Genomic DNA, 56,807 nt, shown 5'->3' with positions numbered 1-56,807 from the left:
GTCAGCGCAAGGTCCGGCTCGCCAGTGGACGCGAAGCCTCCGCCCTGGAGGTCCAGCGCGAGTACTACGAGAAGGCGGTGGACTTCGTCGATCGGCGCGGCATCCGCACCGGAACCGTCGAGCAGGTGCTGGAGCTCTGGGGCCGCACGCTCGACGCGATCGACGCACAGGACCTCGACCGGATCGGCACCGAGATCGACTGGGTCATGAAGTACCAGCTCATCGAGCGGTACCGGGCCAAGCACAACATGACCATGTCGCATCCGAGGGTCGCCCAGATAGACCTCGCCTACCACGACATCCACCGCAGGCGCGGGCTGTACTACCTCCTGGAGCGCAAGGGCCAGGCCGCCCGCATCTGCAACGACGTCAAGATCTTCGAGGGCAAGTCGGTGCCCCCGCAGACCACCAGGGCCCGGCTGCGCGGCGACTTCATCCGCCGTGCGCAGGAGCAGCGCAGGGACTTCACCGTCGACTGGGTCCACCTCAAGCTCAATGACCAGGCCCAGCGGACGGTGCTCTGCAAGGACCCATTCCGCTCGGTCGACGACAGGGTGGAGAAGCTCATCGCGGGCATGTGATGTCGCGAGCGGTGCCGGACGCGTACACACGTCTGGAACGCCACCCGGGCCCCGTGCGTTCTTCGTGCGGGGCCCTTGGCACGCCCTAGAGTGTCCGGGACCGTAGTGACGTCTGAGATCTGAGGAACACGTGCGCCGACTAGCCGGCCTTGTTGTCGTCCCCTTGCTGCTGTTGTCGACAGTGGCCTGCGGCAGCGAAGACAAGGGCTCTGACTCCGTCTCGTCCAAGGGCGGCCTGCCCGCCATCACCGCCGGTGCGAAGTTCGGCGAGAAGCCGACGCTGGCCAAGGGCGAGGGCGACCCGCCCAAGCAGCTCAAGATCGAGGTCATCAGCGCGGGCAAGGGCGAGGTGCTCAAGAAGGGCGACCTGACCCAGGTGAACTACCTCGGTCAGGAGTGGGACGAGGACAAGCCGTTCGACAACAGCTTCGACCGCGGCCAGCCGTTCGACGTGACGATCGGTGCGCCCGGCGTCATCGAGGGCTGGCAGAAGGCGCTGGCCAACCAGAAGGTCGGCAGCCGTCTTGAGGTGTCGATCCCGCCGGACCTCGGCTACGGCGCGCAGGGCCAGGGTGACATCAAGGGCAATGCCACGCTGGTGTTCGTGATGGACATCGTGGGCGCGAAGACCGTGCCGGTGTCCGCGAAGGGCTCCGAGGTCGCGCAGGACAACAAGGACCTGCCCAAGGTCGCCACCAACACCGACGGCAAGGCGCCCAAGGTCACCATCCCCGCCTCGGCCCCGCCGAAGGACCTCGTCTCCTCGTACGTCCTGGAGGGCACCGGCCCCGAGCTGACCGCCAAGGACAGCGTCGTCGTGAAGTACGACGCGTACGTCTGGCAGGGTGCGAAGCCGCTCGGAGGCACCTACCAGTCGGACGCGACCATCACCTGGCAGTTGGGTCAGCTCCCGGTGAAGGGCATCAAGGACGGCGTGATCGGCAAGAAGCTCGGCAGCCGTGTCCTCCTGGTCATCCCGCCCGGCCAGGGCTTCCCCGACCAGGAGCAGCAGGGCATCCCCAAGGACGCGACGCTGGTGTTCACGGTCGATCTGCTGACCAAGCCGTAGGTGCCCGCGGGCCGGTGCCGGCCCCGGGCGGCGTCACCCCGTTTGAAGTGCAAGACTGTCCGGGTTGCCGCGTTCACGATTCAGAGGAGCAGTAGTAGTGAGCATCGAGAAGCCCGAGATCGACTTCCCGGGCGGCGAGCCGCCGGCCAAGCTGGAGATCAAGGACATCTGGGAGGGCGACGGCCCCGAAGCCAAGGCGGGCGACGTGGTCTCCGTCCACTACGTGGGCGTGGCGTTCTCCACCGGTGAGGAGTTCGACGCCTCCTGGAACCGCGGCAATCCGCTTCAGTTCAAGCTCGGCGTCGGCCAGGTCATCGCCGGTTGGGACCAGGGCGTGCAGGGCATGAAGGTCGGCGGCCGTCGCCAGCTGATCATCCCCGCCAACCTCGCCTACGGCGACCGCGGCGCCGGCAACGCGATCAAGCCCGGCGAGACGCTGATCTTCGTCTGTGACCTGATCGCCGTCTGACCGGTATTCGCCGTTCGGCCACCAAACGGCCGGTAAGGGCCCATGCTCTGGAGAGCATGGGCCTTCGGCTTTTGTCCGGACACCCCGGGGCGGTACGGTCAGCAGGGCGGAAGCGACTCGATCAGATAGAGGTGCAGGGCGTCGATGGCGATTGCCAAGGCCGAACGGCTGATGAACCTGGCGCTGTGCCTTCTCGGGACGAGGCGTCCGCTGTCCAAGCGCGAACTGCGCGGTTCCATCGAGGCGTACGTGGAGGCGTTCGGGCCGGGGGAGGGCGCCGGCAGCTCCGACGAGTCCTTCAACCGGATGTTCGAGCGCGACAAGGACGATCTGAGGGAACTCGGACTGGTCATCGAGACCGTCGAGAACCTCGACGGCGAGATGGGCTACCTCGCCCGCAGGGACAGCAACCGTCTGCCGCCGATCACCCTGGACGCCGAGGAGGCCGCCGCTCTGGGTGTCGCCGCGGGGGTCTGGCAACAGGCACGGCTCGCCGGTGCGGCCAGCGGCGCGCTCCAGAAACTGCGCGCGGCAGGGATGCCCGAGGCCGAGGACGCCTTCGACAGTCAGCTCACTGCTCTGGAGCCGCGCATTCCGGTGCGTGAGGCCGCCTTCGAGCCGTTGATGCTGGCCTGCCGTGACCGTCGCCCCGTGATCTTCGATTACCGCAAGGCCACAGCGGCCCGCCCCGAGCAGCGCCAGGTCGAACCCTGGACGTTGGAGTGCTGGCGCGGACACTGGTACCTGGCCGGTTGGGACCGCGAGCGGGGCGCCGAGCGGGTGTTCCGCCTCTCGCGCATCACCGGCAGGGTCCGCTCCCGCGCCGGTGCGTTCACCGCACCGGTGCCCGATGTGGTCACTGTGCGGGAGACCGTTGAGAGCTGGGCGGGGGAGACGGCCACCCGTACCGCCAGGATCAGATTGCGCACCGACTGCGGCTATCCGCTGCGGGCACGGGCGACGTCCGTGCGGGAGGTCGACGCCGACTGGGACGAGTTGGAGATCCCCTACGGACACGGGCTGGACGCCTGGCTGGTGGAGTTCGGCCCGGACGTCGTGGTCGTGGAGCCCGCTGATCTGCGGGCCGAAGTGGTGGACCGGCTGCTCGCCGTGGCACAGGGCTGAGGGGGACTCGTACGACTATGGCCGCCAACGCCATTGACCAGACCCGGCGGATGCTGTCGCTGGTGACGTATCTGCGGGAGCGCCCGGGCGCGCGCGTCGGGGACGTCGCCCGCGCCTTCGGCATCACCGAGGACGAACTGATCGCCGATCTCGATGTGTTGCCCATGTGCGGGACGAGCTTCCGCGGCGGCGACCTCCTCGACATCGACACCGACGGTGACCACATCTGGTGGCACAACCCCGACGACGTCGCCGAACCCCTGCGGATCGCCGCGGACGAGGCGACGGCCCTGCTGGTCGCGGCCCGTGCAGTGGCGACGCTGCCGGGGCTCCGCGAAGGGGATCGGGAGGCGCTGCTCCGGGCCACTGCCAAGCTGGAGGCGGCTGCGGGCGAGGCCGCGGGCGCCAGTTCCCGGCTCTCGGTGACCTTCGAATCGGAGGGCGGGGTCTTCGCCGACGTGGATCGGGCGATCTCCGAACGACGGCGGCTGTGGCTGCGCTACTACTCGCCCGCACGTGACGAACTGACCGAGCGCGAGGTCGATCCCATCCGACTGTTCGCGGTGGGGCACACCTATCTGGAGGGGTGGTGCAGGCTCTCGGAGGCCCGGCGCACCTTCCGCCTCGACCGGGTGGCCGAGATCAAACTGCTCGACGCCCCGTCCGCACCGCCCGAGCTTGAGCTGCGGGATCTGTCCGAGGCCCTGGTACAGCCCTCCGCCGATGACCCGGAGGTCGTGGTCGAGGTGGGTCCCGCCGGCCGATGGGTGGCGGAGTACTACCCGCACGAAGGGGCGGAGGAACTGCCGGACGGCGGACTGCGGATCACGGTGCGTACCCCGGTTCCGGCGTCGTTGCGCAGACTGGCGCTCCGCTTGGGGCGCGACGGGCGGATCGTGGCCCCGGTCGAGTTGGCGCAGAGCGCCAAGCTGGCCGCGCGGGAGGCACTCGCCGCCTACGGGGTCGAACCGGGTACCGGGGGCGGTACGGAAGTCCCGGCGCCGGAACAGTTGTCCGGCCAGGTCTAGGGTCTTCCTTCGGATCGGGCCGCGTACCCCGCGATCCGAACGGACGGCCCCGCCGCCCCGCCGTCGTGGTTCCGGGCAGCCCGGGTCGACCTCGGCGATCAGATGTGGAACTCAGCCCGCCGGTCAGGACAAGGAGAGTCGCACCGCATGTCTCTGATGTCGTCAGTCACCTCCGCACAGGGGCCGGTGGTGTTCACCGCCGGCTGCCCCGACTGCCGCGCCCGCTTCGAGTTGTCGGCCGAGGCGCTACGGCTGGCCATCGGAGCCAGTCACCGTACGACCTTCTACTCGTTCACCTGTCCCGAGTGCGGTACGTCGGTGCGCAAGCCGGCGGGGGAGCGCATCGTCGAGATGCTCACGGTCGGAGGGGTCCGCACCTTGCGGCTCACCCGCCCGGCGGGAACCGTCTAGGCTCGGCCGCATGTTCTGGCCCATGATCGCCATCGCCCTCGGCTTCCTCGGGATCGCCGTCCTCGGTGTCCTCGGTGCCCGGGTGTTCATCGAGACCCAGCGGTTGGGGCACGAGGTCGCCCGCACCACCGAGCGCATCAGCCGGGCCGCGGAGGATCTGGAGCGGGCGGCGTCCGACCTCGCCCGGACCGGCGAGACCCTGCGCTAGCGGCCTCGGCCCCGGGACGGGCGCAGATGCAGGTCCGTATCACGGAGTGGGACACCCTGCGCGGAACGAAAGCTTCCGAAGCGGATCGGGCGCTGTCCAATCACCCCAGGAAGTCACACTTCGGGCGATCGCCGCCGATCTCGCCCCTGCTGTATGTCTCAGCAGGACGGTACGCTGAGGGACGGCGGTCACAGGTAATGAGGCACCGGCCGCAAACGGGAGTACGCAAGGGGATTGCCTTGTGTTCACCCGTGAGAGTTACGATCGCAGCCGGTTGCGGCTCGACCACCGCTACCGCAGCTCAGCCCCATGCCGCCTCGGTGAGAAGGTACACGCTTATGTTCGGACGGATCGGCGCTCCGGAGATCATCCTGATCCTCGTCGTCATCATCCTGCTGTTCGGTGCCAAGAAGCTCCCGGACATGGCCCGTTCGCTCGGCAAGTCCGCCCGCATCCTCAAGAGCGAGGCGAAGGCGATGAAGTCGGACGGCCAGCAGACCGCCCCGGCCGCCCCGCCGCAGCCCGGCGCCCCGGAGGACAACGCACCCGCCCCGCGCACGATCAAGGCCGCCCCCGGAGACGTGAGCAGCTCGCGACCCGTGGCCGAGCCGACGGACTCCACCCAGCGCTGAGACAGGGCCGACCACGGGCCCGGTCACCGTTGCGGGCCTGTCGCACGAGATGAGGACGTGGGTTGCTCAAGTCTGCCCGCAAGCAGGAGAAGGACCCCGAGGGCCGGATGCCCCTCGTGGAGCACCTGCGTGAGCTCCGGAACCGCCTCGCCAAGGGGCTGCTGGCCATCGTCGTCGTCACGGTCGTCGCGGCCTTCTTCTACAACGACATCATCAACTTCTTCACCAAGCCGGTCCTGGAGTCGGTCGGATGCCCCGACTCCTTCTCCGAGCTGAGGAAGCAGCCCGAGGGCACCACCTGCGCCGAGATCACGATCAACGGTCTCCTGACGCCCTTCACCCTGGCCCTCAAGGTCTCCTTGATGGCGGGCGTGGTGCTCGCCTCGCCGATCTGGTTGTACCAGCTCTGGGCGTTCCTCGCGCCCGGTCTGCACAAGAGCGAGAAGAAGTACGCCCTCGCGTTCGTCGGTGCGGGGTTCCCGCTCTTCCTCGGCGGCGGCTGGTTCGCCTACCAGGTGCTGCCCACCACCGCGAAGGTGCTGATCGAGTTCACCCCCTTCGGCGTGGACAACCTGCTGCCGTTGGACAACCTGCTCGATCTGGTCACCCGCATGGTCGTCGTCTTCGGGCTCGCCTTCGAACTGCCGCTGCTGCTGATCCTGCTCAACCTCGGTTCGGTCATGTCCGGGCGCAAGATGCTCGGCTGGTGGCGCGGAATGATCATGGGGATCACGGTCTTCTCCGCCCTCGCGACCCCGAGCACCGACCCGCTGACGATGGTGCTCCTGGCCGTGCCGATCGTCGTCCTGTACTTCTTCGCCACCGGATTCTCCCTGGTTAACGATCGCCGGCGGGCGATTCGCGAAGCCAAGGGCCCCGGCGCGGACGAAGCCTCCGACCTCGATCTCACCCCCGAGGACGTCGATGACGTCGAGCCGGTGGGAGCCACCCGTACGCTCCCGGAGCAGTCGAAGGGCAGCGGCGGACGCGCGCACCAGCTCAACGGCTACGACGACATCACCTGAGACCAGCCCACCGGGGCGGCAACGGCCGACCGGGCTCGACCCGGCTAGTCGTCCCGACCCTCGGCCACCGCCCCGACATGGGTTAGGTTCTCGCAGGTGACCAGCGAGATCACCCTTGTCGTCAATCCCACCGCGGGCCGTGGCCGAGGAGCGCACGCGGCCCAGCCCGCCGCCCGCGCCCTCCGCGAGGCCGGGTTCTTTGTGCGTACGCTCGTGGGCGAGGACGCGCCCGATGCGCTGCGCCGGGCCCGCTCGGCCGTCGCGGACGGAACCGGGGCGCTGATAGCCGTCGGCGGTGACGGGCTCGTGTCCCTCGCCCTCCAGGCCGTCGCCGGAACCACCACGCCACTCGGGGTGATCGCCGTGGGCACCGGCAATGACTTCGCCCGCGCACTGGAGCTACCGATAGGGGATCCGGCCCGCGCCGGACGGCGAGCGGCACGGGCCCTGCACGCCGGAACGGCCCGCGCGATCGACCTGGGGCGCGTGGGACGGACCTGGTTCGGTACGGTCCTGGCCACCGGCTTCGACTCCCGGGTGAACGACCGCGGCAACCGGATGCGATGGCCGCGCGGCCGATTCAGCTATGACGTCGCCATGCTCGCCGAACTCGCGGCGCTGCGCCCCATCTCCTACCGCATGAGTCTGGACGGCGGACCGCCGCAGGACCTCGAAGCCACGCTCATTGCCATCGGCAACGGACCGTCCTACGGCGGTGGGATGCGGATCTGCGCAGGGGCCGAACTGGATGACGGCCTCTTCGACGTGACCGTGGTCGCGGACTGTACGCGCACCACCCTGCTGCGGGTCTTTCCCCGGGTCTACCGCGGAACCCACCTCGACCATCCGAAGGTCACCGTCCACCGGGCCCGCTCGATCACGGTGGAGGCGGAGGGGATCACCGGCTACGCGGACGGGGAGTCGCTGGGCCCGCTACCGCTGACCGCGAGCTGTGTGACCGGGGCGGTACGGGTGCTCACCCACGGTTAGCGCAGGAGCGTCCGACAGGGCCGAGCGCCTGCCGACCGCCGTTTGCGTCCAAGGGCGCTCGGGGCTGTGCGTCCACCACCGGACCAGGGCGTCCATGTGCACCCGGGGCGACGATCCGTCCGTTAAGGCCGCGCTGACTGTCGTACCCGGCGGGTAGGCTCGTGAGCAAGATGACCGAGGATCTCTCACCCGCTGAGCGCTACGCCGCCGCCCGCATCCGCGCCGTCGAGGAGGCCACCGCGCTGGCCCCCTTCCGCGAGATGTACGAGTTCGATCTGGACCCCTTCCAGATCGAAGCCTGTCAGGCCCTGGAAGCGGGTAGGGGTGTGCTCGTTGCCGCGCCCACCGGCTCAGGGAAGACCATCGTCGGCGAATTCGCCGTCCATCTCGCCCTCCAGCAGGGCCGCAAGTGCTTCTACACCACGCCCATCAAGGCCCTGTCCAACCAGAAGTACACCGACCTCGCCAAGCGGTACGGCGCGGACCGGGTGGGCCTGCTGACCGGCGACAACAGTGTGAACGCCGATGCTCCGGTGGTCGTGATGACCACCGAGGTCCTGCGGAACATGCTGTACGCCGGATCGCAGGCGCTGCGCGGACTCGGCTATGTCGTCATGGACGAGGTGCACTATCTGTCCGACCGCTTCCGGGGCGCGGTCTGGGAAGAGGTGATCATCCATCTGCCCGAGTCGGTGACACTGGTGTCGCTCTCGGCGACCGTGTCCAATGCCGAGGAGTTCGGCGACTGGCTCGACACGGTCCGTGGTGACACCGAAGTGATCGTCTCGGAACACCGGCCGGTGCCCCTGTGGCAGCACGTCATGGCCGGCCGCCGGATGTACGACCTCTTCGAGGAGGAGACCGACCACGGAGGCCGCGGTGTCGGCCGGCGGGAGGTCAATCCCGACCTCGTCCGGCTCGCCCGGATGGAGAACCAGCGTTCGTACAACCCCCGTGACCGCCGGCGCGGCAAGATGGTCCGCGAGGCCGATCGCGAGCGCGAGCGGCGCCAGCGCAGCCGGATCTGGACGCCCGGGCGACCCGAGGTCATCGATCGCCTCGATGCCGAGGGGCTGTTGCCCGCGATCACCTTCATCTTCAGCAGGGCCGGCTGCGAGGCCGCCGTCCAGCAGTGTCTGTACGCGGGGCTGCGGCTCAACGACGACGGTGCACGGCTGAGGGTCCGCGAGATCGTGGAGGAGCGGACGGCGAGCATTCCCACCGAGGACCTCCATGTCCTCGGCTACTACGAATGGTTGGAGGGACTGGAGCGGGGCATCGCCGCGCACCACGCCGGAATGCTCCCCACCTTCAAGGAGGTCGTGGAGGAGTTGTTCGTGCGCGGTCTGGTGAAGGCTGTGTTCGCCACCGAGACCCTCGCGCTCGGCATCAACATGCCCGCGCGTTCGGTCGTCCTGGAGAAGCTCGTCAAGTGGAACGGCGAACAGCACGCCGACATCACTCCCGGCGAGTACACGCAGCTCACCGGGCGGGCCGGGCGGCGGGGCATCGATGTCGAGGGCCATGCCGTGGTGTTGTGGCAGAGGGCGATGGACCCGGCCGCACTCGCGGGCCTCGCCGGCACCCGGACCTATCCCCTGCGGTCCAGCTTCAAGCCGTCGTACAACATGGCGGTCAATCTGGTGCAGCAGTTCGGGCGGCACCGGTCGCGGGAGTTGCTGGAGACCTCGTTCGCCCAGTTCCAGGCGGACCGCTCGGTCGTCGGCATCTCACGGCAGGTCCAGAAGAACGAGGCAGGGCTCGACGGCTACCGCGAGGGCATGACCTGTCACCTCGGTGACTTCGAGGAGTACGCACGGCTGCGCCGCGACCTCAAGGACCGGGAAACGGAGTTGGCGAAGCAGGGCAGCGCACAGCGTCGGGCGGCTGCGGCCGTCTCGTTGGAGCGGCTCAAGCCGGGTGACGTCATCCACGTGCCCACCGGCAAGTTCGCCGGGCTGGCGCTCGTCCTCGATCCGGGCCTTCCCGCCGGAAGGACCAACGGGCACCGCGGGTTCGAGCATCACGACGGTCCCCGTCCCGTCGTCCTGACCGCCGAACGGCAGGTCAAGCGGCTGGCCTCGATCGACTTCCCGGTGCCCGTGGAGGCCCTGGACCGGATGCGCATCCCCAAGTCCTTCAATGCGCGTTCGCCCCAGTCCCGGCGTGACCTGGCGTCGGCGCTGCGGACGAAGGCCGGACACATCGTGCCCGAGCGGCACCGCAAGGAGCGCTCGGCCGCGGCCGATGACCGTGAGATCGCCCGGCTGCGTACCGAACTGCGGGCCCATCCGTGCCACGGCTGTGCCGAGCGGGAGGACCACGCCCGTTGGGCGGAGCGCTACTACCGGCTCCAGCGTGACACCCGGCAGTTGGAGCGCCGCATCGAGGGGCGCACCAACACGATCGCCCGCACCTTCGACCGGATCGTGGCCCTGCTGACCGAGATGGACTATCTGCGGGACGACGAGGTCACGGCGCACGGCAAGCGGCTCGCCCGGTTGTACGGCGAGTTGGACCTGCTGGCGAGCGAGTGCCTGCGGGACCGGGTGTGGGAGGGGCTCAGTCCGGCCGAACTCGCCGCGTGCGTCTCGGCCCTCGTCTACGAGGCACGTCAGTCGGACGACGCGGTCGCACCCAAGGTCCCCGCCGGTGCGGCGCAGGCCGCGCTGGGCGAGATGGTCCGCATCTGGGGTCGGCTGGACGCCCTGGAGGAGGACTTCAAGATCAACCAGGCGGAAGGGGTGGGCCAGCGGGAGCCCGACCTCGGCTTCGCCTGGGCCGTCTACCAGTGGGCGTCCGACAAGAGCCTGGACGAGGTGCTGCGGGAAGCGGAGATGCCCGCGGGCGACTTCGTCCGCTGGTGCAAGCAGGTGATCGACGTCCTGGGGCAGATCGCCGCAGCGGCGCCGTCCGAAGGCGGCAGCACGGTGTCGAAGAACGCGCGCAAGGCCGTCGACGCACTGCTGCGGGGAGTGGTGGCCTACAGCTCGGTGGGATGAGCCCGCAGGGCCAAGGTGAGGGGGTCGGGCGCCACCGGGCGTGCCGGCCCCCTTCTCGTATGCGCCCTTGGTCGGGCCACCGCGCGCGATCGGCCGGCGCCTTCACCCGGGTCCATCGATCGGGCCGGGGTGAGCGGGCCCGTCAGCGGGCGGTCCGGTCAGAGGCCAGCGCCAGGGCCAGCGACACCAGGTCCGGCGTGCGCAACACCGTGGAACCGAAACCGGGCAGCGGGACGTGCAGGGGCTCCGACCAGCGCTCGGGGATCGCCGAAGCCCCGTACACCGCCCCCGTCAGCATCCCCGTCACCGCGGCCACCGTGTCCGTGTCGCCGCCCAGGTCGATCGCGGCGGCCAGGGACTCCTCGTACGAACCGGTCGTCCGGAGCGCCCACACCGCTGACCCGAGGCACGGCCATACCGCGCCGTTGAACTCGGTGGCGTCACTGGGCTGCCAGCCCGGCGCCAGCACCTTGGCCCAGCGGTCGCGATGCGCCGCGTCCACCTGGTGAAGCACCGACCCGACCGCCGCACAGGGGTCCTCGCCCACCAGAGCCACGCGGATCAACTCGTGGAGGATCGCGGTGCCTTCCCAGGCCGCCCGGTCCCCGTGGGTGAGAGCGGCGATCCGGCGGCCCGCCGACATCGTCACCTCCCGGCCGGCAGGTGCGAAGTAGACCGCCGCGGTGGAGGCACGCATCAAGGAGCCGTTGCCGGCGGAGTGGCCCGTGATCCGGAAGTGATGGGCTGCCGCCTGGTCCCAAGGGCGTCCGCTGGTGAGGACGTCCTCCGTCTGAAGGCCCACGTCCTTGGGGTCGCCGGCCACCCACTGTTGGAAGCGTCCGAAGACGTCCACCGGGTCGAGTCCGCCGTGCGACAGGAGCGAGTGCCCCACCAGGACGGCCATCTGGGTGTCGTCGGTGGCCTCGCCCGGATCCCAGCCGCCGCCACCGCACATGACACCCACCCCGCTCGGGAACTCCCGTGCGAACACCCCCCGCTCTCGGAACTCGAAGGGTGCTCCCAGCGCGTCCCCGACCGCCGATCCCACAACGGCTCCCACCACCCGGTCCAGCCGGTCCCTGTGTTGCATCGGCCCAGCCTAGATCGTGTTCGACACATCGAACCCAACTCGGTCCGCTGCCGGCGCACTTCGTACGACGACCGCCCCGGAAGTGTCAGTGCAGGCCCCGCGCATGTTCGAACCGGGCCCTGCCCTCAGCCGGATCGACCAGAGGTTCCGGATAGTCGAGTCGAGCCCGTTCGCGGTCCCCGAGTTCCTGCGGTCGATGGATCTTCGCCCCCGGCAGATCCGCCAACTCGGGCACCCAGCGCCGTACGTAGTCACCCTTGGGATCGAACCGCCGGGCCTGCGCCAGCGGGTTGAGCACGCGGTTGGGCCGGGTGTCCGTCCCCGTCCCCGCCACCCACTGCCAGTTCAGCTGGTTGTTGGCGACGTCTCCGTCGACCAGCAGCCGCAGGAAGTGTCGTGCCCCCGCCCGCCAGTCGAGGTAGAGCGTCTTGGCGAGATAGCTCGCGGTCAGCAGCCGGGCCCTGTTGTGCATCCAGCCCTCGTGCAGCAACTGCCGCATCCCCGCGTCCACGATCGGGCAGCCGGTGCGCCCCTCCCGCCAAGCGGTGAGCTCCTTGTCGTCGCGGCGCCAGTGGTCATGGCGGGGACGGTAGTCGGCGTGGGCCGCATCGGGCCGGGCCGCGAGCACCTGGTGGTGGAAGTCCCGCCAGGCCAACTGCCGTACGAATGCCTCGGCGCCCGGGCCGCCGCGCTTCCGGGCGCGCTGGACGAGTTCGGTCGCCGACAGGGTGCCGAAGTGGAGATGGGGCGAGAGCCGCGAAGTGGCGTCACCGTGGAGGTCGTCGTGCCGCTCCTCGTAGGCGTCGACGCCGGCCGATGCATCCGCCAGCCAGGCGGTGAACCGGAGTCTGCCCTCCCGCTCGCCACCAGGGGCGAGCCCCGGAGAGACCCCCGCGACCGAGGAGCGTCGGGGCAGCGGATGGCCGGGCAGTTCGGGCACGTCGATCCGGCGCGGCGCCCCCAACGCCCGGCGCAACCCGACCGCCTCCCAACGACGGAAGTAGGGGGTGAAGACGGCGAAGTGGTCCTTGCCGGTGGGAGTGACCTCACCCGGGGGCAGGGCGGTGACCACCCCGTCGTGGACATCGAGGGTGCACCGCAGGTCCTGGAGTGCTCGTCTGAGCCGGTCCTCGCGTTGGCGGGCGTAGCCGCTGACGCCCGCCGCGATGTGCACCGAGCCGGCACCGGTCTCGGTCACCACCCGACAGACCTGCTCGACGACATCGCCGGTACGGACCACCAGCCGGCCCCCGCGCTCCTGTAGGTGCGCATCGAGGGACGCGAGGGAGTCGGCGAGGAAGGCCAGTCGGTTGGGGGCGTCGAAGCCGGCCAGGCTCACTCCTCGGTCCACCACGAACAGGGGGACCACGGAGTCGGCGTTGCGGACAGCAGCACTCAGCGCGGGCTGGTCATGCACCCGCAGGTCGGAGGTGAACAGCATCACGGACACGCTCATGCGCCGACCCTCCCGGGGTGCGGCGGCAGCGGGGGACGCGGTGGTGCGGCGGGCACGGGAACGGTCAGGGCGAGCTCCTCGGTGAGACGGGACGGGGGACGGTGCCGGGTGGGGTTGCGCCCCACCCGGCACCTCTCGTACGAAGTGTCGACGGCCCGGCCGGTGCATCGCTCACCGTCCGGTGCCCTCAGGCCGGGAAGTCCATCACCGCGAGGGGTGCGGACGTCGGCTCAGCGGAGCCGCCCGAGGGCTCCACCGTCAGGCCCATGCCCGAAGCGGCGTTCACCGGGCCCTTCATCAGTACGGCGTTGTCGGACGCGGTCGAGTCCATCAGCCCGGCCGAACGCATGGTTCCGTCGTCGTTGAACCACAGTTGGTACACCTTGCCGGCCGGTGGTCTGGGCATGTCGGTGGTGAAGAAGGCCGCCCGGTTGAGGGACCTGGCGACCACGACCGTGCCGCTGCCGCCGCCCGGCAGTGCACCGGTGGTGACCTTGGCGTCCGGGGCAGCGAGCACTGCGGCGAGATCGGCCGACCGCTGCTCGGCGCGCTGTGCGGCCCGTCGGGCGTCACCGGCCTCCTGGTGCTGCCAGACCGACACGCCGCCGAGGCCCACCGCCGCCGCCACACATGCCGCGAGGGCGAAGCGGGACAGGGCCCGGCCACGACCGCCGCGTACCGGACGGGAACGATCGGGCCCCGGCGGCACCTGGCGCTCGTTCGATATCCGGCGCATCACCTGCTGCTTGAGCTCGGGCGGAGGCATCATCGCCACCGCCAGGCTCAGCCTTCCCGCCGTGGCCGCCAACTCGCGCACCTCCTGGTCGCAGGAGGCGCAGTCGGTGAGATGGCGCTCGAACGCAGTGCGTTCCTGCGACCCCAGTGCATGCAGCACATAGGCGCCGGTCAACGTGTGGAGGTCGGCGGCGTTCATGCATTCACCCCCAGGCAGTCGCGCAGTCGGATCAGACCGTCGCGCAGTCGTGTCTTGACCGTGCCCAGGGGCACCGCGAGCAGTTCGGCGACCTCGCGGTAGGCGAGGCCCCGGTAGTAGGCGAGGGTCACCGACTGCCGTTGCAGCTCGGTGAGTCCGCGCAGACAGCGGCGGACCTGTTCGCGTTCGAGGCTGGCCTCCACCTGTTCGGTGACCTCGTCGTACGCGGGTGTCCGCTCCAGGAGCGCCGCGCGTTGTTCGCGGTCGGACGATGCCTGGGCGGAGCGGACCCGGTCCACCGCGCGCCGGTGGGCGAGCGTGAGCATCCAGGTCATGGCGGAGCCGCGCGAGGGCTGGTAGCGGGCGGCGGTACGCCACACCTCGATCAGCACCTCCTGGGTGACTTCCTCCGACTGGGCGGGGTCCCGCAACACGGCCCGCACCAGCCCGAGAACGGGCCCGGACACCGCGTCGTAGACCCGTGAGAAGGCGTCCTGATCACCGAGGGCGACCAGGCCGAGCAACTCTTGCAGGTCCGGTTGGGCCGGGGCAGGACCGCCGACGAATACGGGTTCTTTCACGCGGTCTTTCCTCCAGTGAACGGACTGTCGTCCGACAGTCTTCACCAGCTATTCGAGGCTGCGGGGCCGCTGGATTGGTCCGGGTGCTCGGTTTGTTGCAGGGGTATCGCATCGGGCCCGGCCGGGATGGGGGCGGACCCCGTGGTCGGACTTCACTCGATCGGGTGCGGTCGTCGGGGATGGCACACGGATGGGGGACGCCGCGACTGCGGCGTCCCCCAGACCCTGCCGGTTCGTCTTCTCAGCTCTCCTGGAGCGCGCCCTCCCGGGCACGGCGCTTGTCGTGCCGTACGCCCATGACCGCTCGCAGCACCAGGAAGACGGGCAGGGCGAACGGGGAGAGCAGGATCGTGAAGACGAGCAGCGGCCCCATCACCACGGGGTGGATGCCCAGCCGTCGGGACTCCAGGAACATCCACTGTCCGACCAGCAGGTCCCACGCGAGGATCTGGGCCCACACCGCTCCCGCGCCGTCCGCGATCTCCACCAGGTCCTGGAGCTTGGCCAGGGTCGGCTCGGTCACCAGCGTCCACAGTTCGGGCATGACGGGCAGGACGAGTGCCAGATAGACGACCAGGATCGGCACCACCGTCAGCGGTGAGCGGGCGATCCGGGAGGTGACCCGCCAGGTCGGGGCGAAGATCATCAGCACCCAGAAGGGGACCACCAGCAGGAACGAGAGGTCGAAGAGGGATTCGGTCATGCGGACAGCCTCGTTCCGGTGGATTCCTGTTCGGTGCCGCTCCCCGCAGGGGGACGCGGGGTTGACGTTCCGCCGCGCAGGGAGAGGAGGACTCCCAGTGCGCCGCCCACGGCGATGACGGCGGCCGTGGTCAGGGTCGCGGCGTCGGGATCGACCAGTGACTGGCCCCGCAGGGCCTGCCAGGTGACCAGGGCGAACACGGCGGCGTAGATCGCCGAGACGGTGAGCACCAGGCGCAGTCGAACCTGTTCGTCGCCCAGTCGGGGATAGCGGGCGGCGAGGACCAGCAGGGCGAGCAGCAGCAGGGGCAGGACCTGGAGGGCGTGCATCCCCACGAAGTGCGGGATGCGCAGGTCCCCGCCGGTGGTCGACCAGCCGGTCAGCGGCATGGAGGCGCCTCCGTCGCGCACTCCGACGCTGTGTGCGCCGATCACGGTGGCCGTGCCTTCGCCCATCGCGTCCCGCTGCTCGGAGGTGGGCTGGGTCATCAGGAAGCCGAGGCCGGCGCCGATCAGGGCGATCACGGAGCCGAGCCGCAGGGCCCAGGTGGAGGCGCGGTCCTCAATGCGGGAGCGGAACAGCAGGATCGCGATGATCAGGGCCGCCGTCCACAGGGTGACGATCGTGAAGGCCATGATGGTGTAGAGGAGGGTGTCGAAGTCGGTCTCGTTGTTGAAGTGGCTGCGCTTCCCCCGGACGACCTGCGCGGTGATGATCACCATTTCGATGGCCCCGGTCGCCGCGACCGTGGTTCCCGCCCACCAGCCCGCCCGTCGGCGGCGGGTGAGGAGCGAGAGCATCCAGGCCAGGGACACCGCGTACACCAGCAGGGACACGGAGAACTTGAAGGGTTTGAACCAGATGGGCGAGCCCACGAGTATTCGGTCGTCCACCAACATGCCGATGGCCGATGCCGCGGCCAATCCGGCCATGGACGCGGCGAAGAGCATGAGTGGGCGATGCCAGGAACGCCAGGTGGACATGGATGACCCCTGTCAAAGTATAGATAGCGGCACTGTCCGCTATCCGTCAGCGCCACTATCTATGATGGGGAAGGTCAAGGGCAAGGGCGGAGAGGTGGACGGGCCGTGCGCATCGGTGAGTTGAGTCGCAGGACCGGGGTTCCCGTCCCGACGATCAAGTACTACGTACGTGAAGGACTGCTGCCGGCAGGGGAGTTGAGCAGCCCCAACCAGGCGTCCTACGGCGACGCGCACGAACGCAGACTGCGTTTGATCCGCGCACTCCTCGATGTGGGGGGCCTCAAGGTCGCCGCCATCGCAGACGTCCTCGCCGCCGTGGACGACCCCAGCAAATCGGTGCACAAGGTGCTGGGTGTCGCCTCGGACCTCCTGGTCCAGCGCTATCCCGATGTCGAGCCGGACGAGGCGCTGGAGACCGCCAGGGAACAGGTAGCGGATCTGGTCGCCCGGCGGGAGTGGCAGGACGTGGACGACTGTCCGGCGATGGAGGCGCTGGCGGGGGCCCTGGCCACCCTGCATCGCATCGGACACGGCGACTTCGGGCAGGTGTTGGACGCCTATGCCGACGCCGCGGAGGGCGTGGCCCGGGCCGATCTGGACTTCGTGGCGACCAAGGCGACCCTGGACGGTGTGGTCGAGCGGGTGATAGTGGGCACCGTGCTCGGGGAGGCGATGCTCTCGGCGCTTCGACACCTCGCCCATGTGGACCGCTCATCACGGATGTACGGGGCGATGGGGGGACACCCGCCGACCTCCCCGGCGTCCCCGAACTCCTCTGCGTCCTCGGCGTCCCCTGGGGCCTCGGCGAACTAGGCGTCGCCCACGAAAGGGGGAGCGGGCATGACGAACCCCCGGCCGTCAGGTCGACCGGGGGTGCCGATGGCTCCGCAGTGGCGTCAGGCGACCTGCTCCTGCTCCCGCTCGACCTGCTCGTTCCACTCGCGCTTCACCGCACGCCACGCTTCGTCGTTCTTGCCGTAGCGCCAGTACCCCGAGATCGACAACTGCTCGCGCGGCACCTGCCGCTCCAGCCGCAGATGGCGCCGCAACTCCTTCACGAAAGCCGCCTCGCCGTGCACGAAGGCGCAGAGCTTGCCCTCGGGGAAGTCGAGTTCGACGACCGCCTTCACCAGGGCTTCGCCGACCGGGCCGCCCCCGCGGTGGAACCACTGGATCTCAACGCCGTCCGGAGCGAGGAGCTTCTGCTCCTCCTCGACGCCGTCGACCTCGATGAACGCATGGACGACCGCGCCGGAAGGCATCTGCTCCAACGCGGCGGCGATCGCGGGGAGTGCGCTCTCGTCGCCCACGAGGAGGTGCCAGTCCGCCGTTGCATCGGGTGCGTAGTCGCCGTGCGGGCCGAGCACGTGCAGCACATCGCCCGGCGCCGCCTTGGCGGCCCAGGGGCCGGCCAGACCCTCATCGCCGTGCACCACGAAGTCGATGGTCAACTCGCCCTGGGCGTCGTCCCAGCTGCGCACGGTGTAGGTGCGGTTGAGGGGCCACTGGTCACGGGGGAATTCCTGCCGGATGCGGACCAGGTCGAACGGCTCCGGATAGCTGATGCCCTCCGTCAGGAAGATCAGCTTCACATAGCTGTCGGTGTGACCATCCATGGCGAAACCGGACAGGCCCTCCCCGCCGAAGACGACGCGCACCATGTGCGGCGTGAGCCGTTCGGTATGGACCACACGGGCTTCGTAGATGTCCCTCGGTGCAGTGCGGGAAGCTCGTTCCGCCACGGTGGTCTCCCTGAATTCCCTGAATTCGGACATTGCTTAGGCTTGCCTAAGTTAACATCTTGCTCAGGAAATTACAGGTTTCGCGGGACGCATCATGAACCCGGGCCCGGTATGCATCACGTCCCCAGAGTGGTGAGCAGCCGCCCCAGCGCATTGCCGAGCCCCCAACGCTGCGCGAGTGCTTCCAGCGCCACCGGATCCCGCGGTGCTGAGGGGAGCGCGGGATCGAAGACGGGCAGGGGCACGTCGGACGCGACGGTGACGACGGTGGGGGCGACGGCGAGATAGGGCCGCGCCTCGTCGAGCCGCTTGCGCTGCGAGGGCGTGAGCTTCGAGGTCGGATCCTCCACGGCTGCCAGCACTCCGGCCAGGTCCCCGAACGAGTCCAGCAGTTTCACCGCCGTCTTCTCGCCGATCCCGGGCACCCCCGGCAGTCCGTCGCTGGGATCTCCCCGTAGCACCGCCATCTGTGCGTAGCCGGGTCCGTCGACCCCGTACTTCTCGTGCAACCAGCGCTCGTCCGTCAGCTGGAGCGTGCCGACGCCCTTCAGGGGGTACAGCACCCGGCGGGCCCGGGCGTCGTCCACCAACTGGTACAGGTCCCGGTCGCCGGTGACGATGTCGACCGGGCCGGTGGCGCGGGCGGTGAGGGTGCCGATCACATCGTCCGCCTCGTAGCCGTCGGCGCCGATACGGGCGATGCCCAGGGCGTCCAGCACATCGGCGATCACCGGCACCTGGGGTGCCAGCGTGTCCGGGGTCTCCTCCTCGTCCGGACCCGTCTCGGTTTCGACGGCCACCCGGTGCGCCTTGTACGAGGGGATCAGATCGACCCGCCACTGCGGTCGCCAGTCGTTGTCCCAGCAGGCGACCAGATCGTCCGGCTGGTGGTCCTGGACCAGTCGGGTAATGAATTCGAGCAGACCCCGCACGGCGTTCACCGGAGTGCCGTCCGGGGCGCGGACGGAGTCCGGAACGCCGAAGTAGGCGCGGAAGTAGAGGGAGGCGGTGTCGAGGAGCATCAGGCGTCGCGTCACCCCCCTGATGATGCCGCAGCCCACTGACACCGGTCGGCAATGACGAGGAGCGCCCGGCCCCACGCCGAGGTGCGAGGCGTGCGGGGTGTACAGGGCGGGGCGTACGGGGGTGGTCCGGGCCGGACGTGCGATCTGCTCAACAGTTACAAACAGGTCATTGGTGATCTAGGTCACCTTTTTGTTTGTCATTGCAGGCCAGGGGCAGGCTCCGCCCCCGGAGCAGCTCCTTGGTCCGTCCGTCCGTCTTGTTGGGCTTGTCTGGGTATTTCGTTCTGACCTCGCTGACCTTGCTGACGTTCGCCGAGGGTCGACGACGTTCGGTGACCCTCGGCGGTGGTGAGCATGCGTCGACGTCCATCGACCGCACGACGACCGAGACGACCGAGGGGTGCGTGGGCGGAACCCACCGGCTCCGATGCGATGCGCCGCGAGGGGGGCCGGTGGATCGTTCCGTTCAACGCGTGAGGTGTATGTGTCCAGGCTTCAAGCAGAGCATCTGTACAAGGTGTTCGGCAGACGACCCGACGATGCGGTCCGCAGACTCGAAGAGGGCGTCGACCGCGCCGAACTTCGATCCGACGGCACGACCGCCGCCGTGATCGACGCCTCGTTCACGGTCGAGCCCGGCCGGACGTTCGTGGTCATGGGCCTCTCCGGGTCGGGCAAGTCCACCCTGCTGCGGATGCTCAACGGACTGCTCACCCCCACCGCGGGCCGAGTCCTCTTCGACGGCCAGGACCTGACCGCCCTGAGCCCCCGAGAGCTGCGCGCCGTGCGTTCCACCAGGATCAGCATGGTCTTCCAGCACTTCGCACTCTTCCCCCACCGCAGCGTCCTCGACAACGCCGCCTACGGACTTCAGGTCCAGGGCGTCGCCGCGGCCGACCGCGCCCGGCGCGCGAAGGAGGCCCTGGCGCTCGTCGGCCTCGCCGGTTGGGAGGACTCCTGGCCCGATGAACTCTCCGGGGGAATGCAACAGCGCGTCGGACTCGCCCGGGCGCTGGCCACCGATGCGGATCTGCTGCTGATGGACGAGTCCTTCAGCGCGCTCGATCCGCTGATCCGCCGTGACATGCAGGACCAGTTGCTACGACTCCAGAAGACGTTGAAGAAGACGATCGTCTTCATCACCCACGACCTCAACGAGGCGATGCGGCTCGGCGACCGGATCGCGGTCATGCGGGACGGTGCGATCGTGCAGCTCGGTACCGCGGAGGACATCCTCGTCACCCCCGCGGACGACTACGTCGCCAGCTTCACCCAGGACGTCGACCGCTCCCGAGTGCTCACCGCGGGCGCGATCATGGCGGACGCGGACAGTGTGTACGGCACGGTGACCGACCGCGGCCGAAAGCTGACGTGTGCCCGGGACGTCCTGGCCGCCGCGCCCGCAGCGGTGCCGGTCGACGCACCCATCGCGGAGTTGTTCACGCCCTGCTCCACGACCGATGCGCCCGTCGCCGTGGTCGACGAGGAAGGGGAACTCGTCGGGGTCGTCCCGCGCTCCCGGCTGTTGGCGGTCCTCGGTGAGCCTGCGGTGAAGGAAGCGCCTCCGGGGCCCTCATCGGACCCGACGGAAACCGCCCGGACCACCGAGGACGCAGACGGCACAGATAGATCAGATAAGCCAGATAGACGAGACAGCACCGAAAGCACCATGAACGCAGTCAAGGCCGATAGTGCTGCGCATCGCGATGCCCGGGCGGTGTCCCGTGCCTAGACTCCACCTCGGCGACTGGGTCGACCGTGGCGTCGACTGGCTCCAGTTGCACCTCTCCTGGCTGTTCGACGCGATCAGTTCCCTGGTCACGGGGATGTACGAGGGCATCGACGCAGCCCTGACCGCACCGGAACCGCTGCTCTTCGCGGGGATCCTCGCCGTGCTCGCCTGGTGGCTGCGCGGGCTGGTCGCCGGATCGCTGGCCTTCGCGGGCTTCGCCCTGATCGACTCCATCGAGCTGTGGGACGAGGCGATGTCGACCTTGTCGCTGGTGCTCGTCGCCACCGTCGTCACCCTGGCGATCGCCGTACCGCTGGGCATCTGGGCCGCGCGCTCCTCGACCGTCAGCACGGTGATCCGGCCGGTGCTGGACTTTATGCAGACCATGCCGGCCATGGTCTATCTGATCCCCGGCATCATCTTCTTCGGCGTCGGCGTGGTCCCCGGGATCATCGCCACCATCGTCTTCTCACTGCCCCCCGGTGTGCGGATGACCGAACACGGCATCCGTCAGGTGGACAAGGAGCTGGTGGAAGCCGCCGATGCCTTTGGCACCACGCCGCGCAACACCCTGGTGCGCGTACAGCTCCCCCTGGCGCTGCCCACCATCATGGCCGGCGTGAACCAGGTGATCATGTTGGGTCTGTCCATGGTGGTCATCGCGGGCATGGTCGGCGGCGGCGGCCTCGGCGGAGCGGTCTACCGCGCCATCGGCAACGTCGACATCGGCCTCGGGTTCGAGGCGGGAGTCTCCATCGTCGTCCTCGCCATGTACCTGGACCGGATCACCGGTGAACTCGGCCGCCAGGTGTCGCCGCTCGGCCGGCGGGCGATCGCCCGTGCGAAGGAGGCGGCAGGCGGCCCCTCGTTGTGGAACCACCGCCCCCAACCCGTCGTCGCCCTCGCGGGCGTCGTCATCCTGGGGCTGATCGCCGCCGGCATGGGCGTCGTCACCGGCGACGGCACGCAGGACGGCAAGGGCGCGGGGATCGGCAAGGGCCGTGAGGTGACCATCGGTTACATCCCCTGGGACGAGGGCATCGCCTCCACCTTCCTGTGGAAGGAGGTGCTGGAGCGCCGTGGCTTCACGGTCGAGACCCAGCAACTGGAGGCCGGCGCGCTCTACACGGGGCTCGCGGGCGGTCAGATCGACTTCCAGACCGACGCCTGGTTGCCGACCACCCACGCCACGTACTGGAAGAAGTACGAGAAGGACCTGGAGGACCTCGGCTCCTGGTTCGGTCCGACCTCGCTGGAGTTGGCGGTCCCCGCCTATGTCGACGGCATCGACTCGCTCGACGACCTCAAGGGGCGGTCCGCCACCTTCAAGGGCCGCATCATCGGCATCGAGCCGAGCGCCGGAATGATGGGACTCCTCAAGGACGAGGTCCTCAAGCAGTACGGCCTGGAGGGCGAGTACACCGTCGTCGACGGGTCCACCCCCGGAATGCTCGCCGAGTTGAAGCGGGCGTACCAGAAGAAGGAACCCGTGGTCACCACGCTCTGGTCGCCGCACTGGGCCTACAGCACCCACGACCTGAAGAAGCTGAAGGACCCGAAGGGCGCCTGGGGCGAGGGCGACGGCGTCCACACCGTCGCCCGCAAGGGCTTCTCCGACGACCAGCCGGAGATCGCCCGCTGGCTGCGGGACTTCCAGCTGACCGAGAAGCAGCTCACGGATCTGGAGGCGGAGATCCAACGGGCGGGGAAGGGCGAGGAGCAGGACGCGGTCCGCACCTGGCTCGCCGAGAACCCACGGGTGGAGAAGGCGATGGCACCGCAGTAGCCGCAGCGGCTCCCGCCGCCTTCGACGACACGGTGTCACGGGGTGGTCTCCGCCGGTTGCGGAGGCCGCCCCGGTGTGCTGAACCCCCTGGATACCTGGCCCGTGCACCGTATGCGCGCGACCGAGCCCGGAAGCTGCGTATGGTGATACAGGACCAGGAAGGGGAGCCGGGCGGATGGACACGAAGGACGGCAAGGACCCGAAGGAGACCGAACCTCTTCGGGTGGGCGCGGCAGTGCGCCGGCGCCGTCGCGCCCTGGAGCTCACCCTTGCCGTGGTCGCCGAGCGCAGTGGGCTGTCGGTGCCCTTCCTCAGCCAGATCGAGAACGAGCGGGCCCGCCCCAGCACGCGTTCCCTGGAGCGCGTCGCCGATGCCCTGGAAACCACCGTGGGGCGTTTGATCGCGGCCTCCGATGCGGCGCGGACCGTCGCGGTCGTCCGTGCGAAAACCCCACCTGCCCTGGACGACACGGACCGTACCGTCCCGGGGGGTGCCACCCGACGGCTGGTCCACGGCCGGCACCAACTGGAGGCGCTGGAGTTCACCGGGGAGCACGACACCGACGGCGAGTTCGAGCACCGCAACGACGAGATCATGTACGTCGCCGACGGCGTGGTCGAGGTCGAGGCGGAGGGCCGCGCCTACCGTCTGGGCAGCGGTGACGCACTCTTCCTGTCCGGCGGCGTACGACATCGTTGGCGGGCCGCCCTCCCGGAGACCCGGATCGTCGTGGTCACCGTGGCCGAGCACATCGGCCCCCCGGAGCGCTAGAGCGTGTCCGCGGCACCTGCGGCGCCACGGGTCGTCTCCCTGGTCCCCTCGCTCACCGAGGCCGTGGCCGTCAGCGCGCCCGGGGCGCTGGTCGCGGCCACCGACTGGTGCACCCACCCCGCCGACCTCGATGTACCGCGCATCGGAGGCACCAAGAACCCCGATGTGGCGGCCGTGATCCGGTTGGCGCCCGATCTCGTGATCGCCAACGAGGAGGAGAACCGGCAACCCGACCTGGACGCCCTGCGGGCCGCCGGTCTTCCGGTTCTCCTAACCGAGGTACGCGATCTCCCGCAGGCCCTGCGTGAACTGGAACGGGTCCTCGTGGACGGCCTGGGACTGCACCGGCCGGCCTGGCTGGACCATGCCGCCGACGCCTGGTCGGCACCCCTGTCGGACGCGGTGCCCTCCGTCACCGCCGTCGTGCCCATCTGGCGGCGGCCGTGGATGGTGTTGGGGCGGGACACCTTCGCCGGGGACCTGCTGCGGCGGCTCGGCGTCGACCAGGTGTACGCCGGGCACCCGGAGCGCTACCCCCGGATACCGCTCGACGAACTCAACGGCAGCGGAGCCGACCTGGTCGTCCTCCCCGACGAGCCGTACCGCTTCACCGCCGACGACGGCCCCGAGTCCTTTCCCCACCTCCCCGCAGCCCTGGTCAGCGGGCGCCACCTCACCTGGTACGGGCCGTCCCTGGTGACGGCACCGGCGGTGCTGGGCGCGGCGCTGCGAGCAGCTCTGCGCTGAACAGTCCCCGCACGGTGCGACAACCGGCCACCACCCAGGCCGTACCGAGGAGGAGGTACAACGCGCAGGCCAGTGCGGTCAGTGCGGTCTGGTCCGTCCGCTCGCCGAGCGCCGCGGCCCCCGTCACACAGGTGCCGACCGGGAAGGTGAACGCCCACCACCCCAGGGTGAACGGCATCCCCCGGCGCAGTGCGCGTACCGCCGTGGACCCGGCGTACGCAAGCCACAGCAGCGCAAAGCCCATCGCCACCGCCCCGTAGACCACGGCGAACACCGCGAGCGCGCCCGGGTGGGGCGCAGGGAGCACGCTCCCGGACGCGTCGGCCATGGCGTCGGCGGCTGCTGTCGACTGCCCCAACGGCCCGAGGACCAGGAACAGGGCCGGGGTGAGCGCGAGCGGCAGCGGGCCGTGGCGCAGCAGTCGGGCAAAGACGAACGGCAGGACGGCGAGCGTCCCCAGCAGGCTTGCACCGAACATCGCACCGCTCGCCAGCAGTACGGCCGTACGCCAGGGGCCCGCGGGCAACTCGTACACCAGCGGTGGCCAGGAGGCGGCGGCCACCATCGGTGGGACCACGGGCAGCAACCACACCGGGGACGCCGAGCCCGGCTCGATCCGCCGGTGGACCACCATCAGACGGGGGATCACCACGGCCGTGCCCACGGCGGCGAGGGTCCCCACGACCAGGAGCAGTACGGCGACCGTCAGCGCTGCCGCTTCGCCCAGCACAGGGCCGCCCAGGGACAGCGTGCCGCTGCCCACCGACAGGGTCGCCATCGCAGCGCAGCCGTAGAACGGTGCGACCATCGGGTCCAGCAGGTCTGCCCCGGCCCGGTCGCGGTGATGGCGCCAGTGCAGCAATCGGGTGGTGACCACGGCGATCAGCAGCACCGCCGAGAGCGCCCACACGGCGGTCAGCGCCGGACGGGTGCCGGGGATATCGAGCGCCGCGCCGGCGTTGGCCACGATGGCGGTGCCCATGACGGTTGCGTACCAGTTCGGGGTGAAGTGACGCAGCAGCGGCAGCGGGACGGGAGCGGGTACGCGAACGGGTGGTGCCAGGGCCATGGCGCCACTGTGTGCCGATCTCTCCCGTCTCACCAGGGATCTTCGCGTTATGACCTCATAAGCTGGACTGATGAGCGACGACCGTGTGGAGCGGGGCCCACTGGCCCACCGGGTGCCCGACCTCGGCGCCCTGGAACTGCTGCTCGCCGTCGCCCGGCACGGCAGCCTGGGCCGGGCGGCCCGCGAGATGGGCATCACCCAACCGGCTGCGAGCAGTCGTATCCGATCGATGGAGCGCCAACTGGGGCTGGCCCTGGTGGACCGTTCGCCGCGCGGCTCCCGGCTCACCGAGGCCGGGGCGCTGGTCACCGACTGGGCGCGCCGGGTCCTGGAGGCGGCGGAGGTGTTCGACGCCGGCGCCCAGGCGCTGCGCGGGCGCAGGGACTCACGACTGCGGGTCGCGGCCTCGATGACGATCGCCGAGTACCTGTTGCCGGGCTGGCTCATCGCCCTGCGCACCCAGCGGCCGGACACGGTGGTGTCCCTCCTGGCGGGCAATTCCGCAACGGTTGCGGAACGGCTGCTCGCGGGCGATGCGGAGTTGGGTTTCGTGGAGGGACTGTCCGTGCCTGACGGTCTCGACGGCGCGGTCATCGGCCACGATCGACTGGTGGTGGCGGTGTCCCCGCTGCACCAGTGGGCACGCCGGCGGGCGCCGCTGAACGCGGCTGAACTGGCCGCTGCCCCGCTGATCCTGCGGGAACGCGGATCCGGTACGCGACAGGTGCTGGACTCCGCACTGGCTCACTGCGGAGGGCCGGCCGAACCGCTCCTAGAGCTCGCATCGACCACGGCGGTCAAGGCGGCTGCGGTGAGCGGCGCAGGTCCCGTGGTGCTCAGCGAACTCGCCGTCACGGACGAACTCGCCGCACGGCGGTTGATCAGGGTACGGGTGGAGGGGGTGGAGCTCCGACGGGCGTTGCGGGCCGTCTGGCGGCGCGGCCAGCGTCCGACCGGGCCGGCGCGGGAGCTGTTGGGGTTGACGAAGAGCTGAGCGCGGGTTCCGTCCGGGAGGCTGCGGAGACGAGCGCGCGCACGACCCGTAGGTCCCGCCCCACCTCGGGGTGCCACTGCACTCCCAACAGCCAGCCGTCCCCGGGGAAGGCCGGCTCCACGGCCTCCACCGTGCCGTCCTCGGCGTGGGCGCTGGCCCTGAGACGGGATGCCAGCCGGGCGACGGCCTGGTGGTGGTAGGTGGGCACGTGTGTCGTCTCCGGCACGATCGATGCGTAGAGGGTGCCCGGCACCGGTGTCACCGGGTGGCTGCCGAAGACCCCCTCGGCTTCGATGTGGCCGTCCAGGTGCTGGAGCAGCGTGCCGCCGAGTGCCACGTTGAGCAGTTGCATCCCCCGGCAGATCCCCAGGATCGGGATGGCCGCCGCGCGTGCCGCGTCGATCAGTGCCAACTCCCAGTGGTCCCGTTCGTGGGCGGGGGGACCGGTTCGCGGATCTGGTGCGGCGCCGTAGTGCTCGGGTGCGACATCGGCGCCGCCGGCGAGGATCAGACCGTCGAGCCGGGCCACCGCTGCGGGCGCGGCGCGCGGGTCGGGGTCGGGCGGCAGCATGAGCGCCACTCCGCCCGCCCGCTGGACCAGGGCCGGATAGTCGGCGGGCAGGAGGGCGGCCGGCCGTCGCCACACTCCCCAGGCGGCCGGGTCGAGGTAGGTGGTGATACCGATGAGAGGGTGGGGCATATGCGTCACTTCCGTCACTTCTCTGGGGGCACGGCCGGGGGCCGGGGCGGTGCGCTTCGTCTGCCCCGCTCGATGGGGTGCACCGGTTGCGGTGCCGGGGTCGCGGCGGCGAAGGGGCCGTCATGGGCGACCGGCCCGCGCACTCGCCGAGCTCACTAGCCGACTCACTAGCCGACCTCACCTGGCGAGCTCACTCCGCGTCGAGGAGGCTCGGGCCCCGCGTCAGCCCAGGCGTAACCGGCCGCCATCGCGGGGGCGCAGGGCGGTGACGTGCGGGCGCGTGACGGTCGGGACGGGGGAACAACCGGCGGCTGCGGCCATGGGAGCGGTCCTGCCTTCAATGGTTTGCTTCAGTACCTTTATGGATGGCGTGGGCCCGTGCAAGCCCTCTGCGGTCGATGCAGCAGGTGGATGCCCGGTGCAACCCGGTGCGGGTGCCGCTGAGGCAGGGGTGGGAACAACGCAGCAGCGCCGGGACACCGAGTCCGCGGGAGCGCCGCCGCCGGCTCAGGCGAGAAAGCCGCGCAGGAGCGCCGCACTGCCCTCGCAGTGTTCGCGCATCAGATCCCGCGCCCCGTCCGCGTCCCCGTCGAGCACCGCATCGACGAGCGCCGTGTGCTGGTGCTGCGAGTGCTCCAGATTCCGCACGAGCAGCGGGATGCAGTCGAGGAGGTCGTTCAGGTCCGCCCGTACGACGGCGTACTGCGCGGCCAGCGTGGGGGAGCCGGACAACTCCGCGAGGGTGAGGTGGAGCAGGGTGTCACGGCGGCGGTACTCGCCCAGAGGTGCGTCGTGCGTGGCCAGCAGGGCGCCGCGCAGCCGTATCGCCTCCGCTTCGGAGAGCCCGTTCGCCGCGCACAGCCCGGCCGCCCCCACGTCCAGCACCTCGCGGAAGCGCAGGGTGTCCTGCACGTCCACGGCGCCCAGTCGGCGGCGCAACTCCGCCTCTCCGCGCGCTTCGGGCCGGCCCAGGACGAACGTCCCTCCGTACCGTCCCCGCCTGCTCTCGACCAGGCCCTGTTCGGTGAGCACCTTCAGCACGTCGCGCAGGGTGACCCGGCTGATGCCCAACCTCTCGGCCAGCGCCCGTTCCGCCGGCAGTCGCTCCCCGGCCGGCACCAGGCCGAGCCGCAGCAGTCGCAGGATCTGTTCCAGGGCCTCTTCGAACCCGTTGCCCGCGCGCACCGGGCGCAGGACGGCCGTGAGCCGGTCGGTCGCCGCATCATTCTTCGCCACGTCGTCGTTTCTTCTTCCCAATCAATGGTCCACAGCAATACCTTAGAGCCGTTGGCTCATCCAAGGAGGCGTCATCCCTGTGGCAGATCGCACACCTCCGCTCGGGGTCGACGACCTTCGCACACGCGTGGCGAGCGGCGAGATCGACACCGTCGTGCTCGCCTTCCCCGACATGCAGGGCCGGCTTCAGGGCAAGCGGTTCGCCGCGCCGTTCTTCCTCGACGAGGTCCTGACGCACGGCACCGAAGGCTGCAACTACCTCCTCGCCGTCGACATCGAGATGAACACCGTCGACGGCTACGAGATGTCGTCGTGGGACCAGGGGTACGGCGACTTCGTGATGCGCCCCGACCCCACCACCCTGCGGAGCGTTCCCTGGCACGACGGCACGGCCCTGCTCTTCGCCGACCTCGCATGGCACGACGGCTCGCCCGTCGTCGCGGCCCCCCGACAGATCCTGCGCCGCCAGTTGGCGCGCCTCGCCGAGCACGGCTTCACCGCCAAGGTCGGCACGGAGTTGGAGTTCATCGTCTTCGGGGACACCTACGAAGAGGCATGGGACCGCGACTACCGCGGGCTCACCCCCGTCAACCAGTACAACGTCGACTACTCGATCCTGGGCACCGGCCGCATCGAGCCGCTGCTCCGCCGCATCCGTACGGAGATGGCAGCCGCCGGACTGACCGTCGAGTCGGCCAAGGGCGAGTGCAACCCGGGCCAGCACGAGATCGCCTTCCGCTACGACGACGCCCTCGTCACCTGCGACCAGCACACCCTCTACAAGACGGGGGCCAAGGAGATCGCCGCGCAGGAGGGGTACGCGCTCACGTTCATGGCCAAGTACGACCAACGCGAAGGCAACTCCTGCCATATCCACCTCTCCCTCGCCGACGAGGACGGGCGCAATGTGATGGCCGGCGACGGCCCCGGCGGAATGTCCCCCGTGATGCGGCACTTCCTCGCCGGCCAACTCGCCGCCCTGCGGGACTTCTCCCTGCTCTACGCACCCACGGTGAACTCCTACAAGAGATTCCAGCCAGGCAGCTTCGCCCCGACGGCCGTCGCCTGGGGATTCGACAACCGCACCTGCGCCCTGCGCGTGGTGGGCCACGGTCCCTCGATGCGCTTCGAAAACCGGCTGCCCGGTGGAGACGCCCATCCCCATCTCGCCGTCGCCGGGTTGATCGCGGCAGGCATCCACGGCATCGAACAGGGCCTTGAACTGCCCCCGCCCTGCACGGGAAACGCGTACGCCGCCGACCACGCCCAGGTCCCGACCACCCTGCGGGAAGCGGCCGAACTCTGGGAGAACAGTCCGATCGCCAAGGAGGCGTTCGGCGATGAGGTCCTCGCCCACTACCGCACCATGGCCCGGGTGGAACTGGCCGCCTTCGACGCCGCCGTCACCGACTGGGAGCTCCGCCGCTCCTTCGAACGCCACTGACCGGGAGAGCCCGAAGGCGCAGGCGGTACGCACGCGCCGGCCGCATCGCCGCCCGCCCGTCCCCTGACGGACCTGAGCCGCCCAGGCACCGCCGACACCGTTCTTTGACCCCAGGTGAGGAATGTCTTGCCGTACGCGTCGCACCACGAAGTGCTCAACCCCACCACCGGCCGACTCCTCCGCAGCGTCCCGGCTACCACCCTCGACGAGGTCGACGCCGCCGTCGCCCTCGCAGCGAAGGCCCAGGAGCACTGGGCCCGACTCGCCCCCGCCGACCGGGCCCGACTGCTCCGCCGCTTCGCCGTCACCGTCGACGCGCACATCGAAGAACTCGCACGCCTGGAGGTGCTGGAGGCCGGCCACACCATCGGCAACGCCCGCTGGGAGGCCGGCAACGTACGCGACCTGCTCGACTTCGCCGCCGGCGGGGTCGAACGACTCAACGGTCGGCAGATCCCGGTCGCCGGTGGGCTCGACATCACCATCCTCGAACCGCTGGGTGTCATCGGGGTCATCGCCCCCTGGAACTTCCCGATGCCCATCGCCGCCTGGGGCACCGCACCCGCCCTCGCCGCAGGCAACGCCGTCCTCCTCAAACCAGCCGAAGCCACCCCGTTGACCGCGCTGCGCCTGGCAGAACTCGCCCTGGAGGCCGGACTCCCACCGCATCTGTTCCAGGTCCTCCCCGGCGCCGGTGACGTCGTCGGCAACGCCCTCGTCGAACACCCCGGAGTCGCGAAGATCGTCTTCACGGGCTCCACCCGCGTCGGCAAGGCGATCATGGCCCGCTGTGCCCAGCAGGTGAAGCGGGTCACCCTCGAACTCGGCGGCAAGAGCCCCAACATCGTCTTCGCCGACTGCGACCTCGAAGCCGCCGTCGCCGCGACCCCCCTGTCCTTCCTCGACAACACCGGCCAGGACTGCTGCGCCCGCACCCGCATCCTGGTCCAGCGCTCCGTCCACGACCGGTTCCTGGAACGGCTCGCCCCTGCCATCGCCGCCGTCACCGTGGGCGATCCGGCCGACGAGAAGACCCAGATGGGCCCGCTGATCTCCCAGGCCCAACTCGATCGGGTCCGCTCCTACGTCCCCGACGCACTGCCGGGCATCCGGGGCTCAGCACCCGAAGGCGCCGGCTTCTGGTTCCCCCCGACCGTCCTCACCGAGGTCATGCCCGGAGCCCCCGTCGCCTGTGACGAGGTGTTCGGACCGGTCGCCGTCGTCCTGCCCTTCGACGACGAGGCCGACGCGATCCGCCTCGCCAACGCCACCCCCTACGGACTCTCCGGTTCCCTGTGGACCAGGGACATCGGCCGGGCCATCCGCGTCAGCCGGGCCGTGACCGCAGGCAACCTGTCCGTCAACTCCCACAGCAGCGTCCGCTACTGGACCCCGTTCGGCGGCTACAAACAGTCCGGCCTCGGCCGCGAACTGGGACCCGACGCGCTCACCGCCTTCACCGAGACCAAGAACGTCTTCTTCAGCAGTACGGAGGTCTGACCAGCCATGACCGAAACCCCCGTGTGCCGCCGTCTCGTCGGCCGTACCGCCGTCATCACCGGAGCGGGCAGCGGCATCGGTCTCGCCACCGCGCGCCGGCTCGCCTCCGAAGGCGCGCACGTCGTGTGCGGCGACATCGACGAGACGGCGGGCAAGGCCGCCGCCGAAGAGGTCGACGGCACCTTCGTACGCGTCGACGTCACCGACGCCGAGCAGGTGGAGGCGTTGTTCGCCACGGCGCACACCACCTACGGATCCGTCGACATCGCCTTCAACAACGCGGGCATCTCGCCCCCCGAGGACGACTCGATCCTCACCACCGGGATCGAGGCGTGGCGGCGCGTCCAGGACGTCAACCTGACGTCGGTCTACCTCTGCTGCAAGGCCGCCATCCCCTATATGCGGCGCCAGGGCCGGGGATCCATCATCAACACCGCATCCTTCGTGGCGTTGATGGGAGCGGCGACCTCCCAGATCTCCTACACCGCGTCCAAGGGCGGCGTCCTCGCCATGTCCCGCGAACTCGGCGTCCAGTTCGCCAGGGAAGGCATCCGGGTCAACGCGCTGTGCCCGGGTCCCGTCAACACCCCGCTCCTGCGGGAACTGTTCGCCAAGGACCCCGAACGGGCCGCGCGACGACTCGTCCACATCCCCGTCGGACGGTTCGCCGAGGCCCAGGAGATCGCCGCCGCCGTCGCCTTCCTGGCCAGCGACGACTCGTCCTTCGTCAACGCCACGGACTTCGTCGTCGACGGCGGCATCGCGGGCGCCTACGTCACCCCGCTCTGAACCGTCCCGGGCAGGGGCCGGCCCTCACAGGAAGGTCCGCCCCTCCCCGCGGTAGGTCGGCACCGTGCCGACGACCCGATCGCCCTCGATCAGATGCAACTCCGCGAAGCGCTCGCACAGCTCACCCGCCTTCGCGTGGCGGAACCACACCTTGTCGCCGATCAGCAGATCGTCGGCCGCCGCACCGAGCAGGGGAGTCTGCACCTCGCCCGCGCCCTCGCGGCCGTCGAAGCGCAACCCCGCCGGAAGATGGGGCACGGGCAGCCGATCAGGGCCGGCCGCACCGGACGCCGGATAGCCCCCGCCCAACACCGTCACCACGCCCACCCCCGGCCGCCGCACCACCGGAAGGGCGAACAGGGCGGCGGGCCGCCCCGAGAAGGACGAGTAGTCGTCGAACAGCCGCGGTAGATACAGCCCCGAACCGGCCGCGACCTCCGTCACCGCCGCCTCCGCCGCCGTGTGCTGGACGCTCCCCGTCCCACCGCCGTTGACGAACTCCAGATCCGGAGCCACTGCCCGCACCGCGCGCACCGCCTCCGCCCGGCGCACCGCCAGTTCGGCGCGGGAGACCCGCTGCATCATCGAAATCGCGTACGACAGCACAGGCCGGCCCTCGTACGCATCACCGACCCCGGCCACATGACCCTCGTACGCCATCAACCCCACCAGCCGAAACCCCGGGCGGCGCACCACCGAACGCGCCAAATCCGCCAATGCGGCGGGCCGGTTCAGCGGTGACCGGCGGGCCCCGATCCGTATCCGCCCGCCCAACAGCCGCAGCGCCGTGTCCAACTCCAGACAGACCCGGACCTCCTGTCGACCGCCGGCGCGCGCCGCGTCGATCAGATCCAACTGGGCCGGGTCGTCGACCATCACGGTCACCGCGGCGGCCAGCTTGGGGTCCGACGCCAACTCGGTGAACGCGGACCGGTCGACGGACGGATAGGCGAGGAGCACATCGTCGAACCCGGCCCGCGCCAACCACAGCGACTCGGCCAGAGTGAACGACATCACCCCGGCGAAACCGTCCCTGGCGAGCACCCGCTCCAGGAGCGCACGACAGCGCACGGACTTGCTCGCGACCCGGACCGGCTTGCCCTGCGCCCGCCGCACCAGATCGTCGGCGTTGGCGTCGAACGCATCGAGATCCACCACGGCGAGCGGTGCGTCGAAAGCGGTGGTGGCCCCGTCGAGACGGGCCCGGTCAGTAGCGCGGGATCTCATGGACAGAGCGTGCCAGAGCCTGTCAGAGGCGGCTACCTCTCGGTAGAGGGGATGTTCTGGGCAGATCCCCCCGGAGCCGCTGTGACGGTGCCGTGAGGAGGGTTCCAACCCGTAGAGTGACGCACAAGCCATGACCGACGCGCCGGCCTCCTGCAGCCTGCCCATCGGTGTTACGTGGAGGAGAAACGGGGGGCTCGATGAGTACGGAGGCGCAGCCCCCGTCCGTACCCGAAGACTCCTCGGCTGCTCCGGTCACCTCCCGCATCACCGACGCGTTGGTCCCGAAGGAGCAGGCACCCCGGGCGCTGCGCGCCTCCGGGATCACCGATCTTCTGCCGTCCGACGGACAGAGCCCCACGGACACCTCCGAACGACCGGAAAACGATCCTCCCCGATCCCGCCGAGCCCCCGACACTGGCTCCCCGCGGCCGTTTCGCATCCCCCTGCTCCCCGGACAGTCCGACGTCGACACCAGACGACTGCGCCAGGACCAGCCCCAGGGCCAGCCCCAGGACGGCGCACGAGTAGGCGCCGGCGCGTGCTCGTGCCCCGGCTGTGCCCCGGACGGAGCGGGACGCACCGCACCGGACGCACCGACCGCGCCCTGTACCTGCCCCGACTGTGACGCGGCAGCCGACCCGTACGCCGAACCACCACCCTGCGGCGTACGAGGCTGCACCTGCTCGCTGAACGGGCCCGCAGCCGCGCCGACTCCGTACTGCCCCGCAGGTGAACCGGGCTGTTTCTGCGCCTCCACCAGCCCGAACCCGACACCGACGCCGCCCCGGCCGCAGACGGCCCCGACCACCCCGCCCAGCGCTGCTGTCCCCACCCCGCCCAGCGCCAGTGGTCCCCGTCCTCCCCACACTGTGGTGCCCCTTCCCGCGGGCGAGGCCCCCGACGACCGTCCCGCGACCCGACCCGCGACGACCCCGCGCACCCCGGACGCCGCAGCGGCCCCCGACGTCGACACCCGACAGTTGCGTCGCGAGACCCCACCGGCCCCGACCCGGCCACCGCGGCAGGACCCCTCCACCGGAGAGTCGGGTACGACCACCGCCGCCCCCGAAAGCACCCCCGGCGGACCGTCCTCCGCGCACCCGGCCATACCGATGCCACCCGGCGCGCCACCCCGCCCCGCAGCGGCCCCCGTCGTCAAGGACCCCCGTACCCAACTGGTTTCCGACCAGCGGACGCCCCCCGCGGTTCGACCCCACACCGCAACACCCGACACCCCGCCCACCGCTCCCGACCGAACCGGTAGGAGCGGCAGCGGCACCAGCGACGACGACCGCCCTCTGGTGGCAGCCCACAGCGCCCCGCCGGTGGACGAACCCACCGCCAGACTCCGCCCCGTCCGCGATTCGCCCTCGCCCCACCCGTGGGACACGCCCGCACCCCGACACTCCGCACTCCCCGGCACGCCGTGGCCGCCGGCCGAGTCCCCCAGCGAGCGCACGGGCCAACTGCGCCCCCTCCGCGTCCGCCGACCGCTGCGCACGATCGGGGCACTCGCCTGCGTGGTGCTGGGACTCGGCCTGATCGGCGGAGCCGTCACCGGGAGTTGGCTCACCGAGGACTCCAGCGCCAACGCCGCCACCGACACCGGCTTCTCCGAAGCCCGGACCGTGTGGCACAGCGTCCCCGTGGACACGCTCTTCCCTCCCAAGGTGGACGGCAAGGGCGCCGGCCCGGGCAAGGCCGACCGGATCTGGTCCCGCGTGGCCGTCGCCCCCGACGGCAACTGCACCGCCGCACTCGATCCCCTCCTCGTCACCACCCTCCAACCCGTCGGCTGCGCCCGTGCCCTCCGCGCGACCTACACCGACGCCACGTCCAGTTACGTCACCACCGTCGGACTGGTCTTCACCGAGGGCGACAAGACCACCATGAAGGCGCTGAAGGCCCGATTCGGCAACGAGGGCCTCACCAAGAGGGCCGATCTGATGCCCCGCGCCTTCCCGGCCCCGGGCACGGCCGCCGCAGGCTTCGGCGACCGGCAGCGCGCCAGTTGGACCGTCACCGTCCTCACCCAGGTGCCCGTGATCGTCTATGCGGTCTCCGGATTCGCCGACGGGCGCACGGTCAACGATCCCGAGCCTGCGGCCGTCGCCCGGGTCGACCGCGGCAAGACGACCGCGGCCCAGGCCGGGCTCGGGCACGAGGCGGGCGGACTGGCGGACGGCATCGAGCGTGCCCTCATTCGCGCCCTCAGCACCGCAGCGGAGCCGCCGGAATGACCACCGCCCGTTCCCTCCGACGCCGCCGACAGCGGATCGCTGCCGTCCTGGCGACCACCGCCCTGGTGTTCCTGTCCTCAGCGCCCGCCCACGCGGACGGCATAAGGCCCCAACAGTGGGGCCTGGAGGCGCTGAACACGGACCACGCCTGGCGCACCACGAAGGGCGAGGGCGTCACGGTCGCCGTGCTGGACACGGGCGTGGACGACCGACACCCCGACCTGGAGGGCAACGTCCTGCCGGGCAAGGACTTCATCGGCTTCGGCGCCGGCCCAGGCGACCGTTCCTGGGCCCGCCACGGCACGGCGATGGCCGGCATCATCGCCGCCCACGGCCGCGGGCCCGAGGACCGGGACGGAGTCATGGGAATCGCCCCGAAGGCCAAGATCCTTCCCGTGCGCGTGATACTCGAAGGCACCGACCCCGCCCGCGGGAAGGCCCGCAGTTCGCGGGGTACCGCCCTCGCCCAGGGCATCCGCTGGGCGGCCGACCAGGGCGCCGACGTCATCAACCTCTCGCTCGGTGACGACAGCGAGTCGGCCCACGCCGAAGCCAGCGAGGACGCGGCCGTCCAGTACGCACTGGCCAAGGGCTCGGTCGTGGTGGCCTCCGCGGGCAACGGCGGGGAGAAGGGCGACCGCATCTCCTATCCGGCCGCCTATCCCGGAGTGATCGCCGTGACGGCCGTCGACCGCTTCGGCAGCCATGCCGCGTTCTCCACCCAACGCTGGTACGCCACGGTGAGCGCGCCCGGCGTGGACATCGTGATCCCCGATCCCGACCGCAAGTACTACGAGGGCTGGGGCACGAGCGCGGCTGCGGCCTTCGTCTCGGGAGCCGTCGCCCTCGTGCGCGCCGCCCACCCCGATCTGACGCCCGCACAGATCAAGAGGCTCATCGCGGACACCGCCCGGGACCGCCCCCAGGGCGGCCGGGACGATGCGCGGGGCAACGGCATGGTGGACCCAGCGGCGGCGATCGACCGCGCCAAGGGGATGCGGCCCAGGGACCCCAGACAGTCCACCGCCGGGTACGCCAAGAAGTACTTCGGCCCCGGCCCCCAACTCGACCAACCCGACCACGCACCGGTCGGATGGCTCGCGCCCCTCGCAGGCGGCGTCGGCGCACTCGTCCTGGTGGGCGCGGTGGTCCTGTGGCGTGCCGACCGCGACGAACTGGGCTGACGAGGTCGACCGGTCAGGGCCGCGCACCGCTTGTCTGACCTTCACCAGACTGGTCGAGGGGTAGTGGTGCTCATCGCCGTAGGCGCGGCCGGGCCACCGAGATGCGTACGGTCACCCCTGGAGCCTGGGTCGGGTTTGGGACGGGACCCTGGGGCACGGTGTCCCCCGGGGACGAACTAGGCTCGGCCCGTGGCGCTCAAGAACATCCCGGACCCCGGTTTCTCCGACGACGACGGCACCGCCGATCCGCGACTGGCTGCGGCGCTCGCCGCCTGGTCTGAGGACCGCACGGCGCAACAGCCGGTTTTGGAGGCGCTCGTGGGTGCGCGGCTGTTGGTTCCCGTCGTCGCGGTCCTCGGCGAGGTCGAGGTGGACGAGTCCGGACTCCGCCGGGAGAAGACCAGCGACATGGCGGTGCCCACACTCACTGCCGGTGATCGTCGGGCCCTGCCTGCCTTCACCTCCCTGGACTCCCTCGCGCGCTGGGACGCGCAGGCCCGCCCGGTCGCCGTCCCCCTGCACCAGGCGCTCCAGGCCGCAGCCCACGAGAAGGCCGACACACTGGTCCTCGATCTGGCCGGGCCGGTGCCTTTCCAACTGAGCGGTGCCGCGCTGCGGGCGCTCGCCGAAGGGCGCACTAGCGCCGATCCGCTCGATGACCCCGCGGTGCTCGATGCGCTGCGCAGGACGGTCGGCGCCGAGCCCGCCGTGCTCCGCGCCCAACTGGTGCGCGGTGGCGAGGGCGCCGACGGAACCCTGGCCCTGGTCCTGGCCGAGGGTACGGCGCAGGCCGCTGCCATACAGTCGATCGCCGAGGCGCTCGCGGGCCATGACGTGCTGAGGGCCCGCCTGGTGCACGGCCTCGACCTGGTGTTGCTGCCGGTCGGCGCCGCACCCGTGGGCGAGCCCCTGTTCGTGAGACCGGTCTGAAGACGGGACCGGTTTCCGCGGGTCAGCTGTAGACCGGACCGGTGTACTTCTCGCCGGGCCCCTTGCCGGGCTCGTCCGGTACGAGGGACTCCTCACGGAAGGCCAGCTGGAGGGACTTCAGTCCGTCCCGCAGGGGAGCGGCGTGGAACGAGCTGATCTCCGTGGTGCTGGCGTCCAGCAGGCCCGCGAGGGCGTGCACCAGCTTGCGGGCCTCGTCCAGGTCCTTGTGCTCGGTGCCGCCTTCGTCGGCGGCGAGGCCGAGCTTGACGGCGGCTGCGCTCATCAGGTTCACCGCGACCGTGACGATCACCTCGACGGCCGGGACCTCGGCGATGTCTCGGGTCAGGTCGTCGAAGTCGGGGGTCTGGCCAGCAGCCGCCGTGTGCTCGGGCTGCTCGGGGTGCGGTGTCGCGTCGCTCATGCCCCACACGATATGCCCCGCCAAGCCGGTGCCGACCCGGGCCGTCGGTTAGCTCCTCCCTCAAGGACCTGCTAACCTTGTGTGACGACCGGTTGGACACCTCTGTGTCCAGCCCACAAGTGGAGGCTCCGATCTCCCACCTGGCCGCTCTTCGGGCGGCGGGTCACCGGTCAGGCGGCGCCCATCGTTCCGTACGGACGATGGAAGTCGCCCGATGTGCGCCCCGCGGTAGATCGCGGCGGTGCTCCGGTATTCACGGAGCTACTGCCTGTGTCCCGTCCGGGGCATTTTTCGTGTTCTGGCTCGGTTGGTCTCACAACAGACGTTACGCGGCTGGCTGCCAGTCGGTCGCGTGGTGCTACCGAGGAGGATCCATCAGCGCCGAGCCCCGCATCAACGACCGGATTCGCGTTCCCGAAGTCAGGCTTGTCGGTCCGAGCGGCGAGCAGGTGGGCATCGTCCCGCTCGCCAAGGCCCTTGAGCTGGCTCAGGAGTACGACCTCGACCTGGTCGAGGTCGCGGCGAACGCCCGGCCGCCCGTGTGCAAGCTCATGGACTACGGGAAGTTCAAGTACGAGTCGGCCATGAAGGCCCGTGAGGCGCGCAAGAACCAGGCGCACACGGTCATCAAGGAGATGAAGCTCCGGCCGAAGATCGACCCGCACGACTACGACACCAAAAAGGGTCACGTCGTTCGGTTCCTCAAGCAGGGCGACAAGGTCAAGATCACGATCATGTTCCGTGGTCGTGAGCAGTCCCGCCCCGAGCTTGGCTTCCGCCTGCTTCAGCGTCTCGCTTCCGATGTCGAGGACCTCGGATTCATCGAGTCGAACCCGAAGCAGGACGGCCGGAACATGATCATGGTTCTTGGCCCGCACAAGAAGAAGACCGAGGCCATGGCCGAGGCGCGTGAGGCCCAGGCCGCACGCAAGGCCGACCGCACCGGTGCGAAGGTCCAGGCTGAGGACGAGCCTGCCGACGCACCTGTCGAGACGCCCTCCGAGTCGTGACCGAAGGGGCAGCCGCTCGCCGGCGCCCCGGGTCCCGCCCGGAACCAGTAACCAAGATCTGACGCTCCCGCGTGCCGGTGTCCCCGTGCACCGGGGGAGCGCCACTGACGAGGAGATACGGCGCTATGCCGAAGAACAAGACGCACAGCGGTTCCAAGAAGCGCTTCAAGATCACCGGCACCGGCAAGGTGCTCCGTGAGCGCGCCGGCAAGCGCCACCTGCTTGAGCACAAGCCGTCCACGCTGACGCGTCGCCTCTCGGGCAACGCGGAGATGGCTCCGGGCGACGCCAAGAAGATCAAGAAGCTTCTCGGCAAGTGACGTTCCGCCTCCGGTGACGGAGGCCGAGGGACGTCAGGACCGGGACCCAATCGAATTCGGGTCGTGTGAAGAACCACCACGACCCCGCTACAAGGAGTTAACAAGTGGCACGCGTCAAGCGGGCAGTCAACGCCCACAAGAAGCGCCGGGCAATCCTCGAGGCAGCCAGCGGTTACCGCGGTCAGCGTTCGCGCCTCTACCGCAAGGCCAAGGAGCAGGTCACCCACTCCCTGGTCTACAACTACAACGACCGCAAGAAGCGCAAGGGCGACTTCCGTCAGCTGTGGATCCAGCGGATCAACGCCGCTGCCCGCCAGAACGGCATGACGTACAACCGCCTCATCCAGGGTCTGAAGGCCGCCAACATCGAGGTGGACCGCAAGATCCTGGCCGAGCTCGCCGTGAACGACGCCAACGCGTTCGCCGCGCTCGTCGAGGTGGCGCAGAAGGCCCTCCCGGCCGACGTCAACGCGCCGAAGGCCGCTGCCTAAGCGCTGCGCCCCGGTTGATGCATCGGACCCGTAGGCCCTCGTGGTCTACGGGTCCGAGTGCGTCAGGGCGCCCTGCACCGCCGTGCGTGCCCACCCGCCGTGGGCCCGGCCCGCCCGCACCCCGTAGACGAACCCTCACCCGTAGACGAAAGCGAGTCCATGCCCGCCCCCGAGTTGATCTCACCCCGCTCCACCCGGGTCGCAGCCGCGCGACGGCTCGCGAAGCGGAACTTCCGCGGCAAGGACAGACTCTTCCTCGCCGAGGGGCCCCAGGCCGTGCGGGAAGCAGCCGGGCACCGCAGGGACGGCGTCGCCACGCTCAGCGAACTGTTCACCACGCCGGAGGCGGCGGAGCGGTACGCGGACATCATCGACGCGGCCACGGTCGCGGGCGCCCGCATCCACCTGGCGAGCGAGGACGTCATCGCCGACATCTCGACGACCGTCACCCCGCAGGGGCTGGTGGGCGTCTGCCGATTCGTGGACTCGCCCTTCGACGAGATCGTGCGCAGCCGTCCGAGACTCGTCGCGGTGCTCGCCCACGTCCGCGACCCCGGGAACGCCGGTACCGTCCTGCGCTGCGCGGACGCCGCCGGAGCCGATGCCGTCGTCTTCACCGACGCCTCCGTGGACCTGTACAACCCGAAGGCCGTCCGTGCCTCCGTCGGCTCGCACTTCCACCTGCCCGTCGCGGTCGGCGTCCCCGTTGAGACCGCCATCGAGCGGCTCAAGGAGGCGGGCGTACGGGTGGTGGCCGCAGACGGCGCGGGCGAGGACGACCTCGACGACGCGCTCGACGCGGGGACCATGGGAGGCCCCACGGCCTGGGTCTTCGGCAACGAGGCATGGGGGCTCCCCGAGGAGACCCGCGCCCTCGCGGACGCCGTGGTCAGGGTCCCGATCCACGGAAAGGCAGAAAGTCTGAACCTGGCGACCGCCGCAGCCGTATGCCTCTATGCCTCTGCGCGCGCCCAGCGCACCGGGGGCGCACGATGACATGCGGTACTCACCTCCGGGGGAGTACCGCTCAGGGGCTCCGCACGGTCTCGTCCAGCTAGTAGGGTGACGGGCTCGGGGGCCCACTGTGTTGGCGGAGAGGTGGGGTACGGGGATGGTTGTCGGGACGAGCGGGCCCGCGAAGACACACGGACTATCGGTGCGCCCTCCGGCCGATTGCGAGGTCTTCGGCATCGACCCCGACGATCTGCCCGACGGCCTCGTCGTGGCCGACGAAACCGGCCGGGTGATCTGCTTCAACAAGGCCGCCGTCCGCATCACCGCCGTCGCCCAGGACGAAGCCATCGGCCGGTCCCTGGAAACCGCCCTGCCGCTGGAGGACCTCAAGGGACGCCGCTGGTGGACCCTGACCGACCCCTACGGCGGCCTCGCCACCCGCGTGGGACAGCCGGAGCGCAATCTGCTGCTGCCCGGCGGGCGCGAGGTCCTGGTCTCCGCCCGCTACGTACGAGAGTTCCCCACCGGTCCGCTGCGCCGACTGGTGGTCAGCCTGCGCGGTACCGAGGCGCGCCGTCGCACCGAGCGCAGCCATGCGGAACTGATCGCCACCGTCGCCCATGAACTGCGCTCCCCCCTGACCTCCGTCAAGGGCTTCACGGCCACGCTGCTGGCCAAGTGGGAACGGTTCACCGACGACCAGAAGCGGCTGATGCTGGAGACCGTCGACGCCGACGCCAACCGGGTCACCCGACTGATCGCCGAACTCCTCGACATCTCCCGCATCGACTCCGGCCGGCTCGAAGTGCGCCGTCAGCCCGTCGACGTGGCCACCGCCGTCGGCCGTCACGTCCAGGCCCACATAGCCAGCGGTCAGAGCCCGGACCGGTTCTTCGTCCGGATCGCCAGGGAACTGCCCGATCTGTGGGCCGATCCCGACAAGATCGACCAGGTGCTCGGCAACCTGCTGGAAAACGCGGTGCGCCACGGCGCCGGAACCGTCACCATCGAGGTGGCGCCGGCATCGGCGACGGACGACGAGAAGGGCACGGCAGTCACCGTGAGCGACGAAGGCCCCGGCATCCCCGAGGAGTCGATGGGCCGTGTCTTCACCCGCTTCTGGCGGGGGAGCAAACGCGGTGGCACCGGCCTCGGCCTCTACATCGTCAAGGGCATCGTCGAGGCTCACGGCGGGACCATCACGGTCGGCCGGGGGCCCGGCGGCGGCGCCGAGTTCCGATTTATCCTGCCCGTCGGCGCCCCGGCCTATCTGGCCTGAGGCCCCCGCGGGCCATCGCAGAGCGAGTCGGACCCGCCGGTCATCCGGCCCGCGGGCCGTCCCCCGGAACAGCAACCGTCCGCGACCTTTAGACTCGACCCTTGGCACGTTTACGTCCCAGTCGTCGAGTGGGGGCCGCGGCCACCAGCCAATCGGAAACACGGGAAGAGATGTCGGCACCCAACAAGTCGTACGACCCAGTCGAGGTCGAGGCACTGAAACCGGAAGTCATCGAGCGCATGCGGGACGAGGCGCTCGCCGCCTTCGCCGCCGCCGGCGACCTCGACGCACTCGCCCACGCGAAGGTCGCGCACACCGGCGGGACCTCGCCGCTCGCGCTCGCCAACCGTGAGATCGGCGCCCTCCCGCCGCAGGCGAAGGCCGAGGCCGGAAAGCGCGTGGGCCAGGCCCGCGGCGCCGTCAACAAAGCGCTCGCCGTCCGCCAGGTCGAGCTGGAGGCCGAGCGGGACGCCCGGGTCCTGGTGGAGGAGGCGGTCGACGTCACCCTGCCCCACGACCGGGTTCCGGCCGGCGCGCGCCACCCGCTGACCACCCTGTCCGAGCGCATCGAGGACGTCTTCGTGGCCATGGGCTACGAGGTCGCCGAGGGCCCCCAGGCCGAGGCCGAGTGGTTCAACTTCGACGCGCTCAACATCGGTCCCGACCACCCGGCCCGCGGTGAGGCCGACACCTTCTTCGTCGAGGGACCCCAGGGCGACGCAGGCACGGGCACGGGCGTGGTGCTGCGCACCCACACCTCTCCCGTACAGATCCGTTCGCTGCTGGATCGCGAACCCCCCGTCTACGTGGTCTGCCCGGGCCGGGTGTACCGCACCGACGAGCTCGACGCGACCCACACTCCGGTCTTCCACCAGGTCGAACTGCTCGCGGTCGACGAGGGCCTGACCATGGCCGACCTCAAGGGCACGCTGGACCACATGGTCCAGGCGCTGTTCGGCGGCGAGGGTATGAAGACCCGGCTACGGCCGAACTTCTTCCCGTTCACCGAGCCGTCGGCCGAGATGGACATGGTCTGTTACGTCTGCCGCGGCGAGTCCGTCGGCAACCCGGACCGCCCCTGTCGCACCTGCTCCAGCGAGGGCTGGATCGAGCTGGGCGGCTGCGGGATGGTCAACCCGAAGGTGCTCGTCGCCTGCGGTGTGGACCCGGAGAAGTACAGCGGATTCGCCTTCGGGTTCGGCATCGAACGGATGCTGATGTTCCGCCACAACGTCGAAGACATGCGAGACATGGTCGAGGGTGACGTCCGGTTCACTCGGCCGTTCGGGATGGAGATCTGATGCGGGTCCCGCTTTCCTGGTTGCGGGAGTACGTCGACCTGCCGGCGAGCACCACCGGCCGTGACGTACAGGCGAAGCTGATCGCCGCCGGCCTTGAGGTCGAGAGCGTCGAGCAGCTCGGCGCCGGCCTCACCGGCCCGCTGGCCGTCGGTCGGGTCCACGCCATCGAGGAACTGACCGAGTTCAAGAAGCCCATCCGCCACTGTCTGGTGGACGTCGGCCGGGCCAACGGCACGGGTGAACTCCAAGAGATCATCTGCGGCGCCCGGAACTTCGCGGTCGGCGACAAGGTCGTCGTCGCCCTCCCCGGCGCCGTACTCCCCGGCGACTTCCGGATCGCCGAGCGCAAGACGTACGGCCGGATGTCCCGCGGCATGATCTGCTCCGCCGACGAACTCGGCATGGGCGACGACGGCACCCACGGCATCGTCGTCCTGCCGCCCGAGTTCGAGCCCGGCATCGACGCCACCGCACTGCTGGAGCTGTACGACGAGGTCCTCGACATCGCCGTCACCCCGGACCGCGGCTACTGCCTCTCCCTGCGCGGTGTCGCCCGTGAGGCGGCCATCGCCTACGGGCTGCCCCTGCGTGACCCGGCGCTGCTCGACGTCCCCGGGCCGAACGCCCAGGGCTACCCCGTGCACGTCGCCGACCCCGTTGGTTGCGACCGCTTCACCGCGCGCACCGTCACCGGCCTCGACCCCGACGCCCGGTCCCCGATCTGGCTGAAGCGCCGCCTCCAGAAGGCGGGCATGCGTCCCATCTCGCTCGCCGTCGACATCACCAACTACGTGATGCTGGAGCTCGGCCAGCCGCTGCACGCCTATGACCGCGCGCTGGTCGAAGGTGCCATCGGAGTCCGTCGCGCCGAGGCGGGCGAGAAGTTCACCACGCTCGACGGGGTCCACCGCGTTTTGGACGCCGACGACCTGGTGATCATCGACGACCGCGGCCCCATCGGCCTCGCGGGCGTCATGGGCGGCGCCAACACGGAGATCGCCGACCACGCGGATCACGTAGACCCTGCCGACGGCACGGTCGCGCGCCGCACCACCGAGATCGTGATCGAGGCCGCGCACTTCGACCCGGTCGCCATCGCCCGCACCGCACGCCGCCACAAGCTCTCCTCCGAGGCGTCGCGACGGTTCGAACGCGGAGTGGACCCGCTGGCCGGGGCCGCCGCCGCACAGCGCACTGTCGATCTGCTGGTCCTCCTCGGCTCCGGCACCGCCGAAGCCGGCGTCACCCAGGTGATCTCCCCGTCCGCACCGCGCACGATCTCCATGCGCGCCGACCACCCCGACCGGGTGGCCGGCATGGAGTACGGCCGGGAGATCGTCGTACGCCGCCTCCAGGAAGTCGGCTGCGACGTCTACGGGCAGGACGAACTGGTCGTCACCGTCCCGTCCTGGCGTCCCGACCTCGCCGCACCCAACGACCTCGCCGAAGAGGTCATCCGCCTCCAGGGGTACGAGAACCTCCCCTCCACCCTCCCGAGGCCCACGTCCGGCCGCGGTCTCACCGACCGCCAGCGGCTCACCCGCCGCATCGGCCGTGCGCTGGCCGGAGCGGGGTACGTGGAGGCGCTGAACTACCCCTTCATCGGTGCACAGGTCCTCGACCAGCTCGACCTGCCGGCGAACGACCCGGCGCGGGAGTTGGTGAAGCTGGTCAACCCGCTCTCCGACGAAGAACCCGCACTGCGCACCACACTGCTGCCCGGGCTGCTCGGGGCGCTGCGCCGCAACGACGGGCGTGGTAGCCACGACCTGGCGCTGTTCGAGACCGGTGTGGTCTTCCACCCGGCCGCAGGGCCGCGGACGACCGCTCCGCTGCCCGTCGACCGCCGGCCGACCGATGCGGAGATCGCCGCGCTCGACGCCGCACTGCCCGTGCAGCCGCGGCACGCCGCCGTGGTGCTGGCGGGCGCCCGCGAACAGGCGGGCTGGTGGGGTCAGGGCCGTCCGGCCAGCTGGGCGGACGCCGTACAGGCCGCCCGGCTGCTGGCCGCGGAGGCCGGTGCCGAACTCGTCGTTGAGCAGGCGCAGTACGGGCCGTGGCACCCCGGCCGGTGCGCCGGACTGTTCGTGGCCGTCGACGGGGTGAAGACCTCCGTCGGACACGCCGGTGAACTCCACCCCCGGGTCGTCAAGGCGCTGGGGCTGCCCGCCCGCACCTGTGCCATGGAACTCGACCTGGACCTGGTGGAGCGCGCCGGAGAAGGAGTGCTGGTCGCGCCCCGGATCTCCACGTTCCCGGTTGCCACCCAGGACGTGGCGCTCGTCGTCGACCAGGAGGTGCCGGCCTCGGCCGTGGAGCACTTCCTGACCCTCGGTGCGGGCGAACTGCTCGAATCCATCCGGCTGTTCGACGTCTACACCGGCGACCAGATCGCAGCGGGCAAGAAGTCCCTGGCGTACGCGCTGCGCTTCCGGGCCGCCGACCGCACGCTGACGGTGGAGGAGGCTTCCGCCGCACGGGACACAGCGGTGGCGAGCGCGACTGAGCACACGGGGGCGGTGCTCCGCGGGGCCTGATGGCTCCGTCCGCTCCTCGGGGGCGCATCCGGTCATCCGGGTGCGCCCCCTTCGTCTGTCGAGGTGAAACCCCCAGTCTCACCCGTTCGGGTGAGAAGGAAGGGCGGAGTTCTCGTTTTTCCCGCCGCTCACGCGCCGTTCCGCCACGATCGACGGAATCACCGGGCGGCAGGGCTGCCGTCGGTGGGATCGTCCCGGCCGATCGGGCGGCCGGTGCGCCGGACCGGGCCTTCTGAGGGGGACCATCGGCATGATCCGCATCAGGTCTTCACCACTCGTTCCGACCGTGGTCCGGACGAGAACGGTTCAGCTGATGAGTGGGTGTCCGCGCCCGCGGTGGTGGGGCGGTGCGGGTCGTCGGCGAGACGTCGACCGGCATCGGGGCGGTGGGGCGCGCCGACCCCGCAGCGGCCGTGGACCGGACCGGCGATCCCACACCCCCCTGACGCTCGCGGTCATCTGCGGTGCGTTGGCGCTGGTGTGGCGGGTTGTGCCGCCCGGCCATCCCGAGGGAGTCGGCGAGCGGATCGTTGAGGGGACTGTCCTGCTGACCGTCGGCGTGGGGCTGGTGCTGGGCGTCCGACGCCACCTCGGCCGAGAGCTCGGACGGGTTCGGGCCGTCGCCCACGCCGTCCAGCGCGCACTCCTGCGGCCCTTACCCGCAGAACTCGACGGTTTGACGATCGCCACCGGCCAGCGTTCGGCCACCCGCGGGGCGACCATCGGCGGTGATCTCTACGAGGCGGCGGCCACGCCGTACGGAGTGCGGATGATCATCGGAGACGTCCGCGGCCACGGCCTGCCCGCGATTGGCGCGGTCGCCGCCGTCCTCGGCAGCTTTCGCGAGGCCGTGCACGACGAGCCCGAACTCCTCGGCGTCCTGCGCCGGCTGGAGCGCTCCGTCCAGCGACATCTGCACGAGCAGGCGCGTACGGAACCGGGCCCCGACGGGCCGGACGGGCCTGCGGCGGAGGAGTTCGTCACCGTACTGCTCGTGGAGATCGCCGGTGACGGCACGCTGACGGCGCTTAACTGTGGTCACCCCTGGCCCTATCGGCTCGGGCCCGAGGTGCGGCCGTTGTCCGGGGGAGAGCCGTTGCCTCCGCTCGGCGCCTTCCCGCTGCCGGCGGCCCCTCCGGTGTGGCACGGCGAACCGCTGCTGCCCGGTGAAGTCCTCTTCCTCCACACCGACGGCGCGACCGACGCCCGGAACACCACGGGCGCCTTCTTCGACCTGGAGGCGTACTTGCGGCGGGCGGCCCGTGACGGGCCCCCGGCGCCGGCAGCCTTGGTGGCCGGTGTCCATGCGCAGTTGTTGGAACACACTCGGGGGCGGATCGGCGACGACACGGCTCTGTTGGCCCTCCGCAATGACCGCCCGCGGGCGGCGCCGGATGGGGAAGCACTGCACCGTCCCCGCGGGGAGTCCGCCCCTCAGCCGGAGGCCCTGGATCCGCTGGGCTTGGGCCGCTGACGGCCGATGCGGCCGGCGTCGTCCGCCCCGCCGCGGAGTGTCGGGCAGAAGGCGAAGCGGACGACGCGATCGAGGACCACCGCACTGTACGAGGGGGAGCCCGGTGGTCCGGCCGCCTCTTTGAGAGGCAACTCAGTCAACAACCGCTCCGAGTGGTGCGGCAGAGCGCGCGCGCCACCGGTCGGGACATTGTGTTCACACCCCGTGTGAATCCGTCGTCCACTACGCTGGGCCCACTGAGCCTCCGGAGGGCCCCATGCAGCCCAACACCCTGCTCGATGCCTTGCTGGACGAGGCTGGTTTCTCCCACGCCGGCCTCGCCGCCCGGGTGAACCGGGCCGGTCGGGCCAAGGGGTTGTCACTCCGGTACGAACACACCGCCGTGGCCCGCTGGCTCAAGGGCCAGCGTCCTAGGGGCCAGGTGCCCGACCTGATCTGCGAGGTCCTCGCCGAGCGGCTGAACCGTGCCCTGGCGCTCGGCGACATCGGGCTCGGTGTGAGCGGACAGGGGGCCGGGGAGGCCGGCTCTCCGCTCTCCGGTTTCGTGGAGCGGGCCACCGCACTGTGGCGCTCCGACGAACAACAGCGGCGACACATCATCGAGGCACCCGCCGTCACGGGCACATCGGCCGTGATGCCCGTCTGGGAGTGGGAGAACCCGCCGGAGGACACCGATGTCTCGCGGGCCGGTCCCAGGAGCGTCTCGCCCGCCGACATTGTGACCCTGCGAGCGGCGCGCACGCACTACGAGTTGATGTACCGCAAGGCCGGCGGCATGGCGACCCGGGCGCGGATCGTCGGCTTCCTCACCACCGCGACGGCACCGCTGCTGCGCGGTTCGTACGGTGACGAACTGGGCCGACAACTGCACCGGGCCACCGGCGGACTGGTCGCCATAGCCGGCATCTGCGCCTATGACTCCGATGCCCACGGGCTGGCCCAACGCTACTTCCACCAGGCGTTGAGACTGGCCAAGGCGAGCGGTGATCGAGGGCTCGGCGCCTATGTGATCGCCCTGCTGGTCAATCAGTCCCTCCTGTTGGGCGAGTACCGACAGGCGGTGGCCTTCGCCGAGGCCGCGCTACGGGCCGCGGGTGCGCAGATCACACCGGCCCTCGCGTCCGACCTCCATGCCACGCAGGCCAAGGCGTACGCGCACCTCGACGACCGTGCGGGCGCGCTGCGGTGCATCGGCCGTGCGGAGCAGGAGGCCGCGCGCATCCACTCGGCGAGCGAGCCCGAGGAGACCGGCTACGTCCAGCCGGGTCTGATCAATGTGCAGGCCGCGGAGGTGCTGCTCAGCCTTGGCGAGTTGTCGGCGGCCCATGACCACGCGGCGGCTGCTGTGGGCTCTCCGGCGCACGATCGGGGCCGGGTCCATCGACTGGCGATGCTCTGCCAGATCGAACTCTGTCGCGGCGAGGCGGACCGGGCGGCACAGACGGCGGTGGAGATGGCGGAGCGGGCCCGGGGGATGGAGTCCCGGCGGTTGCGCGGTCGACTGCGGCTGGTGCGCGAGCAGTTGGTGGCCAGCCGCTCGGTCAGGGCCGAGGATGCCGCGGAACGCATCGACAGTGCCTTGCGCGTGCCCCTGTAGGGCGTACGGACGACGATCGTGCCCGGGGGCTGCGGTTCGGCCGGCAGCGCGGACGCGTACGACCGTCTCCGACCACCCCGGACGCGTACGACCGTCTCCGACCACCCCGGACCGCTCGGTGTCCGGCTGTCGCATCCGATGTCCGGAAGCGCACGTTCCTATCCGGCCCACTCTTCGATCCGATCCCCCTGGGGGCGCTGCGCCTGCTGCGATGTTGCCATCGACTGGTCGAAAGGCGGCACGAGACGTGCAGTGGATGAACTTAAACGAACAAACTGTGTATCAAAATCGCTGGTTCACCGTGAACCTCGCGGACGTCGAGCTTCCCGACGGCCGACATCTGGACCACTTCCTGATCAGGATGCGTCCCGTCGCCATCGCCACGGCGGTCAACACCGCGAACGAGGTCCTGATGCTCTGGCGCCACCGGTTCATCACCGACAGCTGGGGTTGGGAGCTGGCCGCGGGCGTCGTCGAGGACGGTGAGGACATCGAGAGCGCCGCGGCACGGGAGATGGAGGAGGAGACGGGCTGGCGGCCCGGTCCGCTGCGCCCGCTGATGACCGTGGAGCCGTCCAACGGCCTCACCGACTCCCGACACCACCTCTACTGGGCCGACAGCGCCACCTACATCGGCCATCCCCAGGACGACTTCGAATCGTCCCGCCGCGAGTGGGTGCCCCTGAAGGGGGTGCCGGACATGATCGCCCGGGGTGAGGTCCCGGCCGCCAACATGGCGGCCGGGCTGCTGATGCTCCATCAACTACGGCTGGGCTGAGCCACCTCGGGGGTCGGGGCGTCGAGGGCGGGGCGGTGTCAGGAGTACGGGTAGAAGCCCGAGCCCGTCTTGCGCCCGAGGCGCCCCGCATCGACCATCCGCTGGAGCAGCGGAGGAGCGGCGTACAGCGGTTCTTTGTACTCGTCGTACATGGAGTCGGCGACGGAGGCCACCGTGTCCAGACCGATCAGATCGGCCAGCTTGAGCGGCCCCATGGGATGGGCGCAGCCGAGCTCCATGCCGTTGTCGATGTCCTCACGGCTGGCGATGCCGGACTCGAACATGCGGATCGCCGAGAGCAGATAGGGGATGAGGAGCGCGTTCACCACGAAGCCCGAGCGGTCCTGGGCCCGGATGGCGTGCTTGTTCAGCATCTGCTGGACGACGGCCTCCGAGCGCTTGATCGTCTCCTCGGACGTGGTCAGCGCCGGGATCAGTTCGACGAGCTGCTGGACGGGTGCCGGATTGAAGAAGTGGATGCCGATGACCTGGTCGGGCCGTGAGGTCGCGACGGCCAGTTTCACCAGCGGAATGGAGGAGGTGTTGGATGCGAGGATGGCGTCCGGACGGGTCACCACCTGGTCGAGCACCTGGAAGATCTCGGTCTTGACCTGCTCGTTCTCCACGACGGCCTCGATGACGAGATCACGGTCGGCGAATTCTCCGAGGTCGGTGGTGAAGCTGAGGCGTGCCAGTGCCTCGTCGCGCTCGCTCTCGCTGATCTTCCCGCGTTCGGCGGCCTTCGCGAGGGAGTTGGTCAGCCGGGTGCGACCGATCTCCAGGGCCTCGCCCGTGGTCTCGGCCACTTTGACCTCCAGGCCGCTGCGGGCGCACACCTCTGCGATGCCCGCGCCCATTTGGCCACAGCCCACCACTCCGACGCGTGCAATGTCGGCCATTGTGTCCGTCACCTCGTGCCTTTCGCTGATCTGGGGTGGCGCGGCCTCCGTATGGTTCCGGTGCCGGCCTCGACGCTCCGACGTTACTGCGAACACCGCTGTCCGCGGCGAGCAGGGGCGGGAATGCCGGGAGCAGGGTGGCCGCTGACCACGGTGGAGCGAAAGGCGTCGGGTTGCACATGGGGCAGATCGGGCAGGGTGTGGGGAGCATCAGCAGAAGGACCCTGATGGGTACGGCCGCGGGGGTGTTGGCGGGGATGACGGTGGCGGGGGACGCGACGGCGAGGACACGAGGAGCGCAGAGGGGGGCGTCGGGCCGGGTGGCCCGGGACTTCCGCGGTGTGTGGTTGGCCACGGTCAGCAACCGCGACTGGCCGTCTGCTCCCGGTCTGAGCGCCGATCGACAGCGCGCCGAACTGCTGGTCCATCTCGACACGGCCGTCGAGCGCGGGCTGCGGGCGGTCGTCTTCCAGGTCAGACCGGCGGCGGACGCTCTGTGGCCGTCCCCGTACGAACCGTGGTCGCAGTGGTTGACGGGAACCCAGGGCCGGGATCCGGGCTGGGACCCGCTGGGAACCGCCGTGGCCGAGGCCCATCGCCGCGGGCTGGAACTGCACGCCTGGTTCAACCCGTACCGGGCGGCGGTCCACGCTGATCCGGCCCGACTGGCGGTGGACCACCCCGCGCGTCAGCACCCGGACTGGGTGGTGACCTACGGAGGGAAGCTCTACTACAACCCGGGGCTCCCGGAGGTGCGGGCCTTCGTGCAGGAGGCGATGATCGACGCCGTCCGCCGCTATGACATCGATGCCGTCCACTTCGACGACTACTTCTATCCCTATCCGGTGGCCGGTCAGACCTTCGACGACGACCTCGCCTTCGCGCGCCACGGTGGCGGTCACGCGGACCGCGCGGCTTGGCGGCGCTCTAACATCGATCTGCTGATCCAGGAGATGTCCGGGCGGATCGAGGCGACCCGGCCCGGGGTCCGCTTCGGCATCAGCCCCTTCGCGGTCTGGCGCAACGCCACCACGGACCCGCGGGGATCGAACACCGCGGGTGGCGTCCAGACCTACGACGACCTCCACGCCGACACCCGTACCTGGGTCCGGCAGGGGTGGATCGACCACGTCGTGCCCCAGATCTACTGGCACATCGGCTTCAAGGCCGCCGACTACGCCGTTCTGGTGCCATGGTGGAACGACCTGGTCCAGGGCACCGACGTGTCCCTCTACATCGGCGAAGCGCTCTACAAGGCGGGGGACTCCGCCCAGCCCTCGGCCTGGCAGGATCCCGCGGAGCTCTCCCGGCACCTCACCCTGGCCGCGGGGTACGACCGGGTGGAGGGGCACTGCTTCTTCGCCGCCCGAGAGGTGGGCGCGGACCGTAATGGTGCGATGGCCCGGGTGGTGGCCGACCACTACGGAGGCGCGGCGCTGCGGTGACGGGCTCGCTCAGGGCAGGGCCCGGGCGCCGCTGGCCGCCGTACGCCACGGGTTCAGGCTGCTCCGTGCGGTTGGATGACGGTGTCGGGGCCGGGGGACAGCAGCGTCTCGTGTCCGTCGTCGAACCGGACGCGGTACGGCGGTCCGCCGTCGGGGCCGAGCACCTCGACGACCTCCGCGATCCGGTCGTGCTGGCCCACGATCCGACCGTGCACCACCAGTTTGTCGCCCACTTTCGCGTGCATCGGCAGTGACCTCCTCGCAGGCAGTCCTGGTGCCTTCGCCTGGTGCCTTCGAGTCTACGGCCGGGTCCGGAAGCCGCACCTCCGGTCGAGCGTCCGGGTGCCGTGCACGGTGGGCGATCCGTTTCGTGCCGCGGTCAGCTGCGGACCCGTTGGGTGACGGCGATGCAGACCAGTACCGCGACCGCGGCCACGGGAGCGCTGGGAGCGAGTTCCTCGTCCAGCAGGGCGACCGACCAGACCAGGGTGAGCAGTGGCTGTGCCAGTTGGAGTTGGCTGGCCCGCGCGATGCCGATGGCGGCCATGCCCCGGTACCAGACGTACAGTCCGCAGAACGTGGAGACGACCGCCACCCACGCCAGCCCGATCAGCCCCTGGGCCGAGAGGCGTACGGGTTCGACGGAGAGGGCCACCGCGGAGCCCACGAGCGCCAGCGGCAGGCACAGGATCAGGGCCCAGCCGATCACCTGCCAACCCGGCATCTGGCGGGCGAGCCGCCCGCCCTCCGTGTAGCCGGCCGCACAGACCAGCAGGGCGCCGAAGAGATAGAGGTCGGCGCCCTGGAGGGAGCCGCCGCTCTGGGAGACGGTGAAGGCGATGACGACCGCCGCACCCGCTCCAGCGGCCAACCAGAACGCTCGTGAGGGGCGCCGGCCCGTGCGCACCGCGGCGAACACGGCGGTCGTCAGGGGGAGCAGTCCGACGACCACCGCCGCATGGGAGGTCGTGGACGTCTGGAGGGCCAGCGTCGTCAGCAGCGGGAATCCCACCACCACACCGCCGCCGACCACCGCGAGGGACCCCCAGTGACGCGGCTCGGGCAGCGGCACCCGGCACAGCAACAGGAAGCAGCCGGCGACGAGCGCTGCCAGGACGGATCGCGTCGAGACCAGGGACCAGGGGCCGAAGGAGGTGAGGCCCCAGGCGGTGGACGGGAAGGTGAGCGAGAAGGCGAGCACGCCCGATGCGGCGAGCAGGGTTCCGGAGGCCGCAGACGGGCTGCCGTCCGCCCCCGCGGGTGGCCTGTCCTCCACGGCCGAAGGGGTGCTCACCGCTATCGAAGCGGAGGCAGTAGCGCTATCCTGTGCTGTCATGAATCAGCGTAGCAGTGTGGAAGAGTTGGTGTTTCAGCTGAGAAACGAGCTGGACCGCTACTCTCCAGAAGGAAAGCTGCCATCCAGTCGAGCACTGGTGGAGCGCTATCGGGTGTCGCCGGTCACGGTTTCCCGTGCCCTTGCGCAACTCGCCGCGGAAGGACTCGTCGTCACCCGCCCCGGCGCCGGCGCCTTCCGGGCGCGCCCGCGGGTGCAGAGCGTCCCGCCCGGTGACACCTCCTGGCAGGAGGTGGCCCTCAGTGCGGAGCCGGCGTCCGACCATGTGCCGAGGTCGGTGGACGCCTCCGGGGTGCTCGCCACGCTGGCCGCGCCCCCACCCGGCGTGATCGAGTTCAACGGCGGATACCTCCACCCCGCGCTCCAGCCGGAACGGGCCATGGCCGCGGCCCTGGCGCGTGCGGCGCGCCGCCCAGGGGCCTGGACGCGGCCACCGGTGGAGGGGCTCCCCGAACTGCGCGAATGGTTCGCCCGGGGCATCGGTGGACGGGTGGGGGCCGCTGACGTACTGATCACATCGGGCGGACAGGCCGCCCTCACCACGGCCCTGCGCGCCCTGGCTCCTCCGGGCGCGCCCGTACTGGTCGAATCGCCCACCTATCCGGGGATGCTCGCCATCGCCCGGGCCGCCGGACTGCGTCCCGTGCCGGTTCCGGTGGACGCCGGGGGAGTCCGTCCGGACCTGTTGGCAGCCGCCTTCGGGGCGTCGGGGGCGCGGGTCTTCGTCTGTCAGCCCCTCTTCCAGAACCCCACCGGGAGCGTGCTGTCGCCGGAGCGCCGGCCCGAGGTGCTGCGGATCGCCCGGGAGGCAGGGGCGTTCGTCGTCGAGGACGACTTCGCCCGACGGCTGGTCCACGCCGATGCGGGGCCGCTGCCGCAACCGCTCGCCGCGCTCGATGCAGACGGGGTCGTCGTCCACGTCGGCTCCCTGACCAAGGTGACGTCCCCGAGTCTGCGCGTGGGTGTGCTCGCCGCCCGCGGGCCCGTACTGGACCGGTTGCGCGCGATCCAGGTGGTGGACAGCTTCTTCGTACCCCGCCCGCTGCAAGAGGCCGCGTTGGAGCTGGTCGGAGCGCCCGCGTGGGCCCGTCATCTCCGTACCGTGGGTGCGGAGTTGCAGGAGCGCCGGGACACCATGGCGGCGGCGTTGAGCCGGGACGTGCCACAGCTGTCGCTGTCGGCCGTGCCCGCCGGCGGATACCACTTCTGGCTTCGGCTGCCCGACGGCTCCAGCGAATCGACGCTGTTGGCCGCGGCGCTGCGGCGGGGCGTTGCGCTCGCTCCGGGGCGCCCCTATTTCAGCGCCGAGCCTCCCGGGGCGCATCTGCGGGTCAGTTTCGCCGGGGTCGCGGACGGTGCCGAGATCGCCGAAGGGGTGCGTCGGCTGAGGGCCGCGTGGGACGAGACCGGGATGTCCTGAACCTCCGCCTTCGACCGTGCACGGTACGGATTCCGGTACGGGGCTCCTTCGATGCAGGGGTGAGAGCGCCAAGTGGCCGCGCCCCGGAGGTCGTTCGTCCGGCTGGAATGTCATGCACATGAAGGAAAACCAAGACGCTCTGCCTGGTCAGCGGAAGGAGTGACTCCGGTCACTTGACCGGTTCGCCTCCCCCCGCCCACCATCACGCCATGAGTGTCCGGATCACGCTCGTCGCCGCCGCGCGCAGCACCTCCATGCTCACCGAGCGTTTCGACGACGACCGGTCACCCGACCAGACCGGCTGGTACGAAGTGCAACTGGCCGCGCCCACCCTCGTACCGCTCAATGCCGCGGAACTGAGGTACTGCTCCCCGACGCTCTGTAGCCGGGCCACCGCCCAGGCACTCGGCTTCGCGCCCATGGCCCAACCGGCGCTGCGGGGGTGTGACATGGGGCGCTGGCGCGGGCTGACGCTGGGCGAGGTGACGGCCGTGGAGCCCCATGCCGTGGACACCTGGCTCGCCGATCCCCGGTCGGCCCCGCATGGCGGGGAATCGCTGCTGGCGTTCATCGGGCGGATAGGGACCTGGCTGGACACCCGCCCCGCGCAGGACGGCGGTTCGGTGGTGGCCGTGGCCGAGCCCTCCGTCATCCGTGCGGCCCTGGTGTACGTACTGAACGCACCGCCGACCTCGTACTGGAACGTGGACGTCCGGCCGCTGTCCACCCTGGTCCTCACCGGTCGTGCGGGGTCATGGCAACTCCGTCTCCAGACTGCCTGCTGATCCATCGGCGGTACGGGCTGGCCGTGCCGGAGCCGACGATCACTCCGCGGGGGAGGAGCCGTTCCGCTTCTCCCTGCGGTGTGCCGCCACACGCTCACGGGTGGCGCAGCGCCGTGAACAGTAACGGCGTACCGGACCGCTGCCCTGTGTCAGGAAGACATTGCGGCAGGTGGGTGAGGCGCAGATGCCGCCGGGTGGGCGCTGGCGGTCCCAGACGAGGACGGTCAGCGCCAGTGTCGAGGAGGCCAGGAGCCATGCGCCCCAGGGGCCGTCGTCGTGGCCGTCCAGATGCGGGTGCCACGGCGAGGCGCCCCGGTGGGAGGAGAGCCTGAGCCGGCCGTCGGTCAGGGCGAGCAGTTCATTGAGGCGTGCGGCGGCCTCGTCGACGTCCTCGGCGGCGAAGACCGTGCGCAGGCGGAGGGCCGCCGCACGCATCTGGGCGATGTCGTCAGTGCTGAGTGCGATGGGCTCGGGGGCGGCTCCGGCCTGCCCCGCGACGCCGGGTTCGCCGGTGGACTCCGTCTCGCCGTGCGCGCGCAGCACCGCCCCGACCGTGTCGGGATCGGGGTCCGGCCCCGTGTCGTCCGCTCCGGTCAGTGCATTGACCAGGGCGGCCGTCCGGCGGGCCATGGCGTCGACCGAATGGCGTGCGGACCCTGCGCTCTTCAAGGGCTCCATCCGGGCAATGTAACGCATCTAGCGCACTTTTAAGTTACCTGCGTAACGTCAAGCGGATGAAAAACCGTTACGCGATGGGAGTGCATCTGGCCGGGGCGGCCGTCGCACGCACCGGCGACGAGATGTCCGGGCCCGCCCTCCTCCTGGCCGCGCTCGCCCTCACCGGCTCCACCGCCACCGCCTCGGTGCTCCTCGCATGTGCCACCCTCGCCGCAGCCGTCGGCGGACCCCTCCTCGGCGTGCTCCTGGACCGCTCCACCCGACCCGGGGTGCTCCTGGCCGGAGCCCTCACCGGCCACGGCCTTGCGCTCCTCGCCGTCCTCTTCACCCTCGACGTCCAACCGCTCGGCGTGACACTCCTGCTCGCGGTGGGCGCGGGGCTGCTCGGACCCGTCATCGCCGCCGGCTGGACCTCCCCCCTACCGCGGCTCGTCCAAGGCGCCGAACTGCCCCGGGCCACCGCGCTCGACGCCATGACCTTCCACGCCGCAGCCCTCGTCGGACCCGCACTCGCCGGAACGGCCGCCGAACTCCTCGGAGCCACCACGGCGGTCGTCGTCGCGATCGGGCTGCTCTTCCTCGCCCTCCCCGCAGCCCTGCGCCTTCCGCCCGACCCCTCCCGCTCCCCGCGACCCGGCGCCCGGCCCCTCCCCTCGATCG

General features: G+C 70.5%; 54 protein-coding genes (2 of these 54 cut by a window edge). 37 read left to right on the top strand and 17 right to left on the bottom strand.

Annotation, left to right across the window (positions count from 1 at the left end):
• The 11 genes from pafA to ABZ348_RS27445 form a co-directional block, all read left to right on the top strand.
• On the top strand, nt 1-581 hold the end of the coding sequence (gene pafA / locus ABZ348_RS27495; protein ID WP_329016342.1) for a Pup--protein ligase. Its footprint begins 781 nt before the window's first position; only the last 581 of its 1,362 coding nucleotides appear in the window; its start codon lies off the left edge, out of view; its stop codon occupies nt 579-581.
• 130 nt (nt 582-711) lie between these two features.
• Entirely contained in the window at nt 712-1,650 is a 939-nt protein-coding gene (locus tag ABZ348_RS27490) for an FKBP-type peptidyl-prolyl cis-trans isomerase (RefSeq protein WP_358937467.1), read from the top strand.
• A gap of 97 nt (nt 1,651-1,747) precedes the next feature.
• Entirely contained in the window at nt 1,748-2,119 is a 372-nt protein-coding gene (locus ABZ348_RS27485) for an FKBP-type peptidyl-prolyl cis-trans isomerase (RefSeq protein WP_358937465.1), read from the top strand.
• Between the two features lie 144 nt (nt 2,120-2,263).
• Nucleotides 2,264-3,244, top strand: a complete 981-nt coding sequence (locus tag ABZ348_RS27480) for a WYL domain-containing protein (RefSeq protein ID WP_358937463.1) — start codon at nt 2,264-2,266, stop codon at nt 3,242-3,244.
• A gap of 17 nt (nt 3,245-3,261) precedes the next feature.
• Nucleotides 3,262-4,272: a WYL domain-containing protein gene (locus ABZ348_RS27475; protein WP_358937461.1), complete on the top strand. Its 1,011-nt coding sequence runs from the start codon at nt 3,262-3,264 to the stop codon at nt 4,270-4,272.
• A 147-nt stretch (nt 4,273-4,419) separates the two neighbouring features.
• A complete protein-coding gene (locus tag ABZ348_RS27470) occupies nt 4,420-4,683 on the top strand; it encodes a hypothetical protein (protein ID WP_358937459.1) in 264 nt (87 codons plus the stop codon).
• A 10-nt stretch (nt 4,684-4,693) separates the two neighbouring features.
• Complete coding sequence (locus ABZ348_RS27465; RefSeq protein WP_358937457.1) at nt 4,694-4,891, top strand: hypothetical protein; 198 nt, start codon at nt 4,694-4,696, stop codon at nt 4,889-4,891.
• Nucleotides 4,892-5,229: 338 nt separating this feature from the next.
• Complete coding sequence (gene tatA, locus ABZ348_RS27460; RefSeq protein WP_358937455.1) at nt 5,230-5,523, top strand: Sec-independent protein translocase subunit TatA; 294 nt, start codon at nt 5,230-5,232, stop codon at nt 5,521-5,523.
• Between the two features lie 62 nt (nt 5,524-5,585).
• Nucleotides 5,586-6,548, top strand: a complete 963-nt coding sequence (gene tatC, locus ABZ348_RS27455; protein WP_358937453.1) for a twin-arginine translocase subunit TatC — start codon at nt 5,586-5,588, stop codon at nt 6,546-6,548.
• 96 nt (nt 6,549-6,644) lie between these two features.
• On the top strand, nt 6,645-7,538 hold the full coding sequence (locus ABZ348_RS27450; protein ID WP_358937451.1) for a diacylglycerol kinase: 894 nt from the start codon (nt 6,645-6,647) through the stop codon (nt 7,536-7,538).
• A gap of 170 nt (nt 7,539-7,708) precedes the next feature.
• Nucleotides 7,709-10,540, top strand: coding sequence for a DEAD/DEAH box helicase (locus ABZ348_RS27445; protein ID WP_358937449.1), 2,832 nt, complete (start codon nt 7,709-7,711; stop codon nt 10,538-10,540).
• Between the two features lie 142 nt (nt 10,541-10,682).
• On the opposite strand, the gene ABZ348_RS27440 is transcribed toward ABZ348_RS27445, so the two are convergent.
• The 6 genes from ABZ348_RS27440 to ABZ348_RS27415 form a co-directional block, all read right to left on the bottom strand.
• Nucleotides 10,683-11,630, bottom strand: coding sequence for an ADP-ribosylglycohydrolase family protein (locus tag ABZ348_RS27440; RefSeq protein ID WP_358937447.1), 948 nt, complete (start codon nt 11,628-11,630; stop codon nt 10,683-10,685).
• Nucleotides 11,631-11,715: 85 nt separating this feature from the next.
• A complete protein-coding gene (locus ABZ348_RS27435; RefSeq protein WP_358937445.1) occupies nt 11,716-13,086 on the bottom strand; it encodes a deoxyribodipyrimidine photo-lyase in 1,371 nt (456 codons plus the stop codon).
• Between the two features lie 187 nt (nt 13,087-13,273).
• On the bottom strand, nt 13,274-14,020 hold the full coding sequence (locus ABZ348_RS27430; RefSeq protein WP_358937443.1) for an anti-sigma factor: 747 nt from the start codon (nt 14,018-14,020) through the stop codon (nt 13,274-13,276).
• Nucleotides 14,017-14,601 (bottom strand): sigma-70 family RNA polymerase sigma factor, encoded by a 585-nt coding sequence (locus ABZ348_RS27425; protein ID WP_358937441.1) that lies wholly within the window; start codon nt 14,599-14,601, stop codon nt 14,017-14,019. Before ABZ348_RS27425 ends, ABZ348_RS27430 begins: the two co-directional genes overlap by 4 nt.
• 241 nt (nt 14,602-14,842) lie before the next feature.
• Nucleotides 14,843-15,304 (bottom strand): ABA4-like family protein, encoded by a 462-nt coding sequence (locus tag ABZ348_RS27420; protein ID WP_358937439.1) that lies wholly within the window; start codon nt 15,302-15,304, stop codon nt 14,843-14,845.
• Nucleotides 15,301-16,287 (bottom strand): hypothetical protein, encoded by a 987-nt coding sequence (locus ABZ348_RS27415; protein ID WP_358937437.1) that lies wholly within the window; start codon nt 16,285-16,287, stop codon nt 15,301-15,303. The genes ABZ348_RS27420 and ABZ348_RS27415 overlap by 4 nt, the downstream gene beginning before the upstream one ends.
• Nucleotides 16,288-16,392: 105 nt before the next feature.
• Here ABZ348_RS27415 and ABZ348_RS27410 point away from each other — a divergent pair, with 105 nt between their 5' ends.
• Complete coding sequence (locus ABZ348_RS27410; protein ID WP_358937435.1) at nt 16,393-17,100, top strand: MerR family transcriptional regulator; 708 nt, start codon at nt 16,393-16,395, stop codon at nt 17,098-17,100.
• Nucleotides 17,101-17,183: 83 nt separating this feature from the next.
• Here ABZ348_RS27410 and ABZ348_RS27405 read toward each other — a convergent pair whose 3' ends face one another.
• Nucleotides 17,184-18,029: a siderophore-interacting protein gene (locus ABZ348_RS27405; RefSeq protein ID WP_358937433.1), complete on the bottom strand. Its 846-nt coding sequence runs from the start codon at nt 18,027-18,029 to the stop codon at nt 17,184-17,186.
• Between the two features lie 116 nt (nt 18,030-18,145).
• Complete coding sequence (locus ABZ348_RS27400; RefSeq protein ID WP_358937497.1) at nt 18,146-19,051, bottom strand: 5'-3' exonuclease; 906 nt, start codon at nt 19,049-19,051, stop codon at nt 18,146-18,148.
• Between the two features lie 487 nt (nt 19,052-19,538).
• Here ABZ348_RS27400 and ABZ348_RS27395 point away from each other — a divergent pair, with 487 nt between their 5' ends.
• The 4 genes from ABZ348_RS27395 (at nt 19,539) to ABZ348_RS27380 (ending at nt 24,091) form a co-directional block, all read left to right on the top strand.
• On the top strand, nt 19,539-20,786 hold the full coding sequence (locus ABZ348_RS27395) for a betaine/proline/choline family ABC transporter ATP-binding protein (RefSeq protein ID WP_358937431.1): 1,248 nt from the start codon (nt 19,539-19,541) through the stop codon (nt 20,784-20,786).
• Nucleotides 20,779-22,572 (top strand): ABC transporter permease/substrate binding protein, encoded by a 1,794-nt coding sequence (locus tag ABZ348_RS27390; RefSeq protein WP_358937429.1) that lies wholly within the window; start codon nt 20,779-20,781, stop codon nt 22,570-22,572. The genes ABZ348_RS27395 and ABZ348_RS27390 overlap by 8 nt, the downstream gene beginning before the upstream one ends.
• Nucleotides 22,573-22,747: 175 nt before the next feature.
• Nucleotides 22,748-23,344 (top strand): XRE family transcriptional regulator, encoded by a 597-nt coding sequence (locus ABZ348_RS27385; protein WP_358937427.1) that lies wholly within the window; start codon nt 22,748-22,750, stop codon nt 23,342-23,344.
• Nucleotides 23,345-23,347: 3 nt separating this feature from the next.
• Nucleotides 23,348-24,091: a helical backbone metal receptor gene (locus ABZ348_RS27380; protein ID WP_358937425.1), complete on the top strand. Its 744-nt coding sequence runs from the start codon at nt 23,348-23,350 to the stop codon at nt 24,089-24,091.
• On the opposite strand, the gene ABZ348_RS27375 is transcribed toward ABZ348_RS27380, so the two are convergent.
• Nucleotides 24,018-25,160, bottom strand: coding sequence for a TDT family transporter (locus ABZ348_RS27375; protein ID WP_358937423.1), 1,143 nt, complete (start codon nt 25,158-25,160; stop codon nt 24,018-24,020). The genes ABZ348_RS27380 and ABZ348_RS27375 overlap by 74 nt on opposite strands.
• A 70-nt stretch (nt 25,161-25,230) precedes the next feature.
• On the opposite strand from ABZ348_RS27375, the gene ABZ348_RS27370 reads away from it, so the two are divergent.
• Nucleotides 25,231-26,154 (top strand): LysR family transcriptional regulator, encoded by a 924-nt coding sequence (locus ABZ348_RS27370; protein ID WP_358937422.1) that lies wholly within the window; start codon nt 25,231-25,233, stop codon nt 26,152-26,154.
• Here the strand turns inward: ABZ348_RS27370 and ABZ348_RS27365 are convergent.
• A complete protein-coding gene (locus ABZ348_RS27365) occupies nt 26,042-26,854 on the bottom strand; it encodes a gamma-glutamyl-gamma-aminobutyrate hydrolase family protein (protein ID WP_358937420.1) in 813 nt (270 codons plus the stop codon). The two genes, ABZ348_RS27370 and ABZ348_RS27365, sit on opposite strands and share 113 nt — an antisense overlap.
• A 507-nt stretch (nt 26,855-27,361) precedes the next feature.
• On the bottom strand, nt 27,362-28,090 hold the full coding sequence (locus ABZ348_RS27360) for an FCD domain-containing protein (protein WP_358937418.1): 729 nt from the start codon (nt 28,088-28,090) through the stop codon (nt 27,362-27,364).
• A 79-nt stretch (nt 28,091-28,169) separates the two neighbouring features.
• Between ABZ348_RS27360 and ABZ348_RS27355 the strand changes: the two genes are divergently transcribed.
• From ABZ348_RS27355 to ABZ348_RS27345, 3 genes are all read left to right on the top strand, one after another.
• Nucleotides 28,170-29,534, top strand: coding sequence for a glutamine synthetase family protein (locus tag ABZ348_RS27355; protein ID WP_358937416.1), 1,365 nt, complete (start codon nt 28,170-28,172; stop codon nt 29,532-29,534).
• A gap of 126 nt (nt 29,535-29,660) precedes the next feature.
• On the top strand, nt 29,661-31,034 hold the full coding sequence (locus ABZ348_RS27350) for an aldehyde dehydrogenase family protein (RefSeq protein WP_358937414.1): 1,374 nt from the start codon (nt 29,661-29,663) through the stop codon (nt 31,032-31,034).
• Nucleotides 31,035-31,040: 6 nt separating this feature from the next.
• Nucleotides 31,041-31,823 carry a 3-oxoacyl-ACP reductase gene (locus ABZ348_RS27345; protein ID WP_358937412.1) on the top strand — a complete coding sequence of 261 codons (783 nt, stop codon included), beginning with the start codon at nt 31,041-31,043 and terminating at the stop codon, nt 31,821-31,823.
• A 24-nt stretch (nt 31,824-31,847) separates the two neighbouring features.
• Here the strand turns inward: ABZ348_RS27345 and ABZ348_RS27340 are convergent, their stop codons facing one another.
• Nucleotides 31,848-33,050, bottom strand: coding sequence for an amino acid deaminase/aldolase (locus ABZ348_RS27340; protein WP_358937410.1), 1,203 nt, complete (start codon nt 33,048-33,050; stop codon nt 31,848-31,850).
• 197 nt (nt 33,051-33,247) lie between these two features.
• Between ABZ348_RS27340 and ABZ348_RS27335 the strand changes: the two genes are divergently transcribed.
• From ABZ348_RS27335 to ABZ348_RS27325, 3 genes are all read left to right on the top strand, one after another.
• Complete coding sequence (locus ABZ348_RS27335) at nt 33,248-35,290, top strand: hypothetical protein (RefSeq protein WP_358937408.1); 2,043 nt, start codon at nt 33,248-33,250, stop codon at nt 35,288-35,290.
• Nucleotides 35,287-36,474 (top strand): type VII secretion-associated serine protease mycosin, encoded by a 1,188-nt coding sequence (gene mycP, locus ABZ348_RS27330; RefSeq protein ID WP_358937406.1) that lies wholly within the window; start codon nt 35,287-35,289, stop codon nt 36,472-36,474. Before ABZ348_RS27335 ends, mycP begins: the two co-directional genes overlap by 4 nt.
• Nucleotides 36,475-36,663: 189 nt before the next feature.
• Nucleotides 36,664-37,404: an SseB family protein gene (locus tag ABZ348_RS27325; protein ID WP_358937404.1), complete on the top strand. Its 741-nt coding sequence runs from the start codon at nt 36,664-36,666 to the stop codon at nt 37,402-37,404.
• A 22-nt stretch (nt 37,405-37,426) separates the two neighbouring features.
• On the opposite strand, the gene ABZ348_RS27320 is transcribed toward ABZ348_RS27325, so the two are convergent.
• The gene (locus tag ABZ348_RS27320) at nt 37,427-37,825 is read right to left on the bottom strand and encodes a DUF1844 domain-containing protein (protein WP_358937402.1); all 399 of its coding nucleotides are present in this window, start codon (nt 37,823-37,825) and stop codon (nt 37,427-37,429) included.
• 293 nt (nt 37,826-38,118) lie between these two features.
• On the opposite strand from ABZ348_RS27320, the gene infC reads away from it, so the two are divergent.
• The 10 genes from infC to ABZ348_RS27270 all read left to right on the top strand — a co-directional run bounded on the left by infC (nt 38,119) and on the right by ABZ348_RS27270 (nt 49,566).
• Nucleotides 38,119-38,835 carry a translation initiation factor IF-3 gene (gene infC / locus ABZ348_RS27315; protein WP_358937495.1) on the top strand — a complete coding sequence of 239 codons (717 nt, stop codon included), beginning with the start codon at nt 38,119-38,121 and terminating at the stop codon, nt 38,833-38,835.
• A gap of 125 nt (nt 38,836-38,960) precedes the next feature.
• Nucleotides 38,961-39,155: a 50S ribosomal protein L35 gene (gene rpmI / locus ABZ348_RS27310; RefSeq protein ID WP_250920741.1), complete on the top strand. Its 195-nt coding sequence runs from the start codon at nt 38,961-38,963 to the stop codon at nt 39,153-39,155.
• 104 nt (nt 39,156-39,259) lie between these two features.
• Nucleotides 39,260-39,646 carry a 50S ribosomal protein L20 gene (rplT, locus tag ABZ348_RS27305; RefSeq protein ID WP_125652405.1) on the top strand — a complete coding sequence of 129 codons (387 nt, stop codon included), beginning with the start codon at nt 39,260-39,262 and terminating at the stop codon, nt 39,644-39,646.
• Nucleotides 39,647-39,805: 159 nt separating this feature from the next.
• Entirely contained in the window at nt 39,806-40,642 is an 837-nt protein-coding gene (locus ABZ348_RS27300) for an RNA methyltransferase (RefSeq protein WP_358937400.1), read from the top strand.
• Nucleotides 40,643-40,757: 115 nt separating this feature from the next.
• A complete protein-coding gene (locus tag ABZ348_RS27295) occupies nt 40,758-41,879 on the top strand; it encodes an ATP-binding protein (protein WP_358937398.1) in 1,122 nt (373 codons plus the stop codon).
• Nucleotides 41,880-42,049: 170 nt separating this feature from the next.
• Complete coding sequence (gene pheS, locus ABZ348_RS27290) at nt 42,050-43,180, top strand: phenylalanine--tRNA ligase subunit alpha (RefSeq protein ID WP_358937493.1); 1,131 nt, start codon at nt 42,050-42,052, stop codon at nt 43,178-43,180.
• On the top strand, nt 43,180-45,717 hold the full coding sequence (pheT, locus tag ABZ348_RS27285; RefSeq protein WP_358937396.1) for a phenylalanine--tRNA ligase subunit beta: 2,538 nt from the start codon (nt 43,180-43,182) through the stop codon (nt 45,715-45,717). Before pheS ends, pheT begins: the two co-directional genes overlap by 1 nt.
• Before the next feature lie 313 nt (nt 45,718-46,030).
• Nucleotides 46,031-47,191: a PP2C family protein-serine/threonine phosphatase gene (locus ABZ348_RS27280; protein ID WP_358937394.1), complete on the top strand. Its 1,161-nt coding sequence runs from the start codon at nt 46,031-46,033 to the stop codon at nt 47,189-47,191.
• Nucleotides 47,192-47,447: 256 nt separating this feature from the next.
• Nucleotides 47,448-48,788: a transcriptional regulator gene (locus tag ABZ348_RS27275; RefSeq protein WP_358937392.1), complete on the top strand. Its 1,341-nt coding sequence runs from the start codon at nt 47,448-47,450 to the stop codon at nt 48,786-48,788.
• 247 nt (nt 48,789-49,035) lie between these two features.
• Nucleotides 49,036-49,566 carry an NUDIX hydrolase gene (locus tag ABZ348_RS27270; RefSeq protein WP_358878195.1) on the top strand — a complete coding sequence of 177 codons (531 nt, stop codon included), beginning with the start codon at nt 49,036-49,038 and terminating at the stop codon, nt 49,564-49,566.
• A gap of 38 nt (nt 49,567-49,604) precedes the next feature.
• On the opposite strand, the gene ABZ348_RS27265 is transcribed toward ABZ348_RS27270, so the two are convergent.
• Nucleotides 49,605-50,465: a 3-hydroxybutyryl-CoA dehydrogenase gene (locus ABZ348_RS27265; protein ID WP_358937390.1), complete on the bottom strand. Its 861-nt coding sequence runs from the start codon at nt 50,463-50,465 to the stop codon at nt 49,605-49,607.
• A gap of 179 nt (nt 50,466-50,644) precedes the next feature.
• Here ABZ348_RS27265 and ABZ348_RS27260 point away from each other — a divergent pair, with 179 nt between their 5' ends.
• Nucleotides 50,645-51,910 (top strand): family 10 glycosylhydrolase, encoded by a 1,266-nt coding sequence (locus tag ABZ348_RS27260; protein WP_358937388.1) that lies wholly within the window; start codon nt 50,645-50,647, stop codon nt 51,908-51,910.
• A gap of 53 nt (nt 51,911-51,963) precedes the next feature.
• Here ABZ348_RS27260 and ABZ348_RS27255 read toward each other — a convergent pair whose 3' ends face one another.
• Nucleotides 51,964-52,155: a DUF1918 domain-containing protein gene (locus tag ABZ348_RS27255; protein WP_358937386.1), complete on the bottom strand. Its 192-nt coding sequence runs from the start codon at nt 52,153-52,155 to the stop codon at nt 51,964-51,966.
• A gap of 134 nt (nt 52,156-52,289) precedes the next feature.
• Nucleotides 52,290-53,246, bottom strand: a complete 957-nt coding sequence (locus ABZ348_RS27250; protein ID WP_358937384.1) for a DMT family transporter — start codon at nt 53,244-53,246, stop codon at nt 52,290-52,292.
• Here ABZ348_RS27250 and ABZ348_RS27245 point away from each other — a divergent pair.
• Together ABZ348_RS27245 and ABZ348_RS27240 are read left to right on the top strand one after the other, a co-directional pair.
• Nucleotides 53,245-54,684 carry a PLP-dependent aminotransferase family protein gene (locus ABZ348_RS27245; RefSeq protein WP_358937382.1) on the top strand — a complete coding sequence of 480 codons (1,440 nt, stop codon included), beginning with the start codon at nt 53,245-53,247 and terminating at the stop codon, nt 54,682-54,684. The genes ABZ348_RS27250 and ABZ348_RS27245 overlap by 2 nt on opposite strands.
• A 209-nt stretch (nt 54,685-54,893) precedes the next feature.
• Nucleotides 54,894-55,469, top strand: coding sequence for a histidine phosphatase family protein (locus ABZ348_RS27240; protein WP_358937380.1), 576 nt, complete (start codon nt 54,894-54,896; stop codon nt 55,467-55,469).
• A gap of 39 nt (nt 55,470-55,508) precedes the next feature.
• On the opposite strand, the gene ABZ348_RS27235 is transcribed toward ABZ348_RS27240, so the two are convergent.
• Entirely contained in the window at nt 55,509-56,147 is a 639-nt protein-coding gene (locus ABZ348_RS27235) for a CGNR zinc finger domain-containing protein (RefSeq protein ID WP_358937378.1), read from the bottom strand.
• Nucleotides 56,148-56,203: 56 nt separating this feature from the next.
• On the opposite strand from ABZ348_RS27235, the gene ABZ348_RS27230 reads away from it, so the two are divergent.
• Nucleotides 56,204-56,807 carry the 5' portion of an MFS transporter gene (locus tag ABZ348_RS27230; RefSeq protein ID WP_358937376.1) on the top strand. 593 nt of this gene lie beyond the right edge of the window, so 604 of the gene's 1,197 nt are visible here — the first part of the coding sequence; the start codon lies at nt 56,204-56,206; its stop codon lies beyond the right edge, outside the window.

This window comes from Streptomyces sp. NPDC005963, from assembly GCF_040638655.1.
In the GTDB taxonomy this organism is placed as follows: Bacteria; Actinomycetota; Actinomycetes; order Streptomycetales; family Streptomycetaceae; genus Streptomyces.
The sequence above is the reverse complement of the archived record's forward strand: the minus strand, read 5'-3'. Positions and strand labels throughout refer to the sequence as shown.

What these genes read in the sequence shown, in the direction of transcription:
- ABZ348_RS27480 (WP_358937463.1), top strand. Translation starts at nt 2,264, where the DNA reads ATGGCGATTGCCAAGGCCGAACGGCTGATGAACCTGGCGCTGTGCCTT.
- tatA (WP_358937455.1), top strand. Translation starts at nt 5,230, where the DNA reads ATGTTCGGACGGATCGGCGCTCCGGAGATCATCCTGATCCTCGTCGTC.
- ABZ348_RS27400 (WP_358937497.1), bottom strand. Translation starts at nt 19,051, where the DNA reads ATGCTCCTCGACACCGCCTCCCTCTACTTCCGCGCCTACTTCGGCGTT.
- ABZ348_RS27435 (WP_358937445.1), bottom strand. Translation starts at nt 13,086, where the DNA reads ATGAGCGTGTCCGTGATGCTGTTCACCTCCGACCTGCGGGTGCATGAC.
- ABZ348_RS27415 (WP_358937437.1), bottom strand. Translation starts at nt 16,287, where the DNA reads ATGTCCACCTGGCGTTCCTGGCATCGCCCACTCATGCTCTTCGCCGCG.
- ABZ348_RS27245 (WP_358937382.1), top strand. Translation starts at nt 53,245, where the DNA reads ATGAATCAGCGTAGCAGTGTGGAAGAGTTGGTGTTTCAGCTGAGAAAC.
- ABZ348_RS27260 (WP_358937388.1), top strand. Translation starts at nt 50,645, where the DNA reads ATGGGGCAGATCGGGCAGGGTGTGGGGAGCATCAGCAGAAGGACCCTG.
- ABZ348_RS27280 (WP_358937394.1), top strand. Translation starts at nt 46,031, where the DNA reads ATGAGTGGGTGTCCGCGCCCGCGGTGGTGGGGCGGTGCGGGTCGTCGG.
- ABZ348_RS27475 (WP_358937461.1), top strand. Translation starts at nt 3,262, where the DNA reads ATGGCCGCCAACGCCATTGACCAGACCCGGCGGATGCTGTCGCTGGTG.
- ABZ348_RS27375 (WP_358937423.1), bottom strand. Translation starts at nt 25,160, where the DNA reads ATGGCCCTGGCACCACCCGTTCGCGTACCCGCTCCCGTCCCGCTGCCG.
- ABZ348_RS27335 (WP_358937408.1), top strand. Translation starts at nt 33,248, where the DNA reads ATGAGTACGGAGGCGCAGCCCCCGTCCGTACCCGAAGACTCCTCGGCT.
- ABZ348_RS27365 (WP_358937420.1), bottom strand. Translation starts at nt 26,854, where the DNA reads ATGCCCCACCCTCTCATCGGTATCACCACCTACCTCGACCCGGCCGCC.
- ABZ348_RS27370 (WP_358937422.1), top strand. Translation starts at nt 25,231, where the DNA reads ATGAGCGACGACCGTGTGGAGCGGGGCCCACTGGCCCACCGGGTGCCC.
- ABZ348_RS27240 (WP_358937380.1), top strand. Translation starts at nt 54,894, where the DNA reads ATGAGTGTCCGGATCACGCTCGTCGCCGCCGCGCGCAGCACCTCCATG.
- ABZ348_RS27345 (WP_358937412.1), top strand. Translation starts at nt 31,041, where the DNA reads ATGACCGAAACCCCCGTGTGCCGCCGTCTCGTCGGCCGTACCGCCGTC.
- ABZ348_RS27420 (WP_358937439.1), bottom strand. Translation starts at nt 15,304, where the DNA reads ATGACCGAATCCCTCTTCGACCTCTCGTTCCTGCTGGTGGTCCCCTTC.
- ABZ348_RS27385 (WP_358937427.1), top strand. Translation starts at nt 22,748, where the DNA reads ATGGACACGAAGGACGGCAAGGACCCGAAGGAGACCGAACCTCTTCGG.
- ABZ348_RS27265 (WP_358937390.1), bottom strand. Translation starts at nt 50,465, where the DNA reads ATGGCCGACATTGCACGCGTCGGAGTGGTGGGCTGTGGCCAAATGGGC.
- ABZ348_RS27465 (WP_358937457.1), top strand. Translation starts at nt 4,694, where the DNA reads ATGTTCTGGCCCATGATCGCCATCGCCCTCGGCTTCCTCGGGATCGCC.
- ABZ348_RS27430 (WP_358937443.1), bottom strand. Translation starts at nt 14,020, where the DNA reads ATGAACGCCGCCGACCTCCACACGTTGACCGGCGCCTATGTGCTGCAT.
- mycP (WP_358937406.1), top strand. Translation starts at nt 35,287, where the DNA reads ATGACCACCGCCCGTTCCCTCCGACGCCGCCGACAGCGGATCGCTGCC.
- rpmI (WP_250920741.1), top strand. Translation starts at nt 38,961, where the DNA reads ATGCCGAAGAACAAGACGCACAGCGGTTCCAAGAAGCGCTTCAAGATC.
- ABZ348_RS27320 (WP_358937402.1), bottom strand. Translation starts at nt 37,825, where the DNA reads ATGAGCGACGCGACACCGCACCCCGAGCAGCCCGAGCACACGGCGGCT.
- pheS (WP_358937493.1), top strand. Translation starts at nt 42,050, where the DNA reads ATGTCGGCACCCAACAAGTCGTACGACCCAGTCGAGGTCGAGGCACTG.
- ABZ348_RS27445 (WP_358937449.1), top strand. Translation starts at nt 7,709, where the DNA reads ATGACCGAGGATCTCTCACCCGCTGAGCGCTACGCCGCCGCCCGCATC.
- ABZ348_RS27295 (WP_358937398.1), top strand. Translation starts at nt 40,758, where the DNA reads ATGGTTGTCGGGACGAGCGGGCCCGCGAAGACACACGGACTATCGGTG.
- ABZ348_RS27235 (WP_358937378.1), bottom strand. Translation starts at nt 56,147, where the DNA reads ATGGAGCCCTTGAAGAGCGCAGGGTCCGCACGCCATTCGGTCGACGCC.
- ABZ348_RS27250 (WP_358937384.1), bottom strand. Translation starts at nt 53,246, where the DNA reads ATGACAGCACAGGATAGCGCTACTGCCTCCGCTTCGATAGCGGTGAGC.
- ABZ348_RS27470 (WP_358937459.1), top strand. Translation starts at nt 4,420, where the DNA reads ATGTCTCTGATGTCGTCAGTCACCTCCGCACAGGGGCCGGTGGTGTTC.
- ABZ348_RS27255 (WP_358937386.1), bottom strand. Translation starts at nt 52,155, where the DNA reads ATGCACGCGAAAGTGGGCGACAAACTGGTGGTGCACGGTCGGATCGTG.
- pheT (WP_358937396.1), top strand. Translation starts at nt 43,180, where the DNA reads ATGCGGGTCCCGCTTTCCTGGTTGCGGGAGTACGTCGACCTGCCGGCG.
- ABZ348_RS27300 (WP_358937400.1), top strand. Translation starts at nt 39,806, where the DNA reads ATGCCCGCCCCCGAGTTGATCTCACCCCGCTCCACCCGGGTCGCAGCC.
- ABZ348_RS27340 (WP_358937410.1), bottom strand. Translation starts at nt 33,050, where the DNA reads ATGAGATCCCGCGCTACTGACCGGGCCCGTCTCGACGGGGCCACCACC.
- ABZ348_RS27275 (WP_358937392.1), top strand. Translation starts at nt 47,448, where the DNA reads ATGCAGCCCAACACCCTGCTCGATGCCTTGCTGGACGAGGCTGGTTTC.
- ABZ348_RS27440 (WP_358937447.1), bottom strand. Translation starts at nt 11,630, where the DNA reads ATGCAACACAGGGACCGGCTGGACCGGGTGGTGGGAGCCGTTGTGGGA.